Annotated in this window: 53 protein-coding genes (2 of these 53 cut by a window edge); 34 read left to right on the top strand and 19 right to left on the bottom strand. The window is 66.5% G+C overall.

From position 1 onward, the window contains the following. A protein-coding gene (locus ABLE94_RS12365; RefSeq protein ID WP_348808874.1) for a DNA polymerase III subunit gamma and tau crosses the window boundary here: on the top strand, positions 1 to 35 show its final stretch. It extends 2332 nt beyond the left edge of the window; 35 of the gene's 2367 nt are visible here — the last part of the coding sequence; its start codon lies beyond the left edge, outside the window; its stop codon occupies positions 33 to 35. Positions 36 to 357: 322 nt separating this feature from the next. Here ABLE94_RS12365 and ABLE94_RS12360 read toward each other — a convergent pair whose 3' ends face one another. Both ABLE94_RS12360 and ABLE94_RS12355 read right to left on the bottom strand, forming a co-directional pair. Next, positions 358 to 1695, bottom strand: a complete 1338-nt coding sequence (locus ABLE94_RS12360; RefSeq protein WP_348808873.1) for a class I SAM-dependent methyltransferase — start codon at positions 1693 to 1695, stop codon at positions 358 to 360. Then, positions 1692 to 3137: an FAD-binding oxidoreductase gene (locus tag ABLE94_RS12355; protein WP_348806340.1), complete on the bottom strand. Its 1446-nt coding sequence runs from the start codon at positions 3135 to 3137 to the stop codon at positions 1692 to 1694. Before ABLE94_RS12355 ends, ABLE94_RS12360 begins: the two co-directional genes overlap by 4 nt. Before the next feature lie 84 nt (positions 3138 to 3221). Here ABLE94_RS12355 and ABLE94_RS12350 point away from each other — a divergent pair, with 84 nt between their 5' ends. The 8 genes from ABLE94_RS12350 to ABLE94_RS12315 all read left to right on the top strand — a co-directional run bounded on the left by ABLE94_RS12350 (position 3222) and on the right by ABLE94_RS12315 (position 8062). Next, complete coding sequence (locus ABLE94_RS12350; protein WP_348806314.1) at positions 3222 to 3662, top strand: SRPBCC family protein; 441 nt, start codon at positions 3222 to 3224, stop codon at positions 3660 to 3662. 44 nt (positions 3663 to 3706) lie between these two features. After that, entirely contained in the window at positions 3707 to 4600 is an 894-nt protein-coding gene (locus ABLE94_RS12345) for a pseudouridine synthase (protein ID WP_348808872.1), read from the top strand. Between the two features lie 318 nt (positions 4601 to 4918). Then, positions 4919 to 5254 carry a hypothetical protein gene (locus ABLE94_RS12340; RefSeq protein ID WP_348806316.1) on the top strand — a complete coding sequence of 112 codons (336 nt, stop codon included), beginning with the start codon at positions 4919 to 4921 and terminating at the stop codon, positions 5252 to 5254. A gap of 49 nt (positions 5255 to 5303) precedes the next feature. Further along, positions 5304 to 5678, top strand: coding sequence for a YbaB/EbfC family nucleoid-associated protein (locus ABLE94_RS12335; RefSeq protein WP_348806317.1), 375 nt, complete (start codon positions 5304 to 5306; stop codon positions 5676 to 5678). A gap of 7 nt (positions 5679 to 5685) precedes the next feature. Further along, positions 5686 to 6297: a recombination mediator RecR gene (gene recR / locus ABLE94_RS12330; RefSeq protein WP_348808871.1), complete on the top strand. Its 612-nt coding sequence runs from the start codon at positions 5686 to 5688 to the stop codon at positions 6295 to 6297. A gap of 104 nt (positions 6298 to 6401) precedes the next feature. Then, entirely contained in the window at positions 6402 to 6899 is a 498-nt protein-coding gene (locus ABLE94_RS12325) for a uridine kinase family protein (protein WP_348806341.1), read from the top strand. A gap of 10 nt (positions 6900 to 6909) precedes the next feature. Then, positions 6910 to 7656 (top strand): uracil-DNA glycosylase, encoded by a 747-nt coding sequence (locus tag ABLE94_RS12320; RefSeq protein WP_348808870.1) that lies wholly within the window; start codon positions 6910 to 6912, stop codon positions 7654 to 7656. Between the two features lie 106 nt (positions 7657 to 7762). Further along, on the top strand, positions 7763 to 8062 hold the full coding sequence (locus ABLE94_RS12315; protein WP_348806320.1) for a hypothetical protein: 300 nt from the start codon (positions 7763 to 7765) through the stop codon (positions 8060 to 8062). A 213-nt stretch (positions 8063 to 8275) separates the two neighbouring features. On the opposite strand, the gene ABLE94_RS12310 is transcribed toward ABLE94_RS12315, so the two are convergent. Next, a complete protein-coding gene (locus tag ABLE94_RS12310; RefSeq protein ID WP_348806321.1) occupies positions 8276 to 8998 on the bottom strand; it encodes a type 1 glutamine amidotransferase in 723 nt (240 codons plus the stop codon). Continuing rightward, positions 8995 to 10287, bottom strand: a complete 1293-nt coding sequence (locus tag ABLE94_RS12305) for a Mur ligase family protein (RefSeq protein WP_348806322.1) — start codon at positions 10285 to 10287, stop codon at positions 8995 to 8997. Before ABLE94_RS12305 ends, ABLE94_RS12310 begins: the two co-directional genes overlap by 4 nt. A 66-nt stretch (positions 10288 to 10353) precedes the next feature. On the opposite strand from ABLE94_RS12305, the gene ABLE94_RS12300 reads away from it, so the two are divergent. Beyond that, positions 10354 to 11412, top strand: a complete 1059-nt coding sequence (locus tag ABLE94_RS12300) for an alpha/beta hydrolase (protein WP_425476189.1) — start codon at positions 10354 to 10356, stop codon at positions 11410 to 11412. 55 nt (positions 11413 to 11467) lie between these two features. Next, entirely contained in the window at positions 11468 to 12049 is a 582-nt protein-coding gene (locus ABLE94_RS12295; protein ID WP_348808869.1) for an HD domain-containing protein, read from the top strand. On the opposite strand, the gene ABLE94_RS12290 is transcribed toward ABLE94_RS12295, so the two are convergent. The 3 genes from ABLE94_RS12290 to ABLE94_RS12280 all read right to left on the bottom strand — a co-directional run bounded on the left by ABLE94_RS12290 (position 12041) and on the right by ABLE94_RS12280 (position 15225). Next, positions 12041 to 12976: an EamA family transporter gene (locus tag ABLE94_RS12290; RefSeq protein WP_348808868.1), complete on the bottom strand. Its 936-nt coding sequence runs from the start codon at positions 12974 to 12976 to the stop codon at positions 12041 to 12043. The two genes, ABLE94_RS12295 and ABLE94_RS12290, sit on opposite strands and share 9 nt — an antisense overlap. Positions 12977 to 13217: 241 nt before the next feature. After that, positions 13218 to 14240, bottom strand: coding sequence for an LLM class flavin-dependent oxidoreductase (locus ABLE94_RS12285; protein ID WP_348806326.1), 1023 nt, complete (start codon positions 14238 to 14240; stop codon positions 13218 to 13220). Positions 14241 to 14247: 7 nt separating this feature from the next. Beyond that, entirely contained in the window at positions 14248 to 15225 is a 978-nt protein-coding gene (locus tag ABLE94_RS12280; protein ID WP_348808867.1) for an AraC family transcriptional regulator, read from the bottom strand. Positions 15226 to 15318: 93 nt separating this feature from the next. On the opposite strand from ABLE94_RS12280, the gene ABLE94_RS12275 reads away from it, so the two are divergent. Further along, positions 15319 to 15798: an anthrone oxygenase family protein gene (locus tag ABLE94_RS12275; RefSeq protein ID WP_348806329.1), complete on the top strand. Its 480-nt coding sequence runs from the start codon at positions 15319 to 15321 to the stop codon at positions 15796 to 15798. 18 nt (positions 15799 to 15816) lie between these two features. On the opposite strand, the gene ABLE94_RS12270 is transcribed toward ABLE94_RS12275, so the two are convergent. Further along, the gene (locus ABLE94_RS12270; RefSeq protein ID WP_348806330.1) at positions 15817 to 16212 is read right to left on the bottom strand and encodes an SRPBCC family protein; all 396 of its coding nucleotides are present in this window, start codon (positions 16210 to 16212) and stop codon (positions 15817 to 15819) included. Between the two features lie 711 nt (positions 16213 to 16923). On the opposite strand from ABLE94_RS12270, the gene ABLE94_RS12265 reads away from it, so the two are divergent. From ABLE94_RS12265 to ABLE94_RS12240, 6 genes are all read left to right on the top strand, one after another. Next, a complete protein-coding gene (locus tag ABLE94_RS12265; RefSeq protein WP_348808866.1) occupies positions 16924 to 17973 on the top strand; it encodes an HNH endonuclease in 1050 nt (349 codons plus the stop codon). Positions 17974 to 18400: 427 nt separating this feature from the next. After that, on the top strand, positions 18401 to 19357 hold the full coding sequence (locus ABLE94_RS12260; RefSeq protein WP_348808865.1) for a LysR family transcriptional regulator: 957 nt from the start codon (positions 18401 to 18403) through the stop codon (positions 19355 to 19357). Beyond that, positions 19354 to 20760: an FAD-dependent oxidoreductase gene (locus tag ABLE94_RS12255; protein WP_348808864.1), complete on the top strand. Its 1407-nt coding sequence runs from the start codon at positions 19354 to 19356 to the stop codon at positions 20758 to 20760. The genes ABLE94_RS12260 and ABLE94_RS12255 overlap by 4 nt, the downstream gene beginning before the upstream one ends. A gap of 125 nt (positions 20761 to 20885) precedes the next feature. Continuing rightward, complete coding sequence (locus ABLE94_RS12250; RefSeq protein ID WP_348806345.1) at positions 20886 to 22001, top strand: enoyl-CoA hydratase/isomerase family protein; 1116 nt, start codon at positions 20886 to 20888, stop codon at positions 21999 to 22001. A gap of 86 nt (positions 22002 to 22087) precedes the next feature. Further along, complete coding sequence (locus tag ABLE94_RS12245) at positions 22088 to 22873, top strand: enoyl-CoA hydratase (RefSeq protein ID WP_348806346.1); 786 nt, start codon at positions 22088 to 22090, stop codon at positions 22871 to 22873. Between the two features lie 121 nt (positions 22874 to 22994). Further along, positions 22995 to 24578: an MFS transporter gene (locus tag ABLE94_RS12240; RefSeq protein WP_425476193.1), complete on the top strand. Its 1584-nt coding sequence runs from the start codon at positions 22995 to 22997 to the stop codon at positions 24576 to 24578. 4 nt (positions 24579 to 24582) lie between these two features. On the opposite strand, the gene ABLE94_RS12235 is transcribed toward ABLE94_RS12240, so the two are convergent. Next, the gene (locus tag ABLE94_RS12235) at positions 24583 to 26910 is read right to left on the bottom strand and encodes a thiamine pyrophosphate-binding protein (protein ID WP_348808862.1); all 2328 of its coding nucleotides are present in this window, start codon (positions 26908 to 26910) and stop codon (positions 24583 to 24585) included. Positions 26911 to 27040: 130 nt separating this feature from the next. Here ABLE94_RS12235 and ABLE94_RS12230 point away from each other — a divergent pair, with 130 nt between their 5' ends. Next, positions 27041 to 27523, top strand: a complete 483-nt coding sequence (locus tag ABLE94_RS12230; protein ID WP_348806350.1) for an Lrp/AsnC family transcriptional regulator — start codon at positions 27041 to 27043, stop codon at positions 27521 to 27523. On the opposite strand, the gene ABLE94_RS12225 is transcribed toward ABLE94_RS12230, so the two are convergent. Together ABLE94_RS12225 and ABLE94_RS12220 are read right to left on the bottom strand one after the other, a co-directional pair. Further along, on the bottom strand, positions 27498 to 29618 hold the full coding sequence (locus ABLE94_RS12225) for a neutral/alkaline ceramidase (RefSeq protein ID WP_348808861.1): 2121 nt from the start codon (positions 29616 to 29618) through the stop codon (positions 27498 to 27500). The genes ABLE94_RS12230 and ABLE94_RS12225 overlap by 26 nt on opposite strands. Then, the gene (locus ABLE94_RS12220; RefSeq protein ID WP_348808860.1) at positions 29615 to 30253 is read right to left on the bottom strand and encodes a TetR/AcrR family transcriptional regulator; all 639 of its coding nucleotides are present in this window, start codon (positions 30251 to 30253) and stop codon (positions 29615 to 29617) included. Before ABLE94_RS12220 ends, ABLE94_RS12225 begins: the two co-directional genes overlap by 4 nt. Before the next feature lie 393 nt (positions 30254 to 30646). Here ABLE94_RS12220 and ABLE94_RS12215 point away from each other — a divergent pair, with 393 nt between their 5' ends. The 5 genes from ABLE94_RS12215 (at position 30647) to ABLE94_RS12195 (ending at position 36645) form a co-directional block, all read left to right on the top strand. Next, positions 30647 to 31387, top strand: coding sequence for a (Fe-S)-binding protein (locus tag ABLE94_RS12215; protein ID WP_348808859.1), 741 nt, complete (start codon positions 30647 to 30649; stop codon positions 31385 to 31387). Next, positions 31384 to 32928: a LutB/LldF family L-lactate oxidation iron-sulfur protein gene (locus ABLE94_RS12210; protein WP_348808858.1), complete on the top strand. Its 1545-nt coding sequence runs from the start codon at positions 31384 to 31386 to the stop codon at positions 32926 to 32928. The genes ABLE94_RS12215 and ABLE94_RS12210 overlap by 4 nt, the downstream gene beginning before the upstream one ends. Continuing rightward, positions 32925 to 33554: a LutC/YkgG family protein gene (locus ABLE94_RS12205; RefSeq protein ID WP_348808857.1), complete on the top strand. Its 630-nt coding sequence runs from the start codon at positions 32925 to 32927 to the stop codon at positions 33552 to 33554. The genes ABLE94_RS12210 and ABLE94_RS12205 overlap by 4 nt, the downstream gene beginning before the upstream one ends. Before the next feature lie 295 nt (positions 33555 to 33849). Beyond that, a complete protein-coding gene (locus ABLE94_RS12200) occupies positions 33850 to 35109 on the top strand; it encodes a hypothetical protein (protein ID WP_348808856.1) in 1260 nt (419 codons plus the stop codon). A 126-nt stretch (positions 35110 to 35235) separates the two neighbouring features. Next, entirely contained in the window at positions 35236 to 36645 is a 1410-nt protein-coding gene (locus tag ABLE94_RS12195) for a purine-cytosine permease family protein (protein WP_348806357.1), read from the top strand. Positions 36646 to 36739: 94 nt separating this feature from the next. On the opposite strand, the gene ABLE94_RS12190 is transcribed toward ABLE94_RS12195, so the two are convergent. After that, positions 36740 to 38290, bottom strand: coding sequence for a PucR family transcriptional regulator (locus ABLE94_RS12190; protein WP_348808855.1), 1551 nt, complete (start codon positions 38288 to 38290; stop codon positions 36740 to 36742). An 87-nt stretch (positions 38291 to 38377) separates the two neighbouring features. Between ABLE94_RS12190 and ABLE94_RS12185 the strand changes: the two genes are divergently transcribed. The 3 genes from ABLE94_RS12185 to ABLE94_RS12175 all read left to right on the top strand — a co-directional run bounded on the left by ABLE94_RS12185 (position 38378) and on the right by ABLE94_RS12175 (position 40974). Further along, complete coding sequence (locus tag ABLE94_RS12185; RefSeq protein ID WP_348808854.1) at positions 38378 to 38884, top strand: nucleoside deaminase; 507 nt, start codon at positions 38378 to 38380, stop codon at positions 38882 to 38884. Continuing rightward, positions 38881 to 39888 (top strand): isopenicillin N synthase family dioxygenase, encoded by a 1008-nt coding sequence (locus ABLE94_RS12180; protein ID WP_348808853.1) that lies wholly within the window; start codon positions 38881 to 38883, stop codon positions 39886 to 39888. The genes ABLE94_RS12185 and ABLE94_RS12180 overlap by 4 nt, the downstream gene beginning before the upstream one ends. A 435-nt stretch (positions 39889 to 40323) precedes the next feature. Further along, a complete protein-coding gene (locus tag ABLE94_RS12175) occupies positions 40324 to 40974 on the top strand; it encodes a GAP family protein (protein ID WP_348808852.1) in 651 nt (216 codons plus the stop codon). A gap of 9 nt (positions 40975 to 40983) precedes the next feature. On the opposite strand, the gene ABLE94_RS12170 is transcribed toward ABLE94_RS12175, so the two are convergent. Then, positions 40984 to 42672, bottom strand: a complete 1689-nt coding sequence (locus ABLE94_RS12170) for a SulP family inorganic anion transporter (protein WP_348808851.1) — start codon at positions 42670 to 42672, stop codon at positions 40984 to 40986. A gap of 164 nt (positions 42673 to 42836) precedes the next feature. Here ABLE94_RS12170 and ABLE94_RS12165 point away from each other — a divergent pair, with 164 nt between their 5' ends. After that, positions 42837 to 43487: a GAP family protein gene (locus ABLE94_RS12165; protein ID WP_348808850.1), complete on the top strand. Its 651-nt coding sequence runs from the start codon at positions 42837 to 42839 to the stop codon at positions 43485 to 43487. Between the two features lie 35 nt (positions 43488 to 43522). Here ABLE94_RS12165 and ABLE94_RS12160 read toward each other — a convergent pair whose 3' ends face one another. The 4 genes from ABLE94_RS12160 to ABLE94_RS12145 form a co-directional block, all read right to left on the bottom strand. Continuing rightward, positions 43523 to 45418 (bottom strand): alkyl/aryl-sulfatase, encoded by a 1896-nt coding sequence (locus ABLE94_RS12160; protein WP_348808849.1) that lies wholly within the window; start codon positions 45416 to 45418, stop codon positions 43523 to 43525. Positions 45419 to 45517: 99 nt separating this feature from the next. Further along, positions 45518 to 46504 (bottom strand): TIGR00341 family protein, encoded by a 987-nt coding sequence (locus ABLE94_RS12155; RefSeq protein WP_348808848.1) that lies wholly within the window; start codon positions 46502 to 46504, stop codon positions 45518 to 45520. Further along, on the bottom strand, positions 46498 to 46881 hold the full coding sequence (locus ABLE94_RS12150) for a hypothetical protein (RefSeq protein WP_348808847.1): 384 nt from the start codon (positions 46879 to 46881) through the stop codon (positions 46498 to 46500). The genes ABLE94_RS12155 and ABLE94_RS12150 overlap by 7 nt, the downstream gene beginning before the upstream one ends. A 278-nt stretch (positions 46882 to 47159) precedes the next feature. Continuing rightward, positions 47160 to 49805 (bottom strand): winged helix-turn-helix domain-containing protein, encoded by a 2646-nt coding sequence (locus tag ABLE94_RS12145; RefSeq protein ID WP_348808846.1) that lies wholly within the window; start codon positions 49803 to 49805, stop codon positions 47160 to 47162. 153 nt (positions 49806 to 49958) lie between these two features. Between ABLE94_RS12145 and ABLE94_RS12140 the strand changes: the two genes are divergently transcribed. The 6 genes from ABLE94_RS12140 to ABLE94_RS12115 all read left to right on the top strand — a co-directional run bounded on the left by ABLE94_RS12140 (position 49959) and on the right by ABLE94_RS12115 (position 56501). Next, positions 49959 to 51599: an MFS transporter gene (locus ABLE94_RS12140; protein ID WP_348808845.1), complete on the top strand. Its 1641-nt coding sequence runs from the start codon at positions 49959 to 49961 to the stop codon at positions 51597 to 51599. A gap of 10 nt (positions 51600 to 51609) precedes the next feature. Next, entirely contained in the window at positions 51610 to 52542 is a 933-nt protein-coding gene (locus tag ABLE94_RS12135; protein ID WP_348808844.1) for an LLM class F420-dependent oxidoreductase, read from the top strand. Positions 52543 to 52900: 358 nt separating this feature from the next. Continuing rightward, entirely contained in the window at positions 52901 to 54316 is a 1416-nt protein-coding gene (locus ABLE94_RS12130) for a M28 family peptidase (RefSeq protein ID WP_348808843.1), read from the top strand. 55 nt (positions 54317 to 54371) lie between these two features. Then, entirely contained in the window at positions 54372 to 55685 is a 1314-nt protein-coding gene (locus tag ABLE94_RS12125; protein WP_425476188.1) for an oxygenase MpaB family protein, read from the top strand. A 227-nt stretch (positions 55686 to 55912) separates the two neighbouring features. Next, positions 55913 to 56305, top strand: coding sequence for an ArsR/SmtB family transcription factor (locus tag ABLE94_RS12120; RefSeq protein ID WP_348806368.1), 393 nt, complete (start codon positions 55913 to 55915; stop codon positions 56303 to 56305). Position 56306: 1 nt separating this feature from the next. Then, positions 56307 to 56501 (top strand): zinc transporter Slc39a7, encoded by a 195-nt coding sequence (locus ABLE94_RS12115; RefSeq protein ID WP_348808842.1) that lies wholly within the window; start codon positions 56307 to 56309, stop codon positions 56499 to 56501. A 9-nt stretch (positions 56502 to 56510) separates the two neighbouring features. Here ABLE94_RS12115 and ABLE94_RS12110 read toward each other — a convergent pair whose 3' ends face one another. Then, a complete protein-coding gene (locus ABLE94_RS12110) occupies positions 56511 to 57062 on the bottom strand; it encodes a dihydrofolate reductase family protein (RefSeq protein ID WP_348808841.1) in 552 nt (183 codons plus the stop codon). Between the two features lie 88 nt (positions 57063 to 57150). Next, a protein-coding gene (locus ABLE94_RS12105) for a LysR family transcriptional regulator (RefSeq protein WP_348806456.1) crosses the window boundary here: on the bottom strand, positions 57151 to 57671 show its 3' portion. 433 nt of this gene lie beyond the right edge of the window; 521 of the gene's 954 nt are visible here — the last part of the coding sequence; its start codon lies off the right edge, out of view — the gene reads right to left on this strand; its stop codon occupies positions 57151 to 57153.

The raw sequence follows: 57671 nt of genomic DNA, 5'->3' as shown, positions 1-57671 counted from the left end.
CCACACCGATCGATTCGACCGAACGCGGGATCTGACGACGCACTGACAGCGCTCTGTCTGACGTTGACAGCGCTCGCGCAGTCACTGACAGCGCTCTGTCGGACGTTGACAGCGCTTACGCAGTCACTGACAGCGCTCTGTCCTGCACTGACAGCGCTCGGATTGATGGTCTGCGTGGTCCGAGGATCCGCTCCAGAGCGCTGTCAACGTGGGGGAGAGCGCTGTCAACGCACAGCAGAGCGCTGTCAATGGTCGTGCGTCGGATGTATTTCCGCCGCGCGCAACGTCATCGACGTACGCGGCGCGGTAACGCGACCAGTAGAGCTACTCGACCACTGGGGCCATGCGACTGCGTGACTACGCGTCCCACCACGGGCGCAGCGGAAGATCCTGACGGCCCTTGGCGTCGAGTTTGACGCCGAGGACGTGATGCAGCTGCACGATGTCGCGCTCGAAGCCGATGCGGCAGCCGGCCATGTAGAGACCCCACAGGCGGGCGGTCCCCTCGCCGACCTCGGCCACCGCCTCATCCCAATGCTCGACGAGGTTGCGGTTCCAGTCGCGCAGCGTCATCGCGTAGTGATAACGCAGGTTCTCCTCGTGGATCACCTCGACGCCACCGATGTCCTGGAGCTTGGAGATGATCTTGCCGGAACCGGTGAGTTCGCCGTCGGGGAAGACGTAGCGGTCGATGAACGAGCCGGCACGCATGTTCTTCCCGTTGTCCGGACGAGTGATGCAGTGGTTCAACAACATTCCACCGACGCGGAGCTTGTCGCGCATGAACGAGAAGTACGCCGGATAGTTGCCGACGCCGATGTGTTCGGTGAGGCCGATCGACGACACCGCATCGAACTCGGCCTCGGGCACATCGCGGTAGTCGCTGTGACGTACCTCGGCCAGATTGGACAGGCCCTCGTCGATGATGGCCTGCTGCGCCCACTCGGCCTGCTCGGCCGAGAGGGTCACGCCGAGGACCTTGACGCCACGGCGGGCCGCGTAGCGCACCATTCCGCCCCAGCCGCAACCGATGTCGAGGAGGCGGTCGCCGGCCTTGAGGCGGAGCTTGTCGAAGATCAGCCGATACTTGTTGTCCTGCGCGGTTTCCAGCGACGCATCGTGGTCCGGGTAGACGGCGCACGTGTAGGTCATCGACGGTCCGAGGACCCACTCGTAGAAGGTGTTGGAGACGTCGTAGTGATAGTGGATGACCTCGGCGTCGCGAGCCTTGCTGTGCCGCAGGCCTTCTGCGAACCGCCGCCACCGGGGCAGGGCCTCCTGCGGGGGCGGGGCGATGGGCTTGAAATGCTCGATCCCGAGAGAGCGTGCGATCTGGGCGAGGACGAGTGGCGATGGCCGCTTGAACTCCAGGTCCGACGCCAGCGCCTGCAGTGCTCCGTACGGATCGCCGGGATGCGCACCGATCAACTCGAGATCGCCTGCGACATATGCCCGTGCGAGTCCGAGGTCGCCGGGGGCGGTGACGAGATAGGTGGTTCCCCGCGGTGTTTTCAGGTTGAGGCCGAACTCGGCGTCCTCGGGTCCGGCCGAACTGCCGTCGTAGGCGGTGATCCGTATGTTGAGATTGCCGCCCATGATGGATTCGAAGACCTGCGCGAGATTGAGTTTGCCCTGTGTGGCATCGGTTTTCGTGATGACGCCGTTGGTCGGCGCGCTGTCCTTGTAGGTCGTCATTGCCGTTTCACCGCTTTCGCATAGAGGTCCAGCAGTCGGCCCTTGGGGTCGTACCGCTTTCTGAGCAACCGATAATGTTCGCCCCCGTAGAGCTCATCGAATTCCTCGGGACTGTAAAAGGACTCCGAATACAAGGACTTGTGGCCATCGAGCTCGGCCACCTCGCGTTCGATCAGCTTGTTGGCGTGCCCGGGATCGCCCGGGGTCACCGGCACCGCCGACCAGAAGCCGACGTTGACATATGTTCGGTGCGGCTCCAGCGGATACAGCGGCCACGGCCGGGAAGCAACACGCCGAGTGTGCTCACCCTCCCGTGCGTTGGATGTATCCGTCGATCCGCCCTTCGCTCCGGCATCATCCCGTAAGCGCAACGGGCACAACCAGATCGGCTCGATGGGGATGTTCTCCAGGAACCATTCGAGGTAGGCGGTGGTGTTCTCGATCGGCACCTCGATGTCTTGCACCACCCGCTCGTTGGCGGGCAGGCCCTTACGGGCGTTGATCCGGTCGGCGATGTTGAACCGATGGTCGTAACCGATCAGCTTCCAGTAGAAACTGCTGCGCAACAAGCGTTTCGGCCACACTCGACGCACTCGCGGGTTCTGGGCACCGAAGGCGCGGGAACACCAGAACCAGTCGGTGTCCCAGCGCCACAGGTAGTCGTGGATCGTCAACCGGTCGCGTTTGGGTGTCACCTGCGGCGCATGCTGAATCGACCGGTAGTAGATGTCCATGTCGGTGTAGTCACTGACCGGGCCCGGCTCGTCGGTCTGGCGCCCGAGTGTCAGGTACGCCTCGTCGGCGGTGAACACGGTGCCGTCCAGGTAATCCACGCGTTCGCCGTCGTAGGTGCGGTCGCCGACGATGACATCCATGGTCCGTTGCAGTTCGGCGAGATCGGTGAATCGCACATGCCGCAGTTCGACGAACGGCGCGACCACTTCCAGCTCGATCTTCAGGCGAACCGAATATCCCAGCGTGCCATAGGAATTGGGGAATCCGAAAAAGAGGTCGGCATAGCTGTTGGTGGGTGTGGCGGTGACGATTTCGCCGTCGCCGGTGAGGATGTCGATCTCCAGCACCGATTCATGCGGAAGACCGTTGCGAAAGGAGGTGCTCTCGATCCCGAGTCCGGTGACCGCGCCGCCCAGCGTGATCGTCTTCAACTGCGGAACGACTTTCGGCGCCAGGCCGTACGGCAGCGTGGCGGCGACGAGGTTCTCGTAGGTACACATGCCCGCGACGTCGGCGGTTCTGGCCTCGGCGTCGACGGAGATCACCCGGTCCAGACCGGACACATCCAGGCCGGGGTGTGGATTCTTCGCCCGCGCCCGGAACAGATTCGAGGTTTTCTTCGCGAGTCGGACAGTGGCCTGCGGAGGGATGGCGCGATAACTGTTCAGGAGGGTTGCCACGCCCTCCTCGAATGCCGCTGCCCCCATCTCCAAGTCTGCAGAGCTCACTTGGCTAGCCTAGGACCTGAGCCTCATGCCCGCCAATCAATACCTGACGAAGGAGCCCGGCCCGTGGGTCAGATTTCTGCAAGCCAGTCGACCGAGATCGCCGCTACCCCGGACGCCGTGATCGGCGCGCTCGCCGATTACAACGAGGTCCGCCCGGCGATCCTGCCCGAGCAGTACCGCGACTACGCGGTGATCAGCGGAGGCAACGGCGACGGCACCGTCGTGCACTGGATCCTGCAGGCCACCTCCAAGCGTCAGCGCGACGTGAAGGCCACCGTGGCCGTCTCTCCGGACACCATCACCGAACGCGACGAGAACTCGACGATGGTGACGACATACAAGGTCGCAGCCGCCGGAGCGGGTAGCACCGTCACCACCACGACCACGTGGAACAGCAATGCCAGCGGCATCGGTGGTTTCTTCGAGAAGACCTTCGCACCCAAGGGCCTCGCCAAGATCCAGGCCGCCCTGCTGGCCAACCTCAAGACCCGGCTGGAGAAGTAATCCCCGAACGCCCGCGTCGTCGGGGCCGGTCACGGCCGTCGCCGTTGCCGCCCCGCGACGGGGTCGACGCCACCCGCGTGGTGCTGCGTTCCGGGCCGGAATCGACGATCGGCGATTGCCTTCGGACCACCCCGTCGCTGGCGGATATGTCCGACGAGGCACTGCAGGCGCGTGCGGACCGCGGCGAGGTCGTCGACGCCGAGGGCATGCCGGTCGACCTGTCCGCGCCGGCGACCATGAACAGCTCGGTCTACCTCTACCGGGACCTGCCCGACGAGGTGCCGATCCCGTTCGACCTGCCGATCCTCCACCGCGACGACGACATCGTCGTCGTCGACAAACCCCACTTCCTGGCGACGATGCCCCGGGGTCGGCATGTGACGCAGACGGCGCTGGTCCGGTTGCGACGAGAACTCGGCACGGACCTCGTGGCCCCGGCGCATCGTCTCGACCGCCTCACCGCGGGCGTGCTGCTGTTCACGCTCCGCCCCGAAGTGCGGGCCGCCTATCAGGACCTGTTCGCCACGCGTCGCGTCGACAAGGAGTATCGCGCTCTGGCCTCGCCGGCCGACTGGTCCGGGACGCAGACGGTGCGCGATCGCATCGAGAAGACGGCCGGGGACCTGCGCGCACGCGTCGTCGACGGTCCGGTCAACGCGATCAGCGACATCACCGAAGTCGAACGATCCGTCCACGGGTCGGTCTATCGCCTCGTCCCGCACACGGGCCGCACCCACCAACTCCGGCTGCACATGGCCTCGCTCGGCGTGCCGATCGTCGGCGATCCGCTCTATCCGGAGGTGGACGCCGACCTCGCCGCGCGGCCCGATCACGGTGACTTCTCGCAGCCGCTGCGTCTGGTGGCGTACTCGTTGGCGTTCACCGACCCGATCAGCGGTGAGCACCGGCGCTTCACGTCACGCCGCAGCGTGCGCTGACGTCGTCGAGTGTGCGCCGATCTGCGTCGAGTGTGCGCTACTTCCCGTCGAGTGGGCGCTGATCTGCGTCGAGTGTGCGTCGAATCTGATCGAGTGTGCATATCGCCCATGCGCGGGTGGAGACGGAACGCCCACTCGACGGGAAAGAGCACCCACTCAACGGGAAACGGCGCCCACTCGACGGGAAACGGCGCCCACTCAACGGGAAACAGCGCCCACTCGACGGGAAAGAGCACCCACTCAACGGGAAACAGCGCCCACTCGACGGGAAACGGCGCCCACTCGACGGGCGGTAACCTCCCCGCTACCCTGCGATCTGTGACGATCCGGGCCTCCTACGAACGCCACCCCGACCTCGGCTGTGAGGCGGTGGTGTTCATCGACGACGAGTCGATGGCGTGCTTCCAGATCCAGCGCGACCTGGTGGGCAGCGACCGCGCGAATGATCGGTACTGCATCTCCACCGGCGCCTCCGCACCGATCTACGACGCGATCGTCGACTGGCGACGCGTCGACGACAACCGGCTGGAGTTCGTGCTGACCCCCCGCGCGGGACGCCTCTTCGGCGACAGTGACCTGTCCTTCGAGATCACCCCGGTCGGCGACGACACCGTCGACGAGATCGTCGATCACGTCGAGCGTCTGCTGCGCTGACCCGGCGCGCCCACGGAGCCCCCGCAGCGTGGCGACTACTCTGGAGCCCGTGAATCAACCTTTCGACCCGAGTGCCCTCTTCGGCGGCGGCGGTGCCGGCGGCGAGAACCCGATGGCGGGGCTGCTGCAGCAGGCCCAGCAGATGCAGGCCAAGCTTCTCGAGGCGCAGAACGAGATCGCCGCGACCGAGGTGACCGGAACCGCAGGCAACGGACTGGTCAGCGTCACCGGAAACGGGACGGGCGAGGTCACCGCGGTGACCATCGACCCCAAGGTCGTCGATCCCGACGACGTCGAGACACTGCAGGATCTCCTGCTCGGCGCCCTGGCCGATCTGGCGCGCAAGCGCGAGGAACTCGCGGGCGAGAAGATGGGGCCCCTGGCCGGCGGACTCGGCGGCGGCGGACTGCCCGGACTCGGCTGAGGCGGACGTGTACGAGGGGCCGATCCAGGATCTGATCGATGAGCTGGCCAAACAGCCGGGCCTCGGGCCCAAGGGTGCCCAGCGCATCGCCTTTGCGCTGCTCGCCGGCGAGAAGAAGGAGATCGATCGGCTGATCTCGGCGCTCGGTCACGTCCGTGACGACGTCACCTTCTGCGCCGAATGCGGCAACGTGTCGGCCAAGACGTTGTGCCGGATCTGCTCGGACGCCCGACGGGATGCGACGACGATCTGCGTCGTCGAGGAACCCAAGGACGTGCACGCCATCGAGCGGACCAAGGAGTTCCACGGGCGGTATCACGTGCTCGGCGGCGCCCTCGACCCGCTGTCCGGGATCGGCCCGGATCAACTCCGCATCCGTGAACTGTTGCGTCGACTGGCCAACACCCCCGACGGCAATGACGTCACCGAGGTGATCGTGGCCACCGACCCCAACACCGAGGGTGAGGCCACCGCCACCTATCTGTTGCGCATGCTCAAGGATTTCCCGGGGCTCAGCGTCACCCGACTGGCGTCCGGGCTCCCGATGGGTGGCGACCTGGAATTTGCCGACGAACTCACCCTCGGTCGCGCCCTGTCGGGCCGCCGGGCGCTCGCCTGAGACCGCCCGTGTCCGCGACCGCCGCTGCATCCGGTCAAACCGGCACCGCCGGACCGCCACTGCCAGACGAACTCGACGCCCGCCTCGACGATCTCGCCGCCGAGATGATCTCCGGCATCGTCGCGATCGACGGTCCGTCGGGGGCGGGCAAGTCGACGGTGGCCGACGCTCTCGTCGCGAAACTGCGGGCCCGCGGTACCGGTGTGGTCCTGGTCCGCACCGACGACTTCGCCACCTGGGACAACCCGGTGGCGTGGTGGCCGGAGCTGGAAACCGATGTGCTGCATGCCTTTATCCGCCGACGCGACTACCGGTACCGGCCGCGTGTGTGGGTGGACGGCGTCCCCGAGATCGGCAGCCGGATCTGGTATCGCTGGGAACCGTTGCTGGTGATCGAGGGGGTGTCCGCCGCGCGGCGACGCATCGCCGACCGTCTCACCTACTCGCTGTGGCTCGACGGTGCGCCCGCCGCCGAACGTCTCGAACGTGCCGTCGCCCGTGACGGCGAGGAGTCCCGACCGTTTCTGCAACGCTGGCAACAGTTCGAACGCGGCTGGTTCGCCGTCGACCGCACCCGGGACCGATGCCGGGTGCTGGACTGAGCAGACCGCGATGGGCAGGCGCCGCACCTTCACCGACATCGCCGACATCACCGACATCGCCGACCTCGATGCCGCGATCGTCGAATGCCGCGCCTGCCGACGGCTGGTGGCGTGGCGGGAACGGGTCGCGCGTGAGAAGCGCGCGGCGTTCGCCGACCAGACCTATTGGGGCAGAGCAGTTCCCGGATTCGGACCGGCCGACGCCGCGATGCTGATCCTGGGTTTGGCGCCGGCCGCCCACGGCGCCAATCGCACCGGCCGGATGTTCACCGGCGATCAGAGCGGCGACGTCCTGTTCCGCGCGCTCTACGACGTCGGGCTCGCAAGCCGCCCGGACGCGATCTCCGCCGACGACGGCATGGAACTGTTCGGGGTGCGGATGACCGCGCCGGTGCATTGCGCGCCACCGCAGAATCAACCCACACCGGCCGAACGTGATCGCTGTTCGCGGTGGCTGGCCGCCGAACTCGCCCTGCTGCGGCCGACGCTACGGTCGGTGCTGGTGCTCGGGGGATTCGGCTGGCAGGTGGGATTGCGGACCTTCGCCGACCTCGGCTGGGACGTGGCCCGGCCCCGACCGAAGTTCGGTCACGGCGCCCGCACGGTCATCACCGACGGCGACGATCACCTCACCGTCGTCGGCAGCTATCACGTCAGCCAGCACAACACCTTCACCGGCCGCCTCACGCCGGCGATGCTCCGCGAGGTGATCGTCGACGCCGCCCGGATCGCGGGGCTGCCCACGCTGCGGCGTTGACAGCCGACCCACCGGGGGCTGCCAGGGTCGGGCCAGTGTCGGTGGGCAACGTCGAAGGCGGACATCGAACACCCCCGATGCGATGAGACGACGAAAGGGACCGCCGATGAGAAAAGACGACGACGTCTGCCGCTGCGGACATCCCCGCGCCATGCACGAGCACTACCGAGCGGGATCGGACTGCGGACATTGCGGATTCGCCGGGTGCGCGAAGTTCCGCAAGACGCGCAGGCCGATCGGTCGGGACGCAGCGGCCGCGCGGCGCCCGGCACTGCGCCTGGTGACCACCGCGCCCATGACCACTGCGCCCATGACCACTGCACCCAAGAACACCGCACCCGAGGCCACGGGATCGCGACGCCACCCGGTTCGGGTGGTTGCCGACGACGATCGGCGCGCGGGCTGACTCACCCGAAAAGGGGACATAGCGGGCATACCGCCGTCCGGTGATCGGTGCAGAGCGTAGGGTGTCGTCATGGTCGGGCGCGCGGATCACCGTTGTCGATGTAGTCATCCGAAGTCAGCACATGAGCATTACCGTGCCGGAACCGATTGCGCGATCTGCGGCGCGGACCGATGCCCCAAGTTTCGCCGGATGCACTGGTGGTCGCGTGCCGATTCAGCCCCGCCGGCCGGCGGCGAGTCGCTCGGCGCGCAGCCGGTCAACCTCTGGGAGGTCAAGCGGCGCAAGCGTATCGGTCCCGATGGCCCGGGCCAGGAGAAAATCGGCTAGTTCGGGATTACGTGCCAGCGCCGGTCCGTGCATGTAGGTGCCGATGACCGATCCGCTGACCACGCCCTCGGTGCCGTCGCCGACCCCGTTGCCGACGCCGTGCCGCACCTGCCCCAGTGGCGACGAGTCCGAACCCAAAGTGCTTCCGCCGCGGTGGTTTTCGAAACCGCTCAACGGCTGGGTCAAACCCTCGAGGACGGGATCGGTGACCAGTTCGCCGATGCTCCGTGTCGCCTGCGGTGACGTCGTCAGATCGAACAGCGAGATGCCGTCGACGCGTTCACCGGCCGAGGTCTCATACCAATGGCCGAGCACCTGGATGGCCGCGCAGATCGCCAGCACCGGCCGTCCCGCGGCCGCGGCCCGCTGCAGTCCGGGGTAGCGCGTGAGGTGCCGCGTCGCCAATCGCTGCGCGTAGTCCTCGGCGCCACCGAGGGTGTACACGTCCAGCGAATCGGGGACCTCGTCGTCGAGGGTGATCTGGATGACCTCGGCGTCGATCCCGCGCATCCGGGCGCGTTGACGCAGGATCAGTGCGTTGCCGCCGTCGCCGTAGGTGCCCATCACGTCGGGCAGGACGAGGCCGATCCGCAGGGTCGATTCGCTCACTGTTCTGCCTTCCGGGCGCGCTCGGCACGTTCGATGGCGGTGTTCAGGTCGCGGAACGCGGTGTAGTTGGCGAGCACCTCGACCCGGCCGGGCGGGCAGGATGCGATGGCGGCCATGGGGTCGTCGATCGTGGTGTGTTCGGCGCCGGCGTAGAGCAGTCGCACCGACAGGTCGGCGGCCCGTTCACCGGAGGCCACGACCTGCATGGTCTCGAAGGCCTCGAACCGCACATCCCACAACCACGACAGATCCTCCCCGTCGGGGACCTGCCCGTTGACCGCGATGACCAGACCGTCGGCGTCCTGATCGATCATCGACAGCGCCTCCTGCCAACCCGCGGGATTCTTCGCCAGCAACGTGCGCACCGAATGATTGCCGACCTGATGGATGCCGTAACGCCCGGCGACCTCGCCGACGGTCTGCACCGCGGCGACGGCCTTGGCCGGGTCGGCGCCCATCACGACGGCGGCGGCCACCGCCTGCGCGGCATTGCCACGGTTGGCGCGCCCGGGTACCAGCAGCGACATCGATGAGGTGAATCCGTCCGGGCCGTACAGGTTCTCGTCGTCGAACCACCAGTCCGGTGACGGGCGACGGAAGTTCTCATCGCCGGTGGAACGCCAGTCACCATCCGCGCCGCGAATGATCGGCTCACCGGTCCGTGGGCAACTCACCGAGTCACCCACCCAACTCGCACCCGCGGCCACCCACACCACCTTGGGTGCGTCGAACGCCGCCGAGGTCACCAGGACGTCGTCGCAGTTGGCGACGACGGTCATCGCGGGGTGCTTGGCGATCCCGGCGCGCAACCGACGTTCGATCATGTTGATCTCGCCGACGCGGTCGAGCTGATCGCGGGACAGGTTCAGCATCACCAGCACCTCGGGGTCGGTGGCGTCGCTGACGTGTGGGACGTGGAGCTCGTCGACCTCGAGTGCGCACACCGGCGCCGAGCGTTGCAGGCTCAGTGTCGCGATGATCCCGGCGTCCATGTTGGCGCCGTCGGCCTGGGTGGCCACCTCACCGAGTTCGGCGAGGGCCGCGGCGGTCATCCGGGTGGTCGTCGATTTGCCGTTGGTGCCGGTGATCAGCGCGGTCCGCTTGCCGGCCGCGAGGCGCGACATGATCTTCGGGTCGATCTTCTCGGCGACCAGGCCGCCGATCATCGAGCCCTTTCCGCGGCCTGCGGTGCGGGAGGCCCATCGAGCGGATGCGGCGGCGGCCAGGGCCACCGAGGTGCGCAGCGGGACGCGCGTCGCGGACGATGACGGGGTGTCGCGGTCGGGCATGTGGACGAGTCTGGCACAGCGATGCGCGCGGTGCCGTGACGGAACCGGCGAGTAGTGTCGCGGGGTGTGAGCAGGGCCACGACATCGACACTTCCGCTTCCGTTACGACCGGTCCGCGCGGCTTTGAGTCGCATCGGCCACATTCCGGCGGTGGTGCCGGGAACCCTCGCGCGGTTCTGCCCGGTCAACGCCGACGGCGAGCACATCGCCCCGGATATGCTCGCCACCGCCGTCGTCATGGGGCTCATCCCGGGTGGTGATCTGGGTGGGGTCACCCCGGAACACGCCCGCAGGAACCTCGTCGTGAACGCCGGGGTCGGCGGCGAGAAGACACCGGCACTCGCCGTCGTCGAGGACCTCGCCATCGACTCGCCGGACGGGCCGATTCCCGCCACCCGCTACCGCGCCGAGGTCACCACCACCGGGTTGATCGTGTTCTTCCACGGCGGTGGATTCGTCCTCGGTTCCCCGGCCACGCACGACGGGTACTGCCGACGGCTCGCGATCGACACCGGCGCCGACGTGCTCTCCGTCGACTACCGTCTGGCGCCCGAGCATCCGTTCCCGGCAGCGGTCGACGACGCGTTGGTCGCCTGGCATTTCGCGGTGTCCAAGGCCGCGGAGTGGGGTGTGCCCGCCGACCGCCTCGTCGTCGCCGGTGACAGCGCGGGCGGCAACCTCGCGGCGGTGGTGTCCCAGCAGGTGCGGGGTGAGGATGTGACGCCCCGACTGCAGGTGCTGCTCTACCCGATCACCGATCACAACCGTGAGGGTGGCTCCCGGGAGGAGTTCGCCACGGGGTACCTGCTCACCAAGGCGCGGATCGACTGGTTCGACGAGAACTACATTCCGGCCGACGCCGACCGCACCGACCCGCGGCTGTCGCCGCTGTTGGCCACCGATCTCAGCGGCCTCCCGCCCGCCCACGTGGTGGTGGCCGGATTCGACCCGTTGCGTGATGAGGGCATCGCGTACGCGGATGCGCTTGTCGCAGCCGGGGTTTCGGTGTCCCTGGAACGGGACGGCGGACTCATCCACGGTTTCGCCAACATGACGGGCTACAGTCCGTCGGCGCGGCAGGCGGTGTCCCGCATCCACGAGACGATCGCGGCCGCGCTGAGCTGAGTGGCGTACGTCGCCGGAATGACCCGGCACTGTGAGCCGCGGGTACCGTGACGCCATGCAGGTGGACATGCCGGTCGGGCTCGTCGCCGACCTCGACGCACGCTGGAACGAACCACACCGTCGGCACCACGATGCCCGGCATCGTGACGAAATGCTCAGCGCGCTTGATGTTTTGGCGGAAGCAGGTGAGGAGTTCGACGTTCGCCCGGTGGTGCTGGCCACCTGGTTCCACGACGCGGTGTACGAGGTTTTCGGCGAGGACAACGAGGGGGCGTCGGCGCGCCTGGCCGCCGATCTTCTCGGTGCCGACGACCCGGATGTCGCCGAGGTGGTCCGCCTCGTCGAGTTGACCCGGACCCACGACCCGTCATCCTACGACCGCAACGGTGCCGTGTTGTCGGATGCGGATCTATGGATTCTGGGTGCCGATCCGGCGCGGTACCGCGAGTACGTCGACGCGGTGCGGGACGAGTATCAGGCGGTCCCCGACGACCTGTTCCGCAGTGGGCGTGCACAGGTGTTGCGGGACTTGCTGTCTCACGATCATCTGTATGTCACCGCGACGGCGCGGCGGCTGTGGGAGGCCGATGCGCTGCGCAATGTGGCAGCCGAGATCGTCGAGCTCACGTCAGGCTGACGAGACAAGCTCGTGCTCTTGCGTTCTGGCGGCCTTCGGCCGCGAGCGCGGCGACGCGATCACCCCGGCGGCACAGCCGGCGATGACGAGTGCGGCGCCGCCGATCTCGACCCAGGACGGCACCTCGTCGAGCAGCAGCCAGGACGCGCTGATCCCGACGACCGGCACCAGCAGTGACAGCGGCGCGACGCGGCTGGCCTCGTAGCGTTTCATCAGCATCGTCCACAGACCCGATCCGGCGATGGTGCCGAGCAGTACCACGTACGCCAGCCCGACCAGGGCGAGCAGTCCCGACGACGTGCCCAGCGAGGTGAGCGACGCGAGATCGGCGGCGGGGCCTTCGGTCGCCAGGCTCATCAGCAGGAACGGGATGGGCGGGACCACCGACATCCACAGCGTCATGCGAAGTGCGTCGTCCGGATGGGATAGGCGACTGCCGATGTTGCCGAATGCCCAGGACAGTCCGGCCAGCACCGTCAGCACCATGGGGAGCACGATGCCGAGGCCGATCGCGGAGTGTCCGGCGCGGTCGGCGCCGATGAGGACGATGCCCGCCACGGCGACGACGATGCCGAGAACCTGGGCGGGCACCAGACGTTCACGCAGGAACACCACGCCCAGGAGCACGGTGAACGGCGCGGAGGTCTGCAGAACGAGGGAGGCGAGGCCGGTCGGCATACCCAGATCCATCGCCAGGAACAGGAAAGCGAACTGCCCGAAGCCGAATCCGACGGCGTAGAGCAGGAACCAGCGCATCTGCACCTTCGGGAAGCGGACGAACGCGATCACCGGCACCGCCATCACCGCGAACCGCAGGGCGGCGAAGAAGAACGGCGGAAAGTGATCGAGGCCGACGCGGATCGCGATGAAGTTCAGACCCCACAGGACGACGACGGTGAGTCCGAGCAGGCGATCGCGTGTGGTCATGCAGCCATCGTCGAGCCCATATCGATGAAGGAAAAGCGAATTTAACTGGATGAACTATGTAGGAAAGCTACATGGTCAACTTGCGACCCTTTCTCCGCTGGCCGAGTAGGCCCGAGGAACGAGGGCGGTATCGAGGTCACCTCCGTAGCGTCACGCCGGAACCGTCACACCGGAGACCCACGCCCCGCCGGCCGAGTGGCCCGAGGAACGAGGGCCGTATCGAGGTCACCCCGCCGCACCGTCAGCGCCAGCCGAGCGCGGGCGCCACCTCCGTGAGGATCGACTCGATGACGTGGGCGTTGTACTCGACGCCGAGCTGGTTGGGCACCGTCAGCAGCAGGGTGTCCGCGGCGGCGATGGCCTCGTCTTCCCGGAGTTGTTCGATGAGTTTGTCGGGTTCGTCGGCATAGCTGCGTCCGAATCGGGCGAGTCCGCCGTCGATGTGGCCGACCTGATCCGAACTGTGGCGGTCGCGACCGAAGTAGGCGCGGTCCATGTCGTTGGTGAGAGCAAAGATGCTGCGGCTCACCGATACTCGGGGTTCACGCTCGTGTCCGGCTTCGGCCCACTTGTCGCGGAACCGTTGGATCTGCTCGGCCTGCAGCTTGTGGAACGGGACGCCGGTGTCCTCGGTGAGCAGCGTCGAGCTCATCAGATTCATGCCCTGTTCGGCGGTCCACTCGGCGGTGGCCCGGGTTCCGGCACCCCACCAGATCCGCGTCCGCAGTCCCGGCGACTGCGGCTCGATGCCGAGCAGGCCCGGGGGATTCGGGAACATCGGGGACGGGTTGGGTTCGGCGAACCGCGCGCCGTCGATCAGCTTGAGGAAGACGTCGGTGTGCTGGCGGGCCATGTCGGCGTCGGAGACTCCTTCCGGCGGAACGTATCCGAAGTACTTGTAGCCCTCGATGACCTGCTCCGGGGACCCCCGGCTGACGCCGAGTTGCAGCCGCCCACCGGCGATGAGGTCCGCCGCGCCCGCGTCCTCGGCCATATACATGGGGTTCTCGTAGCGCATGTCGATGACGCCGGTGCCGATCTCGATGCTGCTGGTCTTCGCGCCGATCGCGGCGAGCAGGGGGAACGGCGACGCGAGTTGGCGCGCGAAGTGGTGAACACGGAAGTAGGCGCCGTCGGCGCCGAGCTCTTCGGCGGCCACGGCGAGGTCGATGGATTGCAGCAGGGTGTCGGCGCCGGAGGTCGTCTGCGACCCCGGCGAGGCGGACCAGTGTCCGAAGGAGAGAAAACCGATCTTCTTGGTCATGACACCATTAACCGGACTGGGGTCCGGATTGTTCCGTGGTGTGCGGGACGTGGCCGGTGGCCCGTCGTCGATGGACTGCCGGGCTCACGCCGTACCGGCGTTTGAACGCCGTACTCAGGGCGAAAGCGCTTCCGTAGCCGACTCGCCGGGCGATCACGTCCAGGGTCGCGTCGGTGTCGTCGAGCATGTCTGCCGCCACCGACAGCCGCCACGTCGCCAGGTACGTCATCGGAGGTGCGCCCACCAGCTCGGTGAAGCGGCGGGCGATCACAGCCCGGGATACCCCGACCTGTTCGGCGAGTGAGGCGACCGTCCACGGATGATCGATGTTGTTGTGCAGCAGTCGAAGTGACTGCCCCACGACGCGATCGGAATGGGCCCGTACCCAGGCCGGACCGTGTCCGGCGGCGAGTGCGCGGCGCAGCGCGGTGATCAGCAGGAGGTCGAGCAGTCGGCTGAGGACGGCCTCCTGCCCGGGTGCGTCGACGACGGCTTCGGACTCGGTCATGGCGACCAACGGGTCGTCGTGGCTCTCGACGACGGTGATCCGGTTCAGTGAGTCGAGCAGGTGCCGTCCGACGGTGCCGGTCTGGTACGTGCCCACCAGCATCACGGTGTCGGTGTCCCGGACGGAGTCCGTATTACCCCAGGACCGAACACCGAAACTCATCTGCTCGGCCACGCTGTGCCGTCCCGTGGGATCCAGGCAGTGCCCGCTCTCATCGATGATCGCGATCGGCGGACAGTTCGCTGTGGCTCCGATCGTGTACGGTTCGGTGCCGCGGATGAGGGCGACGTCGCCGACGTTCAGTGGTGACGACGAGCCGTCGTCGTAGCTCAGCACCGTGTCGCCGCGGGTGACCGCGACGACGGTCAACGGGGCACGATCGGTGATGCGCACGGCCCAGTCGCCGGTCATCACCATTCGCAGGATCATCGGATCGACGGCACGGGGGCCGTTCAACAGCAGACCGAGAGCATCCATTGCCCGACGATAGCGCTTGCCCGAGACGGTCGATGATGAAATCGAGCCTTCGAATAATGGAAACACTCACCGCGTCGTAGTGGAGTTGATCTCGTGACCATCCTTCGAGCGATCACCCTGATACTGACCCTGGTGACCGGTGGGCTCGTCGCGGGCCTCTTCGCCGCCTTCTCCTACGCGGTGATGCCGGCCCTCGACCGCACCGGCCCTAGCACGGCCATCGTCGCGATGCAACGGATCAATGTGGTGATCGTCAATCCGGTCTTCCTGGCGATCTTCATCGGAGGACTGGTGTTTGCGATCGCCGGGACCGTCCTGACCTGGCGTGACGATCTGCGTTGGTGGGTGCTGGCCGCCGCCGTCCTCTACGTGGTCGCCTTTCTTGTCACCGGGATGGCCAATGTTCCGCTGAACGACCGGCTGGCGCATGCGGGAACAATCGAACCTGTTGCGGCGCAGCAGGTATGGTCGGAATACGTCGTGCCGTGGGTGCGCTGGAACACCCTTCGCGCCGTTCTGCACACCGCGTCGGTGGCGGTTCTCGCCGCCGGCCTCGTGCTGACGCGCGGCTGAGCGCCTGCCCCGATCTGGTCACCTCGCTTGTTCCAGTAACGATTTGAGCCTCGCCAGGTCAGCGATGACCATCTCGGCGTCCCGGTCGAACTCTGCGTCCGACATCTCGAGCTGACGAAGAGTGAAGACCACTTCGGCACCGTCGGGATGAGCAAGTACCCGAATGGGATTGGTCACCGTGGCCCCGCCCGGCAGGATCACGTCGTGATCAAGTACCCCGAGATCATTGTGTCGGACAAAGCGAACCGTCACCGTGCCCATCGGCGACTCGACGAAGAGGTCGTCACCACTCCTGGTCACCGTCGAGGTGGCAAGGCCCGCGGCCCACCGCGGCAGGTTGTCCGGTTCGGCGGCGAACTCGTACACCCGTTGTGGGCTCGCGGCGATGACGGTGCTGAGATGTCGACTACGCATACGTCCATAGTGCACCCGCCCACCGACAAAGCCTGAGGGCTATGCATCTTGCCGGTGACGGCGCTCTCCTCATCAATGACAGCGCTCTTGGCTACGTTGACGGCGCCCTGAATCTCATTGACAGCGCCCTGAATCTCGTTGACGGCGCTTTCCCTTCCGTTGACAGCGCTCCGAATTGCGTTGACAACAACCCAATCTCGTTCTCATCGACCCATCCCGTCAGTCGCGCCGACCCCATCCCGCCGGTCGAGCCGACCCCAATCCGCCGGTCGAGCCGGACGGAGCGCTAGCGAAGTCCGAGTCGAGACCAGGTGAGAAGAGACTGGAACCCCCACCACCACAACACCTCCCGCGAAAGCGACGTCCCATACCACACCCCACCGACAAGAATATCCCGCCGACAACAAGTTATCCACAGACCAAACGTTATGCACAGCAACAGGATTCACGAAATTGACCCTTGCGCCGACCGCCAACGAGGCGTACTGTGGTGAACATGACATCGGGGGAACTTGACACCACCATCGACTTCTTATCCGAACTCGACTACACCAACCGCAGCCTCACCCGCGAGGACGCAAAGCACGCACTGCACGCCATCCTGCTGATCCGCAACCTGGTCGATCACCACGCCAGTGTGCTTGTCGGACTCTGCGATCACCTCAAGGTCGCAGAGAAGGAAGGCCGCAAACTTCAAGAGCTACTGCACGAGTGGGGTGTCGCCCCCGCTTCCGCCTCCCGCATGATCCGACTGGGCACCACACCCGACATCGAGCGCGTACACCGCCACACCTCACTGGGCACGCTGTCGGCCGAACACGCCGACGCCATCGTCCGAGGATTGACGCACATCGAGAAACGATCCGGACAACCCGTCACCGCCGAGAACGTGACGCGCACAGCATTGCCCTGCTCGGGCATGCCACCGCCGGCTTCACTCCCGCCGAGATCCGTGACTACGCCAAGAGCCGCGGCAATCAGCAGGCCGACGACACCGACGGTCTACCCGCCGCTGAGGACCGTTCCATCAACACCCTGGATTTCGCGGATTCCGACGACGGACGCCTCACCGTCACCGGCGATCTGCATGCCGTGCTCGGAGAGAAACTCAGGACGGCGATCGAAGTACTGTCGGCGCCACGACCCCAACCCGACGGATCCCGCGATCCACGCTCGGCCGGTCAGATGCGTGCCGACGCCCTCGAAATCATCCTCGACACCGCCGCCCGCGTCGCCACCGGACAGTACTGCGACGACGACGGACCACGCATGCCCACCGAACTGGTCAACCTCACCATCCCCACCGGCACACCCTCGATGGCATCCCTGCAGTTCATGGGATCGGTCACCGAAGCCACCGCCCGACAACTATGCTGCGACGCCACCGTCGGCGTCATGATCGTCAGCAAAGACGAGGTACCCCTGTCACTCGGACGCACCATCCGACTGTTCAACCGGGCCCAAAGACGAGCGTTGGCGCACCGCGACAAAGGGTGCATCAAGTGCTGTGCACCGCCTTCGCGGACCCAGGCCCACCACATCGTCCACTGGGTCGACGGCGGCGAAACCTGTGTGGAGAACGGCGCTTTGCTCTGTTCGTCCTGTCATGACGACGTCCACCATAACGGATGGGACGTCATCATGGGAGCCGACCACCACCCCTGGTTGATCCCACCGGAAAGTGTTGACCCACAACGACGATGGTTGCGATCCTATCACCGCAGGACCATGACGTTGGATGGATTGCCGGGTGCGGCATGAGGATTCGGTTCCAGCCTTCACTTACGAGGTCTCGACACGGCTCGTCGCTAGCGCTCCTCACCGGCTCGACCGGCGGGCAACGGGGCTCGACCGACGAGATAGGGGCTCGGCCCGCGGGGTAAGGACTCGGCCGGCGGATAAGAACCCGACCAGCGGATGGGTGCTCGACCGACCAACGCGAGAACTGCTCCGAGGGCAATGACTGACCTACGATCCTTGGCCCACCGATAGACACCAGACCAACCAACCCGCACCCGGCCCCGCCGGGACCGCATCGGTACCTTGACAATTCGATAGAGAATCAGAAATGCCGGCGACAGGTGTCGCCACGCTCGACGGCCATCTCCTCGGTGGTGCGCAGCGCATCGACACCTCATCCCTCCGGGGGCGCGACGTCAGACGACGAGCGCGCACTAGGATCGGCCCCATGGAGATCCGTCGGCTGCGCTTGCTGCGTGAGTTCGCCGACCGCGGATCCATCGGGGCGGTGGCCGAGGCGATGCACATGACGCCGTCGGCGGTGTCCCAGCAGCTCAAGGTGCTTGCCGGTGAAGCCGGGGTGGAGCTCCTCGAGCCCGACGGACGGCGCATCCGCCTCACCCCTGCCGGGCAGGCGCTGGTGTTGCGGGCCGACGAGGTCATCGCCGCCGTCGACCGCGCCCATGAGGAGATGGCCGCCTACAGCTCCGGGCACTCCATGGTGCGCCTGGCGATGTTTCCCTCCGGTGCATCCCTGCTGCTTCCGGCGGTGCTCGACAACGCCGCCGAGTCCGGAATAGATGTCACCGCATTTCACCTCGACGTCGGATATCCCGAAGCCCCACCGGCCCTGGCCGACTTCGACATCGTCGTCACGCACCGCGACGAGCGGATGCCTGCCGTGACCGACCCCCGTGTCCATGTCACCGAGCTGATGCGTGAACCACTCGACGTGATCGTCTCCGGTAGTTCGGATTTGGCGCACCGCCGCACCATCGATGTGACCGACCTCGCCGACCGCGACTGGATCAGCGTTGAGGGCGGCTTCCCCGTTGACGATGTCCTGCTGTCGATTTCGGCCCTCACCGGTGTCGCACCGCGGGTGACCCAACGGATGCTTGACTTCACCACGATCGAGGCTCTCGTCGCCGCCGACCACGGCATCGCCCTGATGCCACGATTCGCCGCTCGCCACCCCGGCGTCGTCCCGCTCGAACTCAAAGGGGTGCGCGCCGCGCGGGTCTACGAATCGCTGACGCGACCACGACCACGAAAAGCTGTCTCCGCCATAGAGGATCACCTTCGGGAAGCAGTCATCGGTCTCCCGGATAGGGAGTCTCCGCGAGGTAGGGCCGCCGCGGCGACCGACAAGAAAGACAACCAACCGGAAGGCGACGCAGAGTGACGACTGAACGCATCGTGGTGATCGGCGCCGATGCGGCCGGCATGAGCGCCGCACACCAGGCGCTCCGCAGCGCCAGAACGGCCGGTCGTGACATCGAGGTGATCGCGCTCGAACGAACCCAGGACACCTCGTACTCGGCGTGCGGAATACCGTATCTCGTTGCCGGACTGGTGGAGTCCGAGGACGAACTCAGTGCGCGCAGCCCCGAGCAGCATCGCGCCATGGGCGTGGACCTACGGATGGGTGTCACCGCCGAGCGGATCGACCTGACCGCGCGACAGGTCGACGTCTCGATCAGTGATGCCCTCACCGGCGAAAGCCACCCGGACAGCATCGGCTTCGACACCCTCGTGCTGGCAACCGGAGCACAACCCATCATCCCCGACTGGGCGCGCGACGCCGACGGTGAGCTCCTCCCCGGCGTGCAGGCCGCCAAGACACTCGATGATGCGCGCTACTGGCTCGATCTCCTCGGCCCGACGGCTGCCGACGAAGGTCGTCGTGGCCTCGTTGTCGGTGGCGGCTACATCGGAATCGAGATGGCCGAAGCGCTCCTCGAACGTGGCTGTGCCACAACGCTGATCACGCGTAGCGCCGTCATGGGCTCGTTGGACCCGGAGATGAGTGATCGCATCGCGGGCACCCTCCGGGGAGCAGGGGTCGAACTCGTCACCGGCGACATCATCGTGTCGGCCGAGTTGCTGACCGACGGCACCAAACGTCTCACCACCCGCGACGGTAGGACACTCGACGCCGACGTGGTGATGTTGGGATTGGGTGTACGCCCGGCCACCACCCTCGGCGTGGAGGCCGGATTGCCGGTCGGGGAGTTCGGCGGCTACCGCACCGACGATCACCAATACCTCGGCCACGGTGTCTGGGCGGCCGGTGACTGCTGCGAGGTCACCGACCGGATGACGGGGCGGTCGGCATTCCTGCCGTTGGGTACCCACGCCAACAAGCAGGGACGCGTGTGCGGATACAACATCGTCGGCGGCAACGAACGTTTCGCCGGTGCCCTCGGTACCGCGATCACCCGATTCCGGGCCGGGGGCGCCTACCTCGAGATCGCCCGGACCGGACTGTCGACCCGTCATTCCGCGGCCGCCGGATTCGATCCGGTGTCCCTGATCACCGACTCGTCGACGGCCAGCGGATACATGAATGAGAGCTCACCGATTGCGATCGACATCATTGCCGACCGCGCCACTCGCCGTCTTCTCGGCGGTCAGATCGTCGGTGGGCGGGCCTCGGGCAAACGCATCGACACCATCGCGGCGGCACTCTGGGGCGCGATGAGCGTCGATGACCTCGCCGAGATGGACCTCGCCTACGCACCGCCGTTCGCGACCGTCTGGGAAGCGGTCCAATTGGCTGCGCGTCGGCTCGCCGAACGGCTGTAGACGTCCACGGAGACGTCCCGCAATACCGACCAGGACCCGGCGCGGGGTTGTGCCGAACAAGAAACTAGGATATCCAACTAAATGGGATGCCCAAGCGGGAGTCCACGCGCACCAGGAGGCTGTTCATGACGGAAGCGAATCAGGAGTCGCCGAACCTGCAGGCGGCGCCACCCTCGGTCCTCACCGAGCGTCGCGGCCAGGTGGGGATCATCACCCTGAACCGGCCGAAATCGATCAATGCGCTCGACCACGAGATGGACCTGGTGGTCGAGGCGACGCTCCGGGACTGGGAGATCGACGACGCGGTCACCGCCGTCGTCATCCGCGGCGCGGGGGAGCGCGGCCTGTGTGCCGGCGGCGACATCATCGCGATCCACCGCGACGGCGCCGCCCTCAGCGACGGTGAGCACACCGATCACGACGCCGCCGACAGCCCGTCAGGGCGCTTCTGGCACGACGAGTACCGGCTCAACGACCTCATCGCCGACTACCCCAAGCCCTACATCGCACTGATGGACGGCATCGTGATGGGCGGCGGCGTGGGCATCTCCGCCCACGGCAACACCCGCGTCGTCACCGACCGCACCCGCCTCGCGATGCCCGAGGTCGGCATCGGATTCGTCCCCGACGTCGGCGGCACCCACCTGCTCGCCCGAGTGCCCGATCACCTCGGCACCTACCTCGCGCTCACCGCCGCCCCCGTCAATGGCGCCGAAGCCATCGCGCTCGGCCTGGCCGACCACTACATTCCCGCCGACCGCCTCGACGACTTCGTCGCGGCACTCGCCGACCGGGCGGTGGCCGATGCCCTCGCCGAGTACACGGTGACGCCACCGGAGGCCCCGCTCCTCGAGCAGCGCGCATGGATCGCCGACGCCTTCGCCGCCGATTCCGTCGCCGAGATCGTGGGCAACTGCCGCGCCGTCGGAACCGAGTTCGCCACCGCGACCGCCGATCGGATCGCCGGCAAGAGCCCACTCGCACTGGCGGTCACCCTCGCCTCGCTGCGCGACGCGGAAACCACGTCCACGCTGGCCGACTCGCTGCGCCGCGAATACCGCGTGTCGCTGCGTTCGCTGCTGCACAAGGACCTCGCCGAGGGCATCCGTGCCCAGGTCGTCGACAAGGACCGCAACCCGAGCTGGCAACCGGCCGATCAGGTCACCGACGCCCTCGTCGCCGACTTCCTGCGGCCGCTGCCCGACGACCTGGAATTGACCTTCGACACCGCCGACGCCTGACGGCACCATCCGGCCCAAGCGTCCGTCCCTGACGCCCCGAGCCACCCGCCCCGAGCCACCCGACCCGATCACCGAGGAACCACCCCATGACGCAGAACCCCGAACCCCAGACCATTCTCATCGAGCGCCGCGACCGCGTCGGCATCATCACCCTGAACCGGCCCAAGGCGCTCAACGCGCTCAACACCGAACTGATGACCGAAGTGGTCGCCGCCGCAACCGCTTTCGACAAGGACCCGGACGTCGGCGCGATCGTGATCACCGGATCGACGAAGGCATTCGCCGCCGGCGCCGACATCAAGGAGATGTCGTCGAAGACCTACGCCGACGTCGTGAGCGAATCCTTCTTCGGCGCGTGGGACGAACTGTCGCGGCTGCGCACCCCGATCATCGCCGCTGTCACCGGATACGCCCTCGGCGGTGGTTGCGAACTGGCGATGTTGTGCGACACCATCATCGCCGGCGAGAACGCGGTCTTCGGGCAACCGGAGATCAACCTCGGTGTCATCCCCGGTATCGGTGGCTCGCAGCGCCTGACCCGCGCCGTCGGCAAGGCCAAGGCGATGGACATGGTGCTGACCGGCCGGCAGATGAAGGTCGACGAGGCCGAACGCCTCGGGCTGGTCAGCCGCGTCGTGCCCACCGAGGAGGCACTCGACACCGCACTCGAGGTCGCCGCGACCATCGCCGCCAAGTCGGCCATCGCCACCGCACTGGCCAAGGATGCGGTCAACCGCGCCTTCGAGTCGAGCCTCACCGAGGGAGTCCGCGCCGAGCGGGCATTGTTCTACTCGACCTTCGCCACCGACGATCAGACCGAGGGAATGGCGGCCTTCGTCGAGAAGCGTGAGCCGAAGTTCACCCACCGATAGAACGCGACGGGCGAGAACCCGACGGCGGTCATACCGCCCGGATGAGTTTGTGCCCGACCTGCGGTGATGCGTCCCCGGGACCGCCGGGGCATCGTAGAGTGGACGAGTGACCTCGACCGATGTGACCGTGAAAGACGAGGGGACGGCCCCCGACCGCGCAGGACTCGTGCTGACGGCGTTGATCCTCGTCGCCGGTGTCGCCAACATCAATCTGGCGGTGGCCAATGTGGCGTTGCCGGACATCGGCAAGGCACTCGACGCCAGTTCCACCCAGCTGAACCTGATCGCGGTGGGCTACTCGCTCGGTCTGGCCGCATCCGTGCTGTACTTCGGTGTCCTCGGCGACCGGTTCGGTCGCAAACGGCTGCTGATCTACGGCATGGTGCTGACCTTGCCGGCATCGTTGATCGCCGGTTTCGCGACCGACCCCAACGTCCTGTTCTGCGCCCGTGTCCTCGGCGGCATCTCCGCCGGCCTGGCCTATCCGACGACGCTGGCGATCATCACCGCGTTGTGGACCGGGGCCCGCCGCACCAAGGCCATCGCCGCCTGGTCGGCGCTCGGTGGGGCGATCTCGGCGACCGGACCGGTCCTGTCCGGTGCGTTGCTGGAGAAGTTCGATTGGCATTCGGTCTTCCTCGTCACCCTGCCGCTGGCGGTGGTGGCCCTCGCCTCGGCGTGGTTCCTGGTGCCCCGTGACGGGGGTGATCAGGCCGTCGCCGTCGACAACCTCGGTGGTGTGCTCTCGATCGTGTTCGTCGGCGCCACCGTGCTGGCCATCAACTTCGCCCCGATGGGCGACATGACGACGGCGGTGTGGACCCTCGCGGCAGTCGCCGCCATCACCGCTCTGGTCTTCGTATGGCGACAACTGCGAATCAAGGTGCCGCTCTACGATTTCCGCATCGCCAAACGCCCGACATTCTGGGTCGCCGCGGTCGGTGGCATCGTCGTCTTCGGCACCCTGATGGGTGCGATGTTCATCGGTCAGCAGTACCTGCAGAACGTCCTCGGCTACTCGACGCTGGCGGCCGGTGCCCTCGCCCTGCCCGCCGCCGCGGCGATGATCGTCGTCGCGCCGCAGTCGGCGAAGCTGGTGGAGTCCATCGGATCCCGATTCACTCTGCTCATCGGTTACGGGTTCATCATCGGCGGATTGCTGATCTCGCTGACCCTGTGGGGTGACACCGCCTCGATGTGGTCGGTGATCGCGGCCTACGTCCTGATCGGGGCCGGTGTGGGTTTCGCGGGTACGCCGGCGTCGCATTCGCTGACCGGTTCGGTGCCGGTGTCGCGGGCCGGCATGGCGTCGAGCACCTCCGACCTGCAACGCGACCTCGGTGGTGCCATCATGCAGTCCATCCTCGGTGCCATCCTCACCGCCGGTTACGCGAAGGCGCTGGCCGAGAGCATCCAGGGATCCCCCAACGCCGACGAGGTCACCGCGCAGACGCAGACCGCCCTCACCAAATCCTTCGCGAGCGCCGCCGATCTGGCACAGCGCTACCCACAGTACGAGACGCAGATCATCTCCGCGGCCCGCGATGCGTTCGTCACCGGTGACACCCGCGCCTACGCGGCGGCCATCGTGATCGTCGGATTTGGCGCGCTGGTGGTGTTCTTGTTCTATCCGAATGCCGCCAAGGAACGCGAGGCGATGCGCCGGTACGCCACCGAACGTGACGCGGTGTCTGAACAGACCTGAGCTCTCAGGCGATCAGGTCCAGTGCGGCCCGCACCATCGCGTCGGTGTCGATGCCGTGCAGCCGATAGACGTCATCGAGGGCCCCGGATTGACCGAACTGGCTGACGCCCAGGGCAATTGAGGTGACACGATTGATCGTCGGGAGGAACGCCAAGGTGTGTGGATGGCCGTCGAGGACGGTCACCATCGGCGTCGTGCGGTCGGCCGGGAAGATCTGATCGAGAATCCACGTCGGTGCGTCACCCTGTCCGCGGCGTGATTGGAGTGCCTCGAAAATCTTTCCCGGACTGGTGATCACGATGACATCACAGGTGATGTTCATCTGCGCCAGGCGGTCCGCGGCGGTCAGCGCGTCGGTGACCAGCGCGCCGACGGCAACGAGGGTGACAACCGGATTCTCGTTGTGTCGCAATGTGTATCCGCCGGCGACCACCTGGCGTCGGCGACGTTCGCGGGCCGACGGGTCGGCCGGCACGTCGGCGAGTGCCTGCTGCACCGGCCGGGTGGACAACCGCAGATACGCCGAGCGCCCGCCCGGGCGGCCCAGGTGTGCCAGGCAATCGAGCAGCGTCCATTCGACGTCGACGGCGAAGGCCGGTTCGTAGCTGACGCATCCAGGTTGTTCCAGACCGATCGACGGTGTCGTGATCGATTGGTGCGCACCACCTTCAGGTGCCAGCGTGACCCCGGCCGGGGTGCCGACGAGGATCGACTGGCCGCCCGCGTAGATGCCGTACGACCATGGTTCCAGGGCCCGTTCGACGAACGGGTCGTACAGCACGCCGATGGGCAGCAGCGGCGCACCCCACCGGCTCCAGGTCGAGCCGAGCTCACCGATCAACCCGACGAGATTGGTTTCGGCGATGCCGAGTTCCATGTGCTGTCCGGTGGGACGTTCTCGCCAATGCATCAGGGTCTCGCGGTCGTCGTCGAACCAGTCGCGACGCTCGGTGGGTGACCACACCCCGACCTTGTTCAGCCAGCCGGCGAGGTTGGTCGACGAACTCACGTCCGGACTGACGGTGATCACCCGCTTCGCCACGTCGGGGGCCTGCCGGGTCAGATCCAACAACGCGCGCCCCAGCGCCGCCTGGGTGGTCGACACCGCCGGCGGCGTGCGGCCGATGTCGGTGGGCACCGTGAACGTCGGGGGCTGCGGGATCGGCTCCCGGCGCAGGCGTGCGGCCCTCGCCGCGCAGAGCCGGCCCGCGGCGGAGTCCGCGGCGAACCGATTCCACGGCTGCGCCGGATTTTCACCCATCCGCGCTCCCAGCTCGTCGAACTGTTCGGCGGTCAGCAGCGACGAATGATTCTGCGGATGTCCTTGGGTGGGTAGGCCATATCCCTTCACGGTGTAGGCGATGACGACGGTGGGGCGGCTGTCGTCGATCGCGTCGAACGCCGCGCGCAACGCCGACAGGTCGTGACCGCCGAGGTTGCGGATCGCCGCGTGGACGGTCGCGTCGTCGAGATCGGCGATCAGCGCGGCGATCTCGGACGCGCGGGGCCCGTCGCCGGGCAACCGGGACCGCAGTTCGCCGACGTCACACCGCAACAGGCGTTGATACTCCGGGTTGGACATCGCGGTGATCCGTGCGCGCAACGCATCCCCGCCCCGACGATCGAAGAGGTCCTCGAGCAGTCGACCCCACCGCACGGTGATCACCTGCCAGCCGGCTGCGGCAAACATCGCCTCCAGACGCGGGACGGCGATGTTGGGGACCACACGATCGAGCGACTGCCGGTTCATGTCGACGATCCATACGATCTCACCGAGTTCGGCCACCGACGAGTCGAGGATCGCCTCCCAGACCGCGCCTTCGTCGAGTTCGGCATCACCGACCAGGGAGTACTGCCGGCCTGTTCCGCCGGTGCCGAAGGCGGTCGTCACATACCGGCGGGCGATGGCACCCCAGATGGGTGCGGTGGCACCGATACCGACCGACCCCGTCGAATAGTCCACGGTGTCTGGATCTTTGGTCCGGCTCGGGTAGCTCTGCAGACCACCGAACTCCCGCAGCCGGGTGAGGTACTCGGCCTCGAGGTCGCCCAGCAGGTAATTGATGGCGTGCAGCACCGGTGCGGCATGCGGTTTCACCGACACCCGATCGCCGGAGCGGAGCTGCTCGAACCACAGTTCGGTCATGATCGACACCATCGAGGCGCACGACGCCTGATGGCCGCCCACTTTGAGCCCCGACGGGTTGGGCCGAATCCGGTTGGCGTGATGGACGATGGCCGTCGAGGTCCACAGCACGCGCGCTGCGATCTCCTCGAGGACGTCGTCGCGCTCGCATGTGACGTCGGTGTCCGGCGCCGAACTGGTGGTCATCGCCTGTTCCTCCCGGTGATGCAGAATGATCCACAGTCTGGCGTCGGCCGCCGCCTTTGTGTCAGAGTTTCGAGGGGGATTGTGCAAAATGCCAACCGGATGACGTCAGCGGTGATGCGAGGTGATCAGAGTGCCCAAGGTATTCCGGTTCGACGGCACCGATCGGGGTATCCTGCGGGCGCTGATCCGGGCGCCGCGTGCGACGACGAGCGCGCTCGCCGAACTGACCGGCCTCTCACGCAACACCGTCCAGGCACGGATGGCGCGATGGGACGAGGCCGAGGCACTGCGGGGATTCGATCGGCGTATCGACCCCGAATCCCTCGGATACCCGATCAGCGCCTACGTCTTCACCGAGGTGACGCAGCGCCAACTCGCGCAGGTGTCCACCGCGCTCGCCCGGATCCCCGAGGTGATCGAAGTGCACGGCCTGACCGGCGACACCGATCTGCTGATCCAGGTGGTGGCACGCGACGCCGACGACCTGTATCGGGTGGCCGGGGTCATCCTCGGCATCGAGGGTGTGCAACGCAGCAGCACCGCGTTGCGGATGCGCACCCTCATCGACTTCCGGGTCGACCAGCTGCTCAGCCCACCTCGAAGGCCGGACTGACTCCCACGAACGATTTCATCTGCCCGGCAGCAGTTTTCGCATCACCGAAGTACCGGATACGGTGACGTCCGCTGGTACCCTGCGGGATTCGCCAGACGATCGTCACGGTCGACGCCGAGTCGTCCCCGGCCGGCCGGGCCCAGTTCAGTTCGCTGTTCCAGTTGTTGTCGTCCTCGGCGGTCACCCAGCGGCCACCGTCGAAGCGCTCGATGACGTAGTACCCGTCGGTGGGGCGGCTGCCGTCGGCGCGGGTGCGATGCACCTTGTTGCGGGGATGGGCCCCGGAGAAGGTCACCGACATCGTCTGTCCCGCCGTATATGTCGACTTCGGTGCGGCGGTGACGGCACCGAAGGTCGTGCCGCGTACCGGGGTGTCGGCGGGCACGCCGCCGAGCAGATCGGGTTGCAGTCCGCTGGTGTCGGCCGGACGCGGACCGGCCCCGAGGGTGCGACCGGCGGCCATCGCGTGGGCGAGTCGGTCGAACTCCTGCATGTAGGCGCACAGGGTGAAGCGGCCGAAGAGTGTCTCCCCGCCCTCGTACTGCTGGGAGAGGTACTCCTCCGGGGTGGTCACATACTGGCTGTAGCCATTCGAATATCCCTGCAGCAGCACATTTTCCAGGGGAACACGCAGGGCGTCGGCGACGATCCGGCGGATGCGCAGGCCGGCCACGATGGTGAACTCGGCCGGCCCGGCGGCCAGCACGAGATCGCCGATGCGGATCAGCTGGATCGGCAGGGTCTCCTGGATCCAGGGTCGCGGCGGCAGATAGCCGAGCGGGAAGAGGTCGAACTTGGGTGCCTGGATCTGCTGCGCCCACTCCGGTGGCGTGACATTCGTGTCGATGCCCAGTGCCCACGCGAACGGCAACACCATGCCCTCGTGCAGGAAGCTCAGCTGACTGCGGGTGTTGTCCTCGGTGCTGGTCGCCGCGGCCCCGGCGCCCATGATCGCGGGCGTGGTCCGGGCCGCACGCCCGTCGGGGGTGTAGTGACCGTCGATGTGCACATCGGCCATGTTGATGAAACGGTAGGCGTAATCGATTCCACCGCGCAGGGTTCGGGCCGAACCGAGGGCGCGCTGCCCGGCCTGGAACTGCCGTTCGCCGATGATCGCGCAGTTGGCCCGCCGATCATCGGTCGGTCCACCCGGATTCATCTTGCGCAGCCACAGATTCGGCGTCATATCACCGGCGTTGGTCTGCGGGAAGGACGCCACCACACCGGGATTACGGCTCTCGGCCAGATAGGAGGCATACCCCTTGTTGTCGGTGGAGATCAGGGTATTGGCATCGGTCAGCGACGTGCCGTGGGTGGCGAACCAGGTGATCTCGCCGATGACGTTGCCGCCCTGCCGAAGTCGCAGTCCGGTCACCTGCGGGTCGATGTGTTCGGGAAAGTGATTCTTGTCCGGTGCCGGGTTGTTCGTGAACGCATCCAGCGACCGGTTGGCGCTGGCATTGTGCAGTTCACTGTGACCGATCTCGAGGGTCCCCGGCGCCAGCGATCGGTGTGCGGCGACGATGGCCTCGACGATCCCGTCGATCTCGGCGCGATACGAATTCTCCCGATGGCCCAGCGCGGCAAGGACATACGCGTAGTCCCAGGCGGTCCCGCCACACGAGTTGTGGTTGTGGGTGGCGTTGAGGTTGACGTTCTCGTCGGTGTAGGTGGAGCCGAACCGCTTGCGCAGTTCCCTCATCACGCCCACGCGGTGGGATTCGAAGATGAGGGCGAGGTCGGCGTTGACGAACACCACCCGCTTGCCGGTCGCCGCGTCGGCGATGATGTAGGCGCGCGCCCATACGCGTTGTAGCAGACCGGTGGCCACCTGCTCGAGGTCGGAGTAGCCCATCATGCCCTGGCCGGCGATGACGCCGGTGATATCCCCCCGCCCGGCGCCGACGAGATACCCGCCACCCGACGGTACGGCGTGTGCGGCACCGGCGCCGGTGACGGAGGTGGCGGTGGTGGCCGCCAGCCCGATGGCACTCGCGCCGACTGCCGCGGCACCGCCGAGGAATCCGCGCCGGGTGACGCCGGGATGGTCCCGGTCGCGGCGGTCCCGCTCGGTGTGCGAGAACTGGTCGGTCATACTGTTTCCCCCTGTGGTGACGCGCCGGTCGCGGAGACCGGGTTGTGCTCGGATACCGCGAGTGCGGCGAAGGTACCGGCCAGCAGGTCGATGTGACGCCGCGCTGCGTCACCGTCGCGGTCGGTCAGCCAGGACAACGTCAGCCCGTCGAGAGCGGACGTCACCATGTGTGCCAGGTCGGTGACGGGCAGCGTCCACCGCATCGACATGGTGTCGGCGATGAAGGACAAGGCCTCGGCGACGGTGGCCCGGTAGGTCTGCCACTGGCGGTGTGCGGCCGGCGGATCGTGCCGCATCGCGTGCGCCGCCACCTCGAGCAGGGCCAGTTCGCGGTCCGGGTTGCTTTGCAGTAGACGCAGGTAGGCGTCCATCGCCGCGGCCAGGACCTCATGGAGGCCGCGATCGGGTGCGGACATCTCGACGCTGAGCAACGCGCCGCGGCGTTCGGTGGTGGTGATCTCCTCGATCACCGCACTGATCAGTGCGTCGCGGGAGGAGAAGATGTAGAACAGCGAGCCCTGCGGCATTCCGGCCTCACCGACGATGGCGCGGGTCGTCGCTGCGGCCAGACCGTCGCGCGCAATCACCCGGATCGCGGCGTCGATCAGCTCGGCGCGACGCTGGTCGAACGTCATCCGACGCATCCGAATCCCCCCGATTCACGTCCCCCCGCGTCTCCGCCGCGGGCCGGTGTCCGTCAGAGTTGACCGAGCGGTCAACTGATCGTTCGATCAACTATGCATCAGCGGCCGCGGTTTGTCCCGGCGAACGGCGAATTCTCCTCGACCACGCCGAATCGTGCGGTGTCTCGTGTGGCGTCGCGTCAGGATCGGCGCCACCCTCCCGATTCCGCAACGGCCACCGGCGGACACCAACGGGCGTACGGTCGTGGGGTCGGACCACGTGTGGTCCGATCACCTCAACCCCGTTCGCCGGCCCACGATACGGAGTCTCATGAACCTGCCCGTCGCCCCACACGGCCATCGGTTGCCCCGCCTGCACCGACCGATCACATCGGTGCCCGCCTCATGAGGGTCGCGCTGCTGGCCACCTGCTTCAACGACACGATGTGGCCGGGCACGCCGCGTGCCACGGTCCTGCTCCTCGAGCGGCTCGGCGTGACCGTCGAGTTCCCCGTCGAGCAGACCTGCTGCGGGCAGATGTTCACCAACACCGGCTACGCCGACGAGGCCATCCCCGGTGTCCGGCAGTTCGCCGATGTCTTCGGGGATTACGACGCGGTGGTGGCGCCGTCGGCGTCGTGCATCGGGTCGGTACGCCACCAGCATCCCGATCTCGCGAAACGCTCGGGCGATCCGACCCTGATCTCGGCGGTCGCGGCCTACACGCCGAAGGTCTACGAACTCAGCGAGTTCCTCGTCGACGTCCTCGGCGTCACCGACGTCGGCGCCTACTTCCCGCACCGGGTCACCTACCACCCGACATGTCATTCGCTGCGGATGCTGCGGGTCGGCGACAAGCCGCTGCAACTGCTCCGCGCGGTCGGGGGTATCGATCTGGTGGAACTACCTGCGGCCGAACAGTGTTGCGGCTTCGGTGGCACGTTCGCGATGAAGAATGCCGACACCTCGGTGGCCATGGGATCGGACAAGTCCGCGCACGTCAAGGAGACTCACGCCGAAGTGCTTGTCGCCGGCGACAATTCGTGTCTCGCCCACATCGGTGGGCTGCTCAACCGGGAACGCGCGGGTATCCGCATGATGCATCTCGCCGAGGTGCTCGCCTCGACCGATCGGCGCCCGGCATGAGTACGACCACACCGCATACCCGCCCGTCGCAGCATCCGCACGTCGGGGTGACCCGCACGTTCGTCGGGATGCCGAAGTTCCCGGCGGCGGCGCGCGCCGAGCTCGCCAACACCACGCAGCGTCGGAATCTGGCCCACGCCACCGGGATCATCCGCGAGAAGCGGGCCGGCGTCGTCGGCGAACTCGACAACTGGGAACAGTTGCGGCTGGCCGCCGAGGCGATCAAGAACCGTGCGCTGCGCAACCTCGACTCCTACCTGGTCGAGTTCGAGGAGAAGGCCACCGCCGCGGGCGCCGTCGTGCACTGGGCGCGTGACGCCGAGGAGGCCAACCGCATCATCGTCGAGCTGGTGCGCGACACCGGTGCCGACGAGGTGGTCAAGGTCAAGTCCATGGCGACCCAGGAGATCGAGCTCAACGAGGCCCTCGCCGCCGCCGGAATCGATGCGTGGGAGACCGATCTCGCCGAACTGATCGTGCAACTGGGCGACGACTGGCCCAGCCACATCCTGGTGCCGGCCATCCATCGCAACCGCAGTGAGGTGCGCGAGATCTTCCTGCGCCGGATGAAGGAGGTCGGGCGGCCGGCCCCGGACGACCTCACCGACGACCCCAGGCGACTGGCGGAGGCGGCGCGTCTGCATCTGCGGGAGAAGTTCCTGCGCGCCAAGGTCGGGATCAGCGGGGCCAACTTCGCGGTCGCCGACACCGGCAGCCTCGTCGTCGTCGAATCAGAGGGCAACGGTCGGATGTGTCTGACCCTGCCGGAGACGCTGATCTCCGTGGTGGGTATCGAGAAGATCCTGCCGACCTGGGCCGATCTCGAGGTCTTCCTGCAGGTGCTCCCGCGCTCGAGTACGGGTGAGCGAGAGAATCCCTATACCTCCATCTGGACCGGTGTCACCCCCGGCGACGGACCGCAGAATGTGCACATCGTGCTGCTCGACAATCACCGCACCGACGTCCTGGCCGATGAGGTGGGACGAGATGCGTTGCGCTGCATCCGATGTTCGGCATGCCTCAACGTCTGCCCGGTGTATGAGCGGGCCGGTGGACACGCCTACGGGTCGGTGTACCCGGGGCCGATCGGGGCGATCCTGACCCCACAACTGCGCGGCACCTCGTCCAAGGTCGACCAGTCGCTGCCGTTCGCGTCGAGCCTGTGCGGTGCCTGCTTCGACGTCTGCCCGGTACGTATCGACATTCCGGACATCCTGGTGCACTTACGCACTCGGGTCGTCGACGAGAAGCGTGGCGGACTGCCGAGCGCCGAGGCCGCCGCGATGAAGGCGATGGCGTGGACCTTCGCCGATCACCGGCGACTCGAAGCGGCCCAGAAGGCGGCGACGACGAGTCACCGGTTCTTCGGCAAGCGCACCTCGATCGGCGCGCTGCCCTGGCCGTTGTCGGGCTGGAGTTCGGCCCGCGACGTACCCGTCCCGCCCGCCGAATCCTTCCGGGACTGGTGGAAAGCGAACTGTGCCAACGGAACTGGTGAGGCCAACGGAACCGGTGACACCGGCGAGGCGGGTCGGGAATGAGTGCGCGCGAGGACATCCTGGGCCGGGTGCGGCGCGCGATCGCCGACGTCGACGAGGAGCAGCGGCGCGACGAGATCGACTGGGGCTACGGCGCGGCGGTGTCCACGGGCGATCTCGATTCCGTCGAACGGTTCGCCGAGCGGGTCGCCGACTATCGGGCCGTCGTCGAGCGGGTACCCGCAGATGCGTTGTCGGCCACCGTGGCTCGTGCGCTGGACGGGGTGGGTGGATCGGTCCTGGCCGATGACGATCTGCGCGAGCGGCTGGCCATCGACATCGCGTGGCGCGACGACGACGAGCTCTCGCCGGCCGAGTTGGATCGGATCGGGGCGGTGGTGACCACCGCCGCCGTCGGTATCGCCAACACCGGCACCATCGTCCTCGATCACGGTGCGGGCCAGGGGCGGAGAGCGGTATCGCTGGTGCCCGACGTGCATGTGTGCATCGTCGATGCGGCCCAGATCGTCACCGACGTACCCGAGGCGGTCGCCCGACTGATTGCCGACGGTGCTGCCGGTCGGCCGCAGACCTGGATCAGCGGGCCGAGTGCGACCAGCGACATCGAGTTGGACCGGGTCGAGGGTGTGCATGGCCCACGGACCCTGCATGTGGTCATCGTGGAGTGACCGGATCACCTCTCGTCGCGAATCCGTAAGGCGGCATCGTTCAGTGCGTCCGACGGGGTGGCGAAGTGCCGGTGTGATCCGAGGACGACCCCGTGAGACGAATGGTTCTGTTAGTCTCATCACACTTATGTGGCTCTCAGGTGGTGAGGATGGTGGTTTCTGGCCTCTGACCTGCGCAGATCTCGGTGATGGTGCGAACGGGTCGTCGGTTGCCGAGTTATCTACTCCTCGGTAAGTTTCGCGCCGTCACGTCGCGACCGTGCGACGGTCGGGGCGAAGCAGGGGCGGGAACCATATGTCGATCACTCGACGCTCGGTCATCGGGCTCATTCTGGCGGTCATCATCGCGGTGGTGGGGGCGCCACTTGCCAGTGGTCCGGCGCACGCCGCCGACCTCGACCGCTATCTCGATCTCCCGCTGACCAATCGGTTCGCCGACAAGTCCGCCGGTGGCGTCAACCCCGCATTACCCACCGACATCGCAGCCCTGAATTCGCTTATCACGCAGGCACGTTCGTCGGGTATCGACCCGAAGCGCTACGCCGCGTTGCTCTTTCAGTGGCGGCTCGTGCAGGCCACGTCGACCGCCGGGATCGACCTGGCCGCATGGGATCCGCAGAAGGGCTTCCACGCCATGCGCGGCAACATGATCAAGTCCTACCGGCTGTACGAGGACCTGCAGATCGCGCACAAGAATCTGCAGTGGTCGGGGATGGCCGGCCTCGTCGGCGCCGACTTCGGCGGTGGCATCGCCGACGTGGTGCTGCTCGGTGACGTCTACGGGATCTCGCAGCTGCAACCGCTGGCCGCCCAGATCGTCGAGGCGACAACCGATGTCGCGGGACCGGGCTTCCTCGGGATCTTCCCGGAGGGGTTGCAGACCCTGGCCTACTCCGCCGACAAGATCACCCCCGCCGACCTCGACTGGTTCGCCAAGCAGATCCTCGTCATGCAGAAGGCGATCTTCACCGACCTGATGCCCCTGCACATGGCGTACGTGCGCAACGGCATCGCCGGCATCGAGGAACTGCACCGCGCCGGACTGATCGACGACTCCGTTCTCGCCGCGTGGAACGACATCGACTCCGGTGACGCATCCCGCGTCGCGCAGGGCAACGCGACGCTGCTCCGTCGGGAACAGTTCAACGTCGTCGGCTGGCAGTTCGACAACGTCCGCAACTACCGCAAGGCCGACGGCGTCGGCGCCGCCCTGACCTACGCGATGACACTCGCCGGATCGCCGTCCATCGCGGGTGTGCCGGCGCTGCGCAACTTCATCCCGTTCACCTACACCACCGAGCTCGCCGACGGACGCACCCTGAGCGTGCAGACGCCCATCGCCAACTGGGACTGGTCGGTGTTCGACCTGCGGTGGAAGTACGTGACCACCGAACTGCTGCCCCGCTACCAGAACATGGTGACCAACCACTGGTCCGACCTGGTCGCGACCATGAAGGTGCCCTACGAGACGCAGTTCGAATCGCATCGGCCGATCTGGAACCTGCACAAGATCCTCGGCGACGCGGCGGCGCACACGGTCGTCACGGTTCGCTGAGCCGATTGCGATCCCGATGGCGATGGCCGACGCCGGCCGGCGATGGGCGAAGTGTCACCTCGTGGGGTCCGCCCAGCTGACACTTCGTCGCTTGCCGGTCGGCGGCGGGCACAGCACAGTGTCGCCATGACTGCTTCACCCACCGACACCGTCGACGACACGGCCGCCCTCGGCTACGGCACCAAGGTCCTCGCGGTCGAGCCCGGCGGCAACGAACCGATCCCGCTCGAGGCCCGCCACGGCAAGCCGCGCGGCCTGTTCTGGACGTGGACCGCCCCGAACCTGGAGTTCGCGACGATCTTCGTCGGTGTCATCTCCGTCGCCTACTTCGGGTTGTCGTTCTGGCAGGCGGTCGCGGCCATCGTGATCGGCAATATGCTCAGTGCCGTCGCCCACTTCCTGCTGTCGGCCGAGGGGCCGCTGCACGGGGTGCCGCAGATGGTGTTGGGCCGCTTGAGTTTCGGTCACAACGGCAACATCCTCCCGGCCACCTTCATGGCCGTCATGTGCGGTGTCGGCTGGTTCGCCACCAACAGTGTCAGCGGCGCCTTCGCCCTGTCGACGCTGTTCGGCCTGACCCCGCTGGTCGGACTCATCGTCATCGTGGTGGCGCAGACCGCGTTCGCGTTCTTCGGCCACAACCTGGTGCAGCGTTTCGAACGTCTCGCCGCCCCGGTGCTCGCGGTGATCTTCCTGATCGGTGCGGTCATCATCTTCAGCAAGTCGCACCTGTCGGCACCGGCGGCCGACGGCGGATTCTCGATCGCGGGTTTCTTCCTGACGATGGGCGCCGCATTCGGCTACACCGCCGGCTGGACGCCGTACGCCGCTGACTACACCCGGTACCTGCCGCCGACGGTGTCCAAGGCCCAGACCGGACTGTTCGCGTCGGCGGGTCTGTTCCTGTCGTGCACCGTTCTCATGGTGGTGGGCGCGGCGTCGATGACCATCGGCGCACCCACCTCGGACAACCCGACCGAGGCCTTCACCTCCCACTTCCCCGGCGCCATCGCGAATCTGACGCTCCTGGCCATCGCGGTCGGTGCCGTTGCGGCCAACGCCATCAACGTCTACTCCGGTGCGATGGCCTTCGTGACGATGGGCTTCAAGCTGCCGATGAACGCGCAGCGTGCCCTGGTGTCGGTGTTCTTCGGCATCGTCGGCTTCCTGGTCGCCTGGTGGGCGCTGGCGGATGCGGCCGCATCGTATGAGGCGTTCCTGCTGCTCGTCGCGTACTGGATCGGACCGTGGCTCGGTGTGGTGTTCGCCGACCGTTTCCTGCGGCGTGACCCGCCACCGTTGGCGCTGCTGTACGACCGCAAGTACACGAACTGGGGAGGCGTCGCCGCCTTCGTCATCGCGCTCGTCGTGTCGGTGCTGCTGTTCTGCAACCAGGAACGCTTCGTCGGCTACGTCGTCCGCGCGGTCCCCGAACTCGGAGACATCGGCGCATTCGTCGGATTCGTGATCGCATTCGTGGGGTATGTGATCCTGGCCCGGTCTCGCGTCGAGGCCTCGCAGCGGCAGTACACCTGACCGCGGCATCCGAGCCCGGGGCCTCCTCGATGACCGGCATGCCGTCGGGGAGGCCCCGTTCCATGGGGTGGGCTCCCGGGTGGGCCCGGCGACCTCAGGGCCGGACGCTGTCGGCCTGAAAGGTGCTGATGGCCAACAACATCGATCCGTAGATCGCCGGAGCGGTCGGATCGAAGCCGAGGAGCCCACGAATGCGATCCAGTCGTTGGTACAAGCTCTGCCTGCCGATGTGCAGTTCCTCCGCGGAGCGGGTGGCGCTGCATCCGTGCCGGAGGTGGACGTCGAGTGTGGTCACCAGTTGCGCCGACGTCGCCGCATCGTGAGTGGTCAGCGGCGCGATGAGACCGAGGAGTTCGTCCCGCAGGGGTGTCGGCAATGACCGGGCCGTCGACTCGACGAGCAGTTCACGACCGGCCACCACTCCGTGGATTCGTCGGAGATCACCTGCCATGTCCAGTCTTTCCGAACACGTGTGCAGTGCGTCGGAGAGCGTCGAGGCCGGTCCGGATCCGGATCCGGTGCCGTGGACGGGATGCCCGTCGCCGACCACCGCCTCGAATCGGACGACCTGGGAGCCGCCCTCGATCAACGCCTCGCGTACCTGCGTGACGGGATCGGTGGTGTCGGCCGATGCGGCGACGAGTGCGTAGGTGGTGGCGTCCACGGTGGCGTGGATCAGACCACTCAGGCGCGATGCCGCGCGCGTGAGAGCCGCGTCGGCCATCCGTGAATCGGGGGAGTGCGCCGCGACGGGCACCAGGACCGTTGTGTCCGACACCGCCAATCCGGAACCATGCAGGCGTGCAAGCAGATCCGCGCGACGCAGCGGATGGCGTCCGACGAGGTCGGTGATCAGTCGGGCGCCCAGCGATGATCTGTTGGCGCCGGATCGGGTGAGGACCGCGGCCAACGGTCCCGCGCCGGTGCGCAACAGCAGGTCGATACTCGCCGCGGACGATGCGGCCGGGGCGGTGCCCGCGTACAGGCGACCGATCTCGCGGCCGCGCACCAGGATCGGCGTCGAGGCGACCGCCGTGTCGACGGCCCGCCAGGCCGCGCGATCCTCGTCGACGCCGTGAGTGGAGATGAGCGCTCCGCCGGAACCCACCAGCACGATCGGGCAGCGCGTTGCAGCGGCAATGTGATCGATCATCGCGGCGGTGGCGCCAGGGGCGGTGAGGTCGTCGTGCAGCAGTGCGTCGAGTTCGCTGCGTAGCCGGAGGTCGGTCACCTCGTCGGACACGATCGCGGTGTTGGCGGTCCGGCAGACCTCGATGAACGGCACCACCCGGCGCAACTCCACAATGGGCAGGTGCGCGGCCGACCCTTCCCGGATCATCTCCTCGGGGATCGCGTCGAAGGTGCGCCCGATCTCGAACGCAAGGCCCGCGACCCCGCGGTCGGCGAGGTCGCGGACGTAGTGCCGACGCGTGCCGGCATCGAGTCCGGCGAGACCCAACCCGGTGGTCAACAGGAGTTCGCCACCCGCCAGCAGCGGCCCGATCTCGAAGATCTCGCTCGAGTGCACCCAGGTGACCGCCGTGTCGAGGCGATCATGTGCGGTCAGAACCCGCGGGTCCGCGCGGTCGAGATGCCGATCGATGACCTGACGCAGGGTCGGTGGTGTGGTGGATGTTGCGGGCATGGGAGGACGATATGCACTCCCACGGAGGTTCGCGACCGGACGAATTGTCGGTTGAGGTCGGTGGCTGTCGGCGGCAGTCTCGAGGTCATGTCCACCTCCGCCCCGACCGTCGCCGCGGGACTCGATCCGGCGACTCTCCTTGACGTGGCCTTTCGGCAAGCGCGAGCCGGCCTGGCGGAGGGGGGTATCCCGATCGGGGCCGCCTTGTTCTCCGCCGACGGCACCCTCCTCGGTGAGGGGCGTAACAGGCGCGTCCAGCATGACGATCCGTCGGTGCACGGAGAGACCGACGCCTTCCGCGCCGCTGGGCGTCAACGCGACTATTCGTCGACGATCATGGTCACCACACTCGCGCCCTGCTGGTACTGCAGCGGATTGATCCGGCAATTCGGCATCGGGACGGTGGTGATCGGCGAGAACAGGACCTTCGCAGGTGGCGAGGCGTGGCTGGCCGACCTCGGCGTGAACGTCGTTCTCGTCGACGACGATCGTTGCGTGTCGATGATGACCGACTTCATCGCCGGGAATCCCCGGCTGTGGAATGAGGACATCGGAGTGGCCGATGACCGGGATGACGACGGAGACGAGCGATGACCGCCACACCTGGTACGTCCTCGTCGACCACGGCTGCCGACAGTCCGATCCTGACGGTGGATCTGTCTCTGTGGCGATCCGGCGGTGCCGCTGCGGAACAAGTGTGTGCCGCCGTCGACGAGTCGTTGCAGAAGGCCGGTTTCCTGTTGGTGACCGGGCACGGTGTCGACCCGGCGCTACCGCGCGAATTGCGCAGCGCTGCACGCGAGTTCTTTGCCCTTTCCGCGGACATCAAACAGCAGTACGCGGTTGGTGTCGGCGGCCGGGGTTGGATCGGTCCTGGGCTTGAGGCGAACGGCTACTCGGAGGGCACCGAGACGCCGCCGGACCTGAAGGAAACTTACAACTCGGGAGCGCAGACCCGGGTCGGGATTCCGGAGGTCGATGACTTCTGGTTCGCCCCGGATGTGTGGCCGAAGGAAGCGCCTCAACTGCGAGAACTGTTCACCGCGTGGACAACTCAGATGAAGTCACTGTCGGATGAGCTGCTGGCCTTGATGGCGTCGGCTCTGGGGTTGGACGGTGAGGAGAATCCGTTCGCGGGGCTGGCTGCCAATGCGACGTGGACGTCGAACATCAATCACTATCCGCCGATGACCGATGTGGGTGAACCCGAACCGGGACAGTTCCGCATCGGGCCCCACACCGACTTCGGTACGGTCACCGTCCTCGATCGCGAGCCGGGTGCCGGTGGTCTGCAGGTGTTCAGCGACGAGAGCGGTTGGGCGGACGCACCTTACAGTCCGGATGCGCTGACCATCAACATCGGTGACCTACTCGAGTACTGGTCGGGCGGCCGATGGCCGGCGGGACGTCACCGTGTGCTGCCACCGCAGGCCGACGCACCCGAGGAGGATCTGGTGTCGCTGATCTTCTTCTACGAACTCGACCACGACGCCGTCGTCACCCCGCTTGGCGAGCCGATCAGCCGCGACTCGGGCCGTCCGCCGGTGGTTGCCGGCGAGTTCATCAAGGAGCGGTTGGACGCCATCACCCTCGGCTGAACCGATCACCCGCCGACGTACCGTGTGCTGCGCGCCATTCCGGCAGGAAAACCGTCGAGCAGGTGACACGTCATCGCGGTGTTCCTGTTTCACTGTGGAGTTGTCGCGGTATCGCGGCGGTCCCGACCGGAGCCGGGGGCGCCGGAATATGATCGCTGTCAACGAAATCCGGAGCACATCAGCGAAATCACAAGCGGCGGAGTCGTGATCCAGACCACTGTCGGTGAGCGGGCGAGCGCTGTCAACGAGGTCCAAGCAACGAGGTCCAAGGCGCCCTCGGCACGCCGTGATCCCGCGGCGCAGGCGCACTCGTGTCGTCTGGTCAGACGATGTTTGTGGCTCGCACCTTCCGTCATCTCGGTTTTTGTGTTTTCGGTGTTGCCGAAAGCCGCCAGATGGTCGACCCTGTCCCGAGAGCGACGGGGAGTGGCGTGTATGGGTGAGGTGATCGGCAGTGTTGCGCCGTTGGCGATGGCGGTTGCTGTGTCGCCGGTGCCGATCATCGGGGTGATCCTCATGCTGCTCGGTCGGCACGCACGCACCACGAGTGTCGGGTATGCGTTCGGCTGGGTTGTGGGCATTGTTGTGGCCATGACGTTGTTCGTCGTCGTCGGAGAGGTCGCCCGTGCCGGCGCCACCGCCATCGCATGGATTCAGGTGGTCCTCGGTGTCGTGCTGTTCCTCGAGGGTGTGCGTCAGTGGCTGCGCCGCAGAAAATCCGAAGGGATTCAGACATGGTTGTCCGCGGTGGACGGCATGCGACCGGCCGCGGGAACTGCCCTGGGATTCGTTCTCGCAGCGATGAATCCCAAGAATCTGTTGCTCTGCATTGCTGCCGGCATACTCGTCGGTGGGGCGCCCTTGTCCATCGCCTCGTCCGCTCTGGTGATCGCCGGCTTCACCGTGATCGCATCCTCGTCCGTGGTGATCCCGGTGGTCGCCTACCGAATCTTCACCGAGTCGATCAGCGGCATTCTCCGTCACGTCGAGAAGTGGCTGGAAAGCAACGCCGCAGCGATACTGGCGACGCTGACCCTGATCATCGGTGTGGTGCTGATCGGCAACGGAATCGCCGAACTGGCCTGAGGCACTGGCTCAGTCGGTGGACTGTGCATCCAGCCAACGTCTGCCTTCGGCGTACGCGAGGTCCAGTGCTCCGAAGACGACGTCGGTGGACATGACGATGTTGTCTTCCCCGATCAGTGCGGTCACACCGGTCCGGTCGAATCGGCGCCGCATCTCGGGGCCGACCCCGGCGATCATGAATCGTCCGTGTCGTTCCCGGATCTCCTTCGCCCGTGCGATGAGCAGTTTGAGAACGGTCGCCGATGGCACGTCGGGGAGGGTGCGCACGCTCAGGATCACCACGCAACGCATCGAATCGTCGTCCATCGCCGGCCACTCGGACGACACCCGTGGTACCTCGGCAAACAGTGACGATCCCGAGTAGTGCAGCACCGTAACCTGCTCGGCAGGTAGGACATCGGGGACCGGGGCGACTTCCCAGCGGGAACCGGACGGGCGGAGCGTCACGAGACTCGCCGCGCGCGCAGCCTGCACACAGAACACGATCAGCGAAAGGACGGCTCCCAGCAGGATGGCATTCTGCAGCGGAATCTGGGTGGTCGCCACCAGGGTGACGAGCAGGGCGGCAGCACTGAGCGGTGCACTCCGGAACACCAGGCGGATGTCATCCCACCGTCCCTCGATCAGCTCGAGTCCGATCACGATGAGCAGCGCGCCGATCACCGCCATCGGGATGACCTGGGCCGCCGATCCCGCGATCAGCACGAGCAGGATCAGCCACACGCCGGCGAACATCCCCGCCCATCGGGTCTGAGCACCCGCTGAGACGGCAACTCCGGTGCGTGACAACGATCCACCGGTCGGCAGCGCCCCGAACAACGAGCCCACCACATTCGCCGTGCCCTGTGCGGAGAAGTCGCCGGAGGCATCGGGCCGTGTGCCATCCGGGTTCGGCACCGCAGCCGAGATCCCGGCCGCCTGGGCCAGAGCGACCAACGCAATCGCGAACGCCCCCAGAAGAAGATGCGGCGCCGCACTCACATCGGGGAGGGTGAACGGTGGCAATTCGTTGGGCACCGAGGCGATGTTGCCGACGGTCTCGACATCGGTACCGATCACGGCGGTGACCACCGTGACAACGAGCAACGCGATCAACGTGGCGAACGGACGTAGCGGCCGAACGAATCGGGAGATCGCCCACACCGCAATCGTTGCCACGGCCACGAGCACCGCCGCCACGGACCACGACGCGATGTGTGCAAGCGCGTCGACGAACTTCATGACGGTGTTGTGGACATCGGGGGTGTAGCCGGTGACGTCCTTGATGGCGCCGGCGACAATCTGAATGGCAATGCCGACGGTGAAACCGGTCATCACCGCGCTCGATACGAAATCCATGATCGCGCCGACCTTCAGCAGGCCGAGGATCAGCATGAACGCCCCGACCAGAAGGGTCAGCATCGCAAGGTTGCCGACGTCGCCGGCATCGAGACCAGCCGACGCCAGCACGCTCTGCGCCGACAAGGCGATGGCGCTTGTCAGGGTCGTCACCATCAGGACGGTCCGGCTGAGCATCGATCCGACGAGCGTCGGCAGCATCCCGGAATACAGGCCGGCCACCGGATTGAAACCACCGATGGCCGCATACGCCATGCCCTCGGGAATCGAGAACAGCGCGGTCACCAAACCGGAGGCGGCGTCCGAGGTGGTCGGGCGCGCGAGACGTGGACGTCGAATGCGGGTCAGCCAGGAGGCCACGCTGTCAGCGTAGGGTGCAGGCACGACGAGCACATCCCATGACAGTCACCCGCTGCGGGTGAATTCCAGGCGCGGTCGAGTCGATGTCTTGCCAGCCTGCTGTTGGCCTGCGAGGGTGACCGAGGACGTGCGGCGATACGCGTCGTTTGAGGTAGGGAGACGAAGTGGGCCCAGTCATCGGAGAACTGCTGCCGCTGGCGGTCGGCGTGGCCATCTCGCCGATTCCGATCATCGGCGCCATCCTGATGCTCCTCGGTAAGCACGCACGCACCACCAGCGTCGGTTTCGCACTCGGGTGGGTCGCCGGAATCGTCATTGCCACAGTGATATTCGTCTTGTTGGGCGGGGGCGCGAGCAGTGGCTCCGATGCCGCCGGGTGGATCAAGCTGGGGCTTGGCATCCTGCTCTTGGCAGAGGGAATCCGCGAATGGCGCGCCCGTTCGGGTGCGCAGTCGACGCCGAAGTGGATGAGCGCCGTGGACGAGATGAAACCGCTGACCGCCCTCGGCCTGGGTTTCGCACTCGCCGCGATCAATCCGAAGAACCTGATCATGTCTGCCGGCGCCGGCGTCACGATCGGTGGTGCCGAGTTGAGCGGCGCGTCGACGTCGATCGCCGTTGTCGTTTTCGTCCTCATCGCCGCGTCGACGGTGTTGATCCCGGTCATCGCCTACCAGGTGGCCGCTGACGCTCTCCGTGGCCCCCTCGACCGTCTCAAGGAATGGCTCGAGGCCAACAACAAGACCATCATGGCCACGCTGATCCTGGTGATCGGTGTCGTGCTGATCGGAAAGGGGATCTCGGCGCTCGGCTGAGATCCCCTTGCCTTGACGTCGCGTCCCTACTCGGGTCAGGGCGTGACGATCGCGAAATCCGGATCGGGTGAGTCCAGGTAGCCGGCGAGTTCGGCGAACGTCGATCCGTCTCCATCGACGTCGACCGCACCGTCGGCGACGGCCTTGGCGGGGTCGGCGCCACCGAGGACGATGCCCAGCAGAGTGAGCCTATCCAGGCTGAGGGTGACATCGGCACCCGGCGTGTCCGCGTCGACGTCGTGATGCACCAGAACGCCATTGCGCAACTCGGTTCGATGCACGATGTCCTCGTCGGTGATGCGCCAATCCAGGGTGATTCGGGCATCCCATGCGGCGGGACCATTCACCCGCAGGGCCACCGCATCGAAGAGCTGCTCGACCGACAGCGCGCCCACGATGTCGGGTGCGGCGGCGGTCGTCGGCGTACCCACCGACCCGTTGCGCAACTCGTAGGCACCCGTCAAGAAGAAGTTGCGCCAGGTACCGTTCTCCGATCCGTAGCCGAGTTGCTCGAGCGTGTCTGCCTGCAGTGCCTTGGCCTCGGCATTGTCCGGCTCGGCGAAGATCACGTAGTTCAACGCCGTGGCCGCGAACCGGAAATCGCCGTCGTCGAACGATTTGCGTGCCTTGGAGATCACCGAGTCGGCACCACCCATGTACTCCACGTGGCGCTTGGCGGATTCGACCGGCGGATGCTCCCACAAATGTGCGGGATTACCGTCGAACCAGCCCATGTACCGCTGATAGATGGCCTTGACGTTGTGGCTGACCGATCCGTAGTAACCGTGGGTGTGCCACGCGTTCTCCAGCGCCGGAGGGAGCTGGATGTTCTCGGCGATCTCGAGTCCGGTCTGACCCTGATTGAGTGCTCGAAGCGTCTGATCGTGCAGGTACCCGTACAGATCACGTTGCTGAGCAAGGAATTCGGTGAGCTCATCGGTGCCCCAGGTAGGCCAGTGGTGCGAGGCGAACAGCACGTCGGACCGACTTGCGAACCGGGTGATCGCCTCGGTGAGGTACTTCGACCACACGTGCGGGTCGCGGACCAGGGCGCCGCGGAGCGTCAGCAGGTTATGCATTGTGTGAGTGGCGTTCTCGGCCATGCACAGGGCACGCATCTGCGGAAAGTAGAAGTTCATCTCGGCGGGCGCTTCGGTGCCCGGCGTCATCTGGAACTCGATGGTGACACCGTCGACCACCTCCGTGTGGCCGGTCTCGGAGATGTCGATGGTCGGGAGGATCAGGGTGGGCGTACCGGTGGACGTCGACTGTCCGAGACCGGCGCCGATGGCGCCCTGCGGTCCGCGGGGTAGCGCCGCTCCGTACATGTATGCGGCGCGGCGCCCCATGGCTGTTCCGGCATAGACATTTTCGGCCACCGCGTGCTCGACCATTCCGGCCGGCGCGATGATCGCACACTCGCCGGCGTCGACCGCTTCCTGAGTGGTGACACCCTTGACGCCGCCGAAGTGATCGATGTGGGAGTGGGTGTAGATCACTGCCGTGACGGGGCGGTCGCCGCGTTGAGCCCGGTACAACGCGAGCCCTGCCGAGGCGGTCTCCTGGGAGATCAGCGGATCGATGACGATGACGCCGGCGTCTCCCTCGATGATCGTCATGTTGGACAGATCGAGTCCGCGGATCTGGTAGATCTGATCGGCGACCCTGTAGAGGCCATGCTTGGCTACCAGGCCGGATTGGCGCCACAGGCTGGGATTGGCTGTCGGGGGGCATGTTTCGGTGAGGAAGTCGAACTCTGCGCAGTCCCAGACGCCGGCGCCCGCGCGGTTGGTGATCACCGGGGAGTCCAGTGCCGCGACGAAGCCACGGTCGGCGGCGGTGAAGTCGCGGGTGTCGTCGAACGGCAGTGCGGAACTGCCCTGGGCGTTGGCCTGGGAAATGGTCGGTGTGGCTTCCCTGGGGGTGGCCATGGTGATCTCCTCACGGTGTAATCGGCTTACGGTGTTCCAGTGTTGTGGGCACCCACGGTGTTTCCATCACCTGCTGAGGGTGAGATGGGCCGGCGTTCGTCAGCCCGATTCCCGGCTTCCGGTGGTGTGGACGACGACGACATCCGGGGTCCACGGGACGAGGCCGTCGACGGTGGAGGTCAGCGATTCGATGGGTGGGAGATTCTGTGGGGCAAGGACATTGATGGTCACGGTATGACCACTCCAACTGACGTTGGTCACGTCGGCCGAGGTGACGCCACCGGCATTCAGCCAGTCCTGGGTGGCCGTGGCCACCTGTTTGGCCCACAGCGATGTCAGTGAGTTGATCACCATCGGTACCGAGACGACTACGAAGGCGACCAACAGCACGATGTAGGCGCGGGCCCGGCGGGGTACCGCGCCCGCCGCGACGGCCGCTTCTCGGCCCACGCCGCCAAGGGTGAACACCAGCACGCTGGTGATGACCATGGCGATGACGTTGGAGGCGAACAGAATGAACGCACCCAATGCCAACGAGGCTGCGCCTGAACCCAAACACACGCCGACCACACCCAGCGGCGGTACCAGGCTGATGGCGATCGCCACCCCGGGCAGGACGTCACCGACGTCGCGCCGTAGGACGGCCACCGCGCCGACGAGCCCGGTCGCCAGGGCGGCCAGGAGGTCGGCCAGCGTCGGCGAGGTACGTCCGGTGACCTGCGAATTCGTCAGAACGTTGATGGGATTCGGCAGCAGCTGCGCGAAGACCACACCGAGGATCACGACGAGGACGACTCCGGCGAGTACGTACCCGACACTCGACAACACAAGTCGGCCCCCGGCGGTGACGATGCCCAGACCGATCCCGAGGATCGGGGTCGACAGCGGCGCCACGATCATGGCGCCGATGACGGTCGCGGTGCTGTCACCGATGACTCCGGCCACCGCGATCACTCCCGAGAGCGTCAGCATGATCCAGAACGCCGACTGTTTGGACGGACGATCACCGGAATTCAGGCCGAGACGGTCGACGAGTTCGTCGACGCTTCGCCGTTGCTCAGTGGGTATGAGTTTGTCGATCACCATCGCACGCCCCCTGTTCGTTGCTGCGGCGATCCGCGGCGGATCGCCGCGCTCGCCTGCCCAACATATCCCGCATCGCCGAGCGTCGCGGATGCATCGGCGGATAGATCAGGGGGAGCACGAACGTGCCCACCCATCGTCCGCCGATCCAGGATCATTCCGCGGTTGCGCGCCGATGAGGTGATAGATGCCGCGAAACCAGCGGGTGCGCTGTTCCCGTGGATGCCCATGACTCCGTCGTAGCCGTCGAGGGAGACCTGGAAGAACCCGTGCCGCATGTACACCTCGATTAGGCGGCACTTGTCGATCCAGGTCTTCTCCTCGAGCGGCACGGGGGTGCCGCCGACGCAGCCGACATCGTCGGACACCAAGTGCCGCATGGCATTCCCCGGGCATTGCGGTCACGATGGCCGAACATCGCGGTCGAGACGGCCAACAGTTGCCGCATCAGAAAGACCCCGCCACCGATGCCACCAAGGATCGCCCAAATTCTTGAGGACATCGACGGCGCCGGTCGGGTAGTGCACGGTTCGAGACCGAGACCCGTTCGGGGAGCAGGCCATCGGAGAAGGCCGGGATGTTCAAAGCAGCGTGGTCCGGTGGCCGATACCGGGCGTGTCGTGCATCACCCCTCTGGGGTTAATGCTCGGGATCTCCGTCAGAGGCGCATCGAGGTGGCGTATCTGACCGCGTCACGCCGACTCGAAACCCCGAGTTTGCGGTAGATGGTGCGGCAGTGTGTCTTGAGGGTGTTCGTCGAGACGAACAGCGAATCGGCGATCTCCTTGATCGACATCGAGGTCTGGAGGTGGTCGAGGACCTCCCGTTCACGACGTGTGAGTGTCACACTGAGGCCGGATGTGTTGTCGAGTAGCTCATTTCGGCGTGAGGCAATGGTTGCGAGAAACGCCGGAGAGCGCCCGTGGAATGCGTGTGCGGTCAGCAGCTCGTTCGCCGGCCCGTCCAGGTTGTCCAGGAACGGCAGTATTGCTCCTTCTGGTCTGGCGAACTGAAGTGCATGTTCGAGGCGGTCGTGCGCAGCCTCGCGGTCTCCGGTCTGCCAGGCGAGAATGGCGGCTGTCAGGTTCGCGTAGACATGTGCGTATATCGGAGACCCGGGCAGTTCCAGCCCTGCGAGCATCCGGTGGGCCGATACCGGATCGCCGACTCGACGGAGCATCCCGGAGAAGAGCGCACGTGCGGCCGGAACGGCCGGCGCGTCCTCGATCTCGCTCGCGAGGCGGCGTACGGTCTCGTGGTCTCCGGTGCATTCGGCGATGCGGGCCCGCGCGAGTCGCACGTACACCGGCCACGGCACGCCGTGCAGGTACTCGTCGGCGACCGATCGCAGGCGCACCTCGGCGGCGGACAATTCGGCGCCGTCTCCGAGGATTGTCGCGGTGAGTGCCCGATAGACCTTGAGCAGTGCCCAGTAGCCGTGCATGGAGTCCAGCTCGGCGCCGGCCCGGAGATGGGGGAGTGCAGCGGGGAGATCGCCTGTCCAGAACTCAGCCCAGCCCAGGGTGAAGGCGGTGATCCCTTCGTCGAAATGGTCCCATTCGACCGATGAGTCGGCCAGCGGTGCGTCGGCGGACCCGCGGAACGCCGCGAGTTCTCGAAAGCGGCCCGCAAAAGACAGCGCAGAGCCGTAGTTCGCCTCGGCCCGGCGGGCCATGTCGGTCAGGCCGGCGCTGCGGCACTCCTCGATGGCGGTACGCAGTAGTGCGACACCACGATCGGCGTCCAGCCGAAGCCGCGTGCCGATCCATCCCGCCAAGAAGGCGCAGCTGGCACGCATCGCGGGGGCCAACTCGTGCGCGGCTTCCGGATCGGCGAGCACGCTCATCGTCACATCGTGCGCGTCGGCGATCTGGACGTGTTCGTCGGCGAGGAAGAACGTGCAGGCGGCGCGGGTCAGTTTGGTCACCGGACCCGGATCGTCTCCGAGGAGTCGCTCGGCCTCGGCGAACAGGAATCGGGCGCCGAGCCGGTCGCCCCGAACTTCCCGACATGCTGCACGTATGTACGCGAGCTCACAGGACCGGTCCGGATCGTCGATTCGTTGGGACAGCGCGGTCGCCACGCCCTCGGTGGGAGTGGCCGCCGATGAAATGACCAAGCCGATCCACCCGTCACGAAGAATCTCCAGCGCCTGCCCGCAATCGTCGGCGGCAAGCGCCAACTCGGTAGCCACCAGTGGAAGCGTGTGGCGCAGGTGGTCGGCTGCGGTGAGGCGCAGTTTCCGGGCGCGGTCGGGGTCTGTGCGCGCCAGGATCGCCCGACAATGGGCGACGAACAGCGAATGCCATCTGTAGACCGACTCGCCCGGATTCTCGGGATGGGAGACCGCGCCCAGGAAGAGGCCGCGTCGGACGCATTCGTCGACCATTGCAGCGACGTCGGTGTGGCCCGTCAGACGTGCGGCCAAGGCGACATCGAACTGCGATGTCGTCGTCGTGGCGAGGATGAAGTCACGTAATCCGGATGGCAGTGGGGCCAGGATCTCATCGGCGACGTAATCCGTCAGCAGCGCATTGTGGCCGAGGTCCTCGGTGAGTGTGGTGAGGTGGTTGTCATTCCCGGCAATCTCATTCCCGACGATCTCATTTCCGACAATGGCGAGGTGGACCGCGATCGGCCAGCCGCGCGTTCTGTCCCACACTGCCCGCGGATCATGCGGGGTGTCGGCGCACGCCGCCTCGGTCTCCGTCACGCTGAAGGCCAGTTCACGGGCGTCCATGACCGCGCACGACCCGTCGACCACCTGACGATTGAGCGATCGCGCGAGTTCGCGATGGCCGGACAGCACGAGACGTAGTGAATCCGGTCCGTGTTCGATGAGTGCCGCGACCGCGGGGTGGTTGAGGGCGTCGACGGCTCGCTGGGCGTCGTCGACGACGATCACGATTGGCTGGCCGAGGCGGTCGATCATCATGGCGAAGTCGCCGATCGCGGTGGTGGTGGGGCCATGGGCTGTGTGCAGTGCGGTGAGAGCCGCGTGATGGCCGCGCGTGGCCGACAGTTGGCAGACCGCGCTGATCAGGCCTCGCAGGAACTCGGAGGGGTCCGACTCCCTCGCGGGCATCGCCAGCCAGGCCACCGCAAGCGGGCTTCGCCGAGCCCAATCGGCCACCGCGACGGTCTTGCCGTACCCCGACGGGGCATCGACGACGACGACTCGGTGGGACTTGACGAGCTCGTCCAGCCGACAGCTGAGACGTCGGCGCGGAATCGTGTCGGACCGAGACCGTGGAGTCCTGGTGAGGTACCAGGGCACCGGCTGCCAGACGGGAGGTGGACTCAAACCTGCTCAGGCCTTTCCGGGGATCCGAATTCACCTTCGACTTTAGTGCAATCCGTTGCCGACGAAGGCCGATACCTGGTCGTGTGATCGACCCGTGCCGATCATCCGCCGCGTATGACGCCGAACTCCGCCAACGGCACTAGCGTGTGACCGGTGAAACGCTGGCTGGTGCTGATCATTCTGTGCGCGGCGCAGTTCATCATGGTGCTCGACACCACGGTGATGAACGTGTCGGTGGCCGCCGTCGTCGACGACCTCGACACCACGATCACACAGGTGCAACTCGCCATCACGCTGTACACGCTGGTGATGGGGTCATTCATGTTGTTCGGCGGGCGTCTCGGCGACATCTTCGGACGTAAACGGATCTTCGGTATCGGCCTGCTGGTGTACGGGGCGGGTTCGTTGACCACCGCATTCAGCCCGAACATCGGATGGTTGCTGTTCGGCTGGTCATTTGTCGAAGGTGCGGGCGCAGTACTGGTGATGCCGGCGATCATCTCGTTGACCGCGACCAATTACCAGGGCAAGGACCGCGCCACCGCCTACGGGGCACTCGGTGGGATCGCGGCCGCCGGTGCTGCGGCCGGCCCGCTCATCGGGGGGTGGGTGACCGAGGCGCTGACATGGCGAGTCATCTTCGCCGCCGAGACCGTGGTGTGTATCGCCGTCGTCGCGTGCCTGAAACTCATCGCCGACTCCAAGGTCTCGACATCACGTCAGATCGATTGGGGCGGAATGATATTGTCGTCGCTGGGCCTCGGTTTGGTGGTGCTGGGTCTGCTGAAGGCGGGTACGTGGGGATTGATCCGTCCATCCGGGGCGCTGACCATCGCCGGAACCGAGATCACGCCGTTCGGATTCTCGGTGGTGCCGTTCATGATCGGCGCGGGAATCGTGGTGCTTGTCGGATTCCTGTGGTGGGAGAACCGCGTGGTGGCCGCAGGCAAGACACCGCTGATGCATCCGGCGCTGCTGCGCGGTCTCCAGTTGCGCAACGGCCTGGTGATGCTCATCGCGCAGCAGACGGTGATCGGTGGCGTGTTCTTCGTCATCCCGATCTACCTGCAGTACGTGTTGCTGAAGAACGCCTTCGAGACCGGAATCAAGCTCGCACCGATGTCGATCGCGATGCTGATCGCCGCCTTCACCGGACCGGTGTTGGCGCGCAGGATGTCTCCGCGGCTGATCGTGTCGTCCGGTCTGATACTGGTGATCGTCGGCGCCCTGATCCTCGTCTCCACCGTCGACCCGGAGTTGCGGGACGCGATGTTCGGAGTCGGAATGGCGGTCTTCGGCGCGGGATTCGGTCTCGTCGCCTCACAGCTGGGCAACGTGATCATGTCGTCGGTGGGCGATCGTGACCGCGGTGAGGCCGGTGGATTGCAGGGCACCGCGCAGAACATCGGCATGTCGATCGGTGTTGCGATGATCGGCGCGATCCTCATCGGAGCACTGTCGTCGGGATTCAACGACGCGACGCAAACCGATCCCAACATCTCGGCGCAGACCAAGGCGGTGATCGCCGAGGCCACCGAGGATGGCGTCGAGATCGTGGCCCGCGATCAGCTCGATCAGATCGCGATCGCCAACGGCATTCCGGCGGGCGAGGTGTCGTCGTTGGCCCAGGCCTACGTCGACGCGCAGATCATGGCGATCAAGGCGTCGCTGTTGTTGGCGATCGCCTTCGCGATCCTGGGTCTGCTGATCGCCCAGCAATTGCCGCGCATCCCCGGTGTCGAATTGGGAGCCACCGACGACGCGACGACGGAGGCGCCTCCCCGGTCCGCGTAGGTTGGATGGGGTGGACTTCCGAATCTTCACCGAACCGCAGCAGGGCGCCTCCTACGATCAGCTTCTCGCCGTCGCGAAGGCAACCGAGGATCTCGGCTTCGACGCTTTCTTCCGCTCCGATCACTATCTCGCGATGGGCGACGGTGACGGACTGCCGGGCCCGACCGACGCGTGGACGACGCTGGCCGGACTCGCCCGTGAGACCTCCCGCATCCGTCTGGGCACCCTGGTCACCTCGGCCACCTTCCGATATCCCGGACCACTGGCGATCTCGGTCGCCCAGGTCGATCAGATGAGCGGTGGCCGTGTGGAATTGGGTCTCGGAGCCGGATGGTTCGAGCAGGAGCACCTGGCGTACGGGATTCCGTTCCCGTCGCTGGGGGAACGCTTCGAACGGCTGTCGGAATCGCTGGAGATCATCACCGGACTCTGGCAGACCCCCGTGGGTGATCGATTCGACCACGACGGCACGCACTTCACGGTGAAAGATTCACCGGCGCTGCCCAAACCGGTGCAGTCACCGCGCCCGCCGATCATCGTCGGCGGGATGGGCCCCAAGCGCACCCCGGCACTGGCCGCACGGTTCGCCGACGAGTTCAACATCCCCTTCCAGCCGCTCGACGCGGTGTCCGCGCAGTACGAACGGGTTCGGGCGGCGTGTGTCGACGCCGGCCGCGACCCTTCGGCGATGACCTTCTCGGTGGCACTGGTCTTGTGTTGCGGCGCAACCGAGGTCGAGATCGCCCGACGCGCGAACGCGATCGGTCGTGACGTCGACGAACTGCGCGCCAACGGTGCGGCCGGCACCCCGGCGGAGGTGGTGGAGACCATCGAGCGGTACCGTGCCGTCGGTGCGAGCCGCGTCTACCTGCAGGTGCTCGACCTCGCCGATCTCGATCATCTGGAGCTTGTTGCGAAAGAGGTTGTGCCGCAGATCAGTTGAGGGATGTGTTGCAGCGGTCGTCTCGCGGGAACTCGGGCGCCGGTGCGCCGATGGCGGCCATGTCGACTGCCTCCGTGACCACAAACGTCCCCGTCACACACTCTCGCTGCGCATTTCCGGTGAGAACGCCTGACAGGGACGTTTGTGGGCATCGCGGCCGGCGCCCAGGAGTCCGGTGATTCGGTACGCCGGGCACACGTACGAATCCCCCGATCGTCATCGATGAGCCAACCCCACGACATGGAGACCGTGGTGCGGTAGCGTGCTCAAACGCCGACAAGTGTCGTGAAACCGGCAGAACCCCGGACGGAGTTCTCCCGGTGTCGGATGTCCTGATGGCTGCAGACGGGGAGCTACCGTGAGCGCACGACGATTCTTACGCCGATCACTGGTCACCGCATGCGTGGCGACGTCGGTCGCGGTCGCGACGACGATCACCGGCAGTGCGCTGGCGTCGGCGGCGGATCCGATCGCCGATCGCTACGGGAATCTCGTCGCGGGCGGCGTCACGGCCACCAACGTGTCGGCTCATCTGCGTGCGCTCCAGGCGATCGCGGCACGCAACGGGGGCAATCGTTCGCTCGGCACCACCGGCTACCTGCAGAGCCTCGACTATGTGGAAGGCAAACTGCGCGCGGCCGGTTACATGCCGACGCGTCAGGAATTCACCGCCACCCAGTTCGAGGAGCGCAGCCATTCGCTGAGCGCCGGCGGCGCGGCAATCGAATCGGAGGTGCTCGCCTACTCCGGTGCCACACCGTCGGTGACCGCACCGGTCACCGAGGTGCCGGCATCGGATGCCACGCCGGGATGCGAGGCGTCCGACTTCGGTGCGGCGACCCGCGGTTCCATCGTCGTCGTCGAACGTGGTGTGTGCGCGTTCGGCGACAAGGCCGGCAACGCCAAGAAAGCCGGCGCCAAGGCCCTCGTCATCGTCAACAATGAGGACGGCTCGATTCAGGGCACACTCGGCGAGGATGCCGGCGACCCGATCCCGGTCCTCGGTGTCGCGCGTGCGCAGGGTTCGCAGGTCCGCCAGGCCGGATCGCTGACCCTCGCCGTCGACGCCTCGACCACACGGGTGAAGTCGTGGAACCTGATGGCCGAAACCCATTTCGGCTCATCGGATTCGGTGGTGATGCTGGGTGCGCACCTCGACAGCGTCCCAGAGGGGCCGGGGATCAACGACAACGGTTCGGGATCGGCGAGTGTGCTGCAGACCGCGATCACCATGACCGCGGTGGCGCCGGTGCGGAACAAGGTACGTTTCGCCTTCTGGGGAGCCGAGGAGGAAGGTCTCATCGGATCGACCCACTACGTCACGTCGCTGCCGGCGAGTCAGCAGGCAAAGATCAAGCGCTACCTGAACTTCGACATGCTCGGTTCGCACAACGGTGGGTACTTCGTCTACGACGGGGACGGGTCGTCGAAGCTGCCGGACTCGTATGCGGGTCCGGCCGGTTCCGGGACGATCGAGGCGGTGTTCACCCGATTCCTCACCGGTCGGGGAGTGCAGCCCGAGGTGTCGGGATTCGACGGCCGCTCCGACTACGACGCCTTCGCGCAGGCGGGGATCGCCTCCGGGGGAATCGATTCCGGTGCCGACAAGGTGAAAACCCCTGCACAGGCGGCAAAATGGGGTGGCACCGCCGGTGAGATCTTCGACCAGAACTACCACACGGCGCAGGACACCTACGCCAACGTCAACCAGAAGGTGCTCGGCAACTTGGCGCCTGCCGTGGCCTACGCCGCGGGGTACTTCGCGATCAACTGATCGTCGAATCACGTAGGTATGTTGCCTGCCGCCGCGAGTGGGTTACCCTCGCCGGGTGAGACGAAATCGCGAATTAATCTCAACAGGTGGCGGGAGCGCCACGCTCGACCCGGCGTCGGGCGGCACGGTCGAGGCGGCGGCCCTGCCCACCGCCTACCGCTGGCCGTTGGGTGACTCGGGGCATAAGCGGCTACGCGACCGCGTGCTGAAGCTGACCGGGGTCGACCTGCTCCCCGATGACCGGATCGCGCGGCGCTACGGCGAACTGCTCAGCGCCGGCGATCCGACTGCCGAGCGGTTCGTCGCCGAGACCTATCGCGGTGATCTCGGCCCGCAGGGGAGTCGTGAACTCCTCGATCGGGCCCTCGACCAGGGCATTGATGCCCTCGACGACGCCCCGCAATCGATGCGGGATCTGTTCGCCGAGTTCGACACGCTTCCCGAGTGGGCCGATCCCGCGACGATCGAAGCGGGCGCTGCGGTGTGGCGACGCTGGGCGCATGCGCTGGGCGGGGTCGGCAACGCCGGCACCATGGACACCTACACCGAGGGGTCGCTGGCCGTGCCCCTCTCACTCGCCGGTGGGTACGCGGGTGAACGAGCGTTGCATCGCTATCTCGAGACGAGCCGGTGGTGGATCGAGGTGTCGAGGCCGGGGGCGATCCTGCGTCCCGGCAGCCTCGGACGCGCGACGACGATGCGGGTGCGCGTCATGCATGTGTCGGTGCGTGCCGGCGTGCGTCGTCACGACGAGTGGGATGACGAGAAATGGGGCCTGCCGATCAGCCAGAGCGAGATGCTGCTGACGCTTCTCGGCGGCAGCGTCGGACCGGCGATGGGCCTGTACGGCCTGGGGTACATCACGTCCAAGGCCGACCTCGAGGCGTCGCTGATGTTCAACCGCTACCTCGGCTACCTGCTCGGCGTCCGCGTCGACGACATCTACCCGCAGACCATCTCCGACGGCCTGCGCCTGCTGTACCTCTTCGACGCCACCCGTTCCTACGACTCCGGTTCTGCCGGAGCCGAACTTGTCGAGTCGTTTGTGCCCGGATTCGCGCCGCGGCCCGACATGAGCCGCCGCGACCGACTGCGCGCCTGGTATCACTTGCAGGCCCAGTCCGGGTACGCCCGGTTGTTCATGCTCCCGCAGAATCGTCGTCGCTTCGATCTCCCGGCCGGCTGGATCGGCGTCGCGATCCTGCTCGCGCAGGTGCCGCCACGCCTCGTCGGCGAGGTGCTGCGGCGGGTGATCCCGGGCGTCGACGAGCGTCTGCAACGGTGGTCGGTGGCCAACTGGGAGCGCTGGCACTCCTGGCAGTCGGACCGTCCGGCGGAGTTCGCGGCACCGTCGGAGTTACGTCGCTGATTCCCTGAGAGCCCTCGCCATCCTTCTCGCCCGGCCGAGCCCTTCATCGCCGGTCGAGCCGGTGCGAGCCCCCCAGGGCGAGCGCCGAGTCGAGACCTCCGCGAGGTGCGCTGGGACAGGACCACAGCGCCATCAACGCAGGCCAGAGCGCCGTCAACGCACACCACAGCGCTGTCAACGAAGCGAGGGTGGCGCACACAACCCTATCGGGGTTAGATTATCTGCGTATGAATGCAGATAGTGATTTACCGGACGCTGTACTCCCCGATGATCAGGTCGCCCTGGTTGTCGAGGTGTTCCGCATGCTCGCCGATTCCACCCGCGTTCAGGTTCTGTGGACGCTGTGCCGTGGCGAGCGGTCGGTGAATCAGCTGGCCGAGATCGTGGGCAAACCGGCGCCGTCGGTGAGTCAACATCTCGCGAAGCTCCGGATGGCACGCCTGGTGCGCACCCGGCGCGAAGGGACGCAGGTCATCTACTCCCTGGAGAACGATCACGTTCGCCAACTGGTGGCCGACGCGGTGTTCAACGCCGAACACGCTGGTCCGGGGATACCCCGCCATCATCTGCACGAAGACGTGAGCCGAATTCCGGAACACGAACACAGACAGGAGAAGTGACATGTCCGAACCCACTCCCGAAGTGCACACCCACGAGCATTCCCACGACGGTGGCGCGCACGTCCACGCGCACACCACGCATTCCCATGATCATGTGGAGCATGCCCACACCCACACGCACGACGGTGTCGAGCACACCCACGCCCACGTGCATCAGGCGGGATTGACCACCGAACACGCACACTCGCACCACTGAATCCGCGCCTCATTTCGTCGAATACCTCAGTAACGCAACACCATTGCTGAACGACGTGCAGTCGTCGAGGTGGAGGGCCGGAGTGTCGGTCCCGTCCGGGAACAGTCGCCGGCCCCGGCCCTGCACTGCCGGATAGACGAACAGTCGGTACTCGTCCACCAGGCCGGCACCGATCAGGGCGTGGGTGAGTGCGATGCTGCCGGTGACGACGATGTCCTTGCCGGGGAGTTCCTTCAACGCGAGAACCTCTGCGACGGTATCGATTCCGGGAAGGATCGAGGTGTTCTGCCACCGCGGGTCGGTCAGCGTCGACGACACGACGTACTTCTCGACGGTGTTGAGATAGTCGGTGACTCCGGTGGCGTCATCATCCTGTCGCGGCCAATACCCGCGGAAGTCCTCGAAGGTCTTACGCCCCAAGAGAAGTGCATCGGCTTGTGCGTCCTGGCGATGGATCTCGTCCAGCAGGTCGGGCGTCTGATCGGTGGGATCGAACCACGTGGTGAGCATCTCGATCGACCCGTCGAGAGTGATGTTCTGTGTGACAACGAGTTTGCGCATTTCTCCTCCTGATGGTCGTGGTGGACCCGACATGGCGGTAGACCACGTGCGCGGCGAGAAATCATCGCTCACCGACGAAATCGCCCGGCTACTCCCGGGGTGATGCCGCACCCAGCAGGGCGGATCTGTGGCCCTCGACGACGCGGCGGATGGCGTCGATGACCGCGGCGACAGCGGGGCGTCGGAAGGACTCCGCGCGGGCGACCAGCCAATAGGTGAGTTGTGCGTTCACGTCGGGCAGGACGCGGATCAGATCGTCATGACGGTCGGCCAGATAGCACGGCAACAGCCCGATACCCGCGTGCGCACGAGTGGCCTCCACGTGGACGAAGACATTCGTCGACGTGACCCCCTCGGCCATCTGCGGTACCAGCGTCCGCGCAAGGTCGAGGTCGTCGACGGCCAGCATCGAGTCGACGAAGTACACGAGCGGATGCGCGGTGAGCTCTTTCGGGCTCTCGGGCATGACGTGGTCGGCCGCGTACTGCCGCGACGCGTACAGCCCGAGGCGGTAATCGGCCAGCCGCAGTGCCTCGGCGCGGTGGACGTGCGGCTCGCCGACGACGATCTCGATGTCGAGACCGGTGCGCGTGTGCGATGCGACCCGCG

It is taken from the genome of Gordonia sp. VNK1 (assembly GCF_040049135.1).
Taxonomy (GTDB): domain Bacteria; phylum Actinomycetota; class Actinomycetes; order Mycobacteriales; family Mycobacteriaceae; genus Gordonia; species Gordonia oleivorans.
This window is presented reverse-complemented; position numbering and strand designations above follow the sequence as displayed.

What these genes read in the sequence shown, in the direction of transcription:
- ABLE94_RS12260 (WP_348808865.1), top strand. Translation starts at nt 18,401, where the DNA reads ATGGAGATCCGTCGGCTGCGCTTGCTGCGTGAGTTCGCCGACCGCGGA.
- ABLE94_RS12285 (WP_348806326.1), bottom strand. Translation starts at nt 14,240, where the DNA reads ATGACCAAGAAGATCGGTTTTCTCTCCTTCGGACACTGGTCCGCCTCG.
- ABLE94_RS12205 (WP_348808857.1), top strand. Translation starts at nt 32,925, where the DNA reads ATGAGTGCGCGCGAGGACATCCTGGGCCGGGTGCGGCGCGCGATCGCC.
- ABLE94_RS12155 (WP_348808848.1), bottom strand. Translation starts at nt 46,504, where the DNA reads ATGGTGATCGACAAACTCATACCCACTGAGCAACGGCGAAGCGTCGAC.
- ABLE94_RS12220 (WP_348808860.1), bottom strand. Translation starts at nt 30,253, where the DNA reads ATGACGTTCGACCAGCGTCGCGCCGAGCTGATCGACGCCGCGATCCGG.
- ABLE94_RS12200 (WP_348808856.1), top strand. Translation starts at nt 33,850, where the DNA reads ATGTCGATCACTCGACGCTCGGTCATCGGGCTCATTCTGGCGGTCATC.
- ABLE94_RS12185 (WP_348808854.1), top strand. Translation starts at nt 38,378, where the DNA reads ATGTCCACCTCCGCCCCGACCGTCGCCGCGGGACTCGATCCGGCGACT.
- ABLE94_RS12195 (WP_348806357.1), top strand. Translation starts at nt 35,236, where the DNA reads ATGACTGCTTCACCCACCGACACCGTCGACGACACGGCCGCCCTCGGC.
- ABLE94_RS12110 (WP_348808841.1), bottom strand. Translation starts at nt 57,062, where the DNA reads ATGCGCAAACTCGTTGTCACACAGAACATCACTCTCGACGGGTCGATC.
- ABLE94_RS12280 (WP_348808867.1), bottom strand. Translation starts at nt 15,225, where the DNA reads ATGGATGCTCTCGGTCTGCTGTTGAACGGCCCCCGTGCCGTCGATCCG.
- ABLE94_RS12115 (WP_348808842.1), top strand. Translation starts at nt 56,307, where the DNA reads ATGTCCGAACCCACTCCCGAAGTGCACACCCACGAGCATTCCCACGAC.
- ABLE94_RS12355 (WP_348806340.1), bottom strand. Translation starts at nt 3,137, where the DNA reads ATGGGGGCAGCGGCATTCGAGGAGGGCGTGGCAACCCTCCTGAACAGT.
- ABLE94_RS12295 (WP_348808869.1), top strand. Translation starts at nt 11,468, where the DNA reads ATGCAGGTGGACATGCCGGTCGGGCTCGTCGCCGACCTCGACGCACGC.
- ABLE94_RS12250 (WP_348806345.1), top strand. Translation starts at nt 20,886, where the DNA reads ATGACGGAAGCGAATCAGGAGTCGCCGAACCTGCAGGCGGCGCCACCC.
- ABLE94_RS12325 (WP_348806341.1), top strand. Translation starts at nt 6,402, where the DNA reads ATGATCTCCGGCATCGTCGCGATCGACGGTCCGTCGGGGGCGGGCAAG.
- ABLE94_RS12150 (WP_348808847.1), bottom strand. Translation starts at nt 46,881, where the DNA reads ATGCGGCACTTGGTGTCCGACGATGTCGGCTGCGTCGGCGGCACCCCC.
- ABLE94_RS12305 (WP_348806322.1), bottom strand. Translation starts at nt 10,287, where the DNA reads ATGCCCGACCGCGACACCCCGTCATCGTCCGCGACGCGCGTCCCGCTG.
- ABLE94_RS12190 (WP_348808855.1), bottom strand. Translation starts at nt 38,290, where the DNA reads ATGCCCGCAACATCCACCACACCACCGACCCTGCGTCAGGTCATCGAT.
- ABLE94_RS12180 (WP_348808853.1), top strand. Translation starts at nt 38,881, where the DNA reads ATGACCGCCACACCTGGTACGTCCTCGTCGACCACGGCTGCCGACAGT.
- ABLE94_RS12235 (WP_348808862.1), bottom strand. Translation starts at nt 26,910, where the DNA reads ATGACCACCAGTTCGGCGCCGGACACCGACGTCACATGCGAGCGCGAC.
- ABLE94_RS12315 (WP_348806320.1), top strand. Translation starts at nt 7,763, where the DNA reads ATGAGAAAAGACGACGACGTCTGCCGCTGCGGACATCCCCGCGCCATG.
- ABLE94_RS12210 (WP_348808858.1), top strand. Translation starts at nt 31,384, where the DNA reads ATGAGTACGACCACACCGCATACCCGCCCGTCGCAGCATCCGCACGTC.
- ABLE94_RS12160 (WP_348808849.1), bottom strand. Translation starts at nt 45,418, where the DNA reads ATGGCCACCCCCAGGGAAGCCACACCGACCATTTCCCAGGCCAACGCC.
- ABLE94_RS12215 (WP_348808859.1), top strand. Translation starts at nt 30,647, where the DNA reads ATGAGGGTCGCGCTGCTGGCCACCTGCTTCAACGACACGATGTGGCCG.
- ABLE94_RS12120 (WP_348806368.1), top strand. Translation starts at nt 55,913, where the DNA reads ATGAATGCAGATAGTGATTTACCGGACGCTGTACTCCCCGATGATCAG.
- ABLE94_RS12245 (WP_348806346.1), top strand. Translation starts at nt 22,088, where the DNA reads ATGACGCAGAACCCCGAACCCCAGACCATTCTCATCGAGCGCCGCGAC.
- ABLE94_RS12270 (WP_348806330.1), bottom strand. Translation starts at nt 16,212, where the DNA reads ATGCGTAGTCGACATCTCAGCACCGTCATCGCCGCGAGCCCACAACGG.
- ABLE94_RS12360 (WP_348808873.1), bottom strand. Translation starts at nt 1,695, where the DNA reads ATGACGACCTACAAGGACAGCGCGCCGACCAACGGCGTCATCACGAAA.
- ABLE94_RS12290 (WP_348808868.1), bottom strand. Translation starts at nt 12,976, where the DNA reads ATGACCACACGCGATCGCCTGCTCGGACTCACCGTCGTCGTCCTGTGG.
- ABLE94_RS12320 (WP_348808870.1), top strand. Translation starts at nt 6,910, where the DNA reads ATGGGCAGGCGCCGCACCTTCACCGACATCGCCGACATCACCGACATC.
- ABLE94_RS12225 (WP_348808861.1), bottom strand. Translation starts at nt 29,618, where the DNA reads ATGACCGACCAGTTCTCGCACACCGAGCGGGACCGCCGCGACCGGGAC.
- ABLE94_RS12175 (WP_348808852.1), top strand. Translation starts at nt 40,324, where the DNA reads ATGGGTGAGGTGATCGGCAGTGTTGCGCCGTTGGCGATGGCGGTTGCT.